The organism is Campylobacter hominis ATCC BAA-381, assembly GCF_000017585.1.
In the GTDB taxonomy this organism is placed as follows: Bacteria; Campylobacterota; Campylobacteria; order Campylobacterales; family Campylobacteraceae; genus Campylobacter_B; species Campylobacter_B hominis.
This window is the reverse complement of record NC_009714.1, coordinates 634,388-692,058: the sequence shown is the minus strand read 5'-3', so window position 1 is coordinate 692,058 and position 57,671 is coordinate 634,388. Positions and strand designations below refer to the sequence as shown.

Genomic DNA, 57,671 nt, shown 5'->3' with positions numbered 1-57,671 from the left:
TCCGGATCCGGCACGATGCACTCTACAGGGCACTCTACAATACAAGCAGGTTCAGAATAATCATTCACGCACTCACAGCATAAATCAGGATCTATGACATAAATTGGTTCATCCTCGTAAATAGCCCCGACAGGGCATTCGTCTTTGCATGCATCGCAGCAAATACAATCTTTTGTGATCATTAACGACATTTTTCCGCCTTTTGTAAAAATAAAGTTAGCTTATACTACAAATTAGCTTTATTTTATTTGAAATTCATCAAAATTTTGTATTTTTTTTGAATATCAAGGATTTAACCATAAAAAACAAAGCCACGTAGACATTTTTAATTTTGTTTTAAATAGTAAATAATTTTATTTTAAATATAAGTTTTCAACTTATTGAATTTTGCAGTTTAAAAGCTTAAAATTTATTAAAATTTTGACTTAATTTTTATTAATTTTAAGTCCGAATATGAAACAGTAAAAGTTTGGATACAAAACGCAGTAAAACTTGTCAAATTTTATTAAAATATAAAATTGCTTGAATTTTAAAAAGTTAATTGTTGAAAACTATTTTTTAGAGCATTTATTTTTATGTAAAAATTTATTTTTTTATATCCATCTCAAATGTAGCAATTACGCCTTTTTGATCATCTCTATTTTTTAAACTTACACTTCCGCCCATAGCTTGTGCGGCTCCTTTAGCCAAAAAAAGTCCAAGTCCGGCGCCGTCTTTTTTGCCGAAGCGCTTAAACGGCGCAAAATAATCTACGCTTTCGTCTATGCTCTCACCGTCATTTATAATACAAATTTTAAAATGTGAATTTTTTAAACAGGAAGTTATAACAATATCGCCTCCGGCGGGTGAAAATTTTATAGCATTTTGAACGAAATTTTGCATTATGTGCGTTAAAAGATTTGATTGCGCTGAAATTTTAAGACTATCTGGCTTAAAATCAGTGATAATATCTTTATCATCCATCCTTGCTAAAATTTTAAAATTATTTGTCGATTCACGTAAGAATTCAATAATGTCAATCTCTTTTAATTCTTCAAATTGAGCACCTTCCTGACGACCGATTTGTAAAATTTGACTTATCATTTTATTCATACTATCGATTGTAGCGTTATTTACTTTAAGAGCTTCAATATAGCGCGCATTATCTCGTTCCTTTATAAGTGTAACATCGTTTTTTGATTTCATCACGGCAAGCGGCGTTTTAAGTTCGTGCGCTATACCGATAAAAAGCTCTTTTTGATAGAGAACAAAAGTTTTAATTCTTTCTATTAAACGATTTATATTTTCCAATAAAGACCTGTATTCAAGTGGACACTCATCTTTTTCTACAGGACGTAAGAATTTTTCATCTATGCCGGCAAGCTTTGTATTTATTGTTTTTATAGGCATCAAAAGCATTTTAGATAAGAAAAACGCATAAAACAGAACAAGAAAAATCATCACTGTATTTACCATTATTATATCGGTTAAAATTTGTTTTACAATTTCATAATAAATAGTAATATCGGTTTTTAAGATTAAATTTCGGTTTGCACCGTAAGGATAATGTAAAACCAAAAATATTTTATCCGCAACTTTTTCTTTTGTAAATTCGGGTTTTTCCAATTTTTGTCCATCCTGAACGGAAGCGGTGAAATTTTTAAGATTTAATTTAACTAAAAATTCACTTAAATCTCCATTTGATGGATTTTTTTCTGAAATTTTATCAGCTGAAATCAGCATTTGTCTGACCACACTTTCATAAGTGGTAATCTTTATATAATGATAAAGCATGGTCGAAAATACAGCAATTAACATAGCAGAAGCTACGATTAATTGCGTGATAAATTTAAATCTTAAGCTTTTTTTGGAAAGCAAAATCTATAGCCTCTTCGGCGAACAGTTTCGATTGTAGAAATATTTAACGGTTTATCCATTTTTTGACGAATTTGATTTATTGCAACTTCAATAACATTCGGTGTAACAAGCTCGGGTTCTTCCCAAATCGCATCCAAAAGTTGTTCTTTGCTTACGATTTGATCGCTATGGCGCGCCAAATGTGTCAAAACTTCAAAAGGTTTGCCTTTTAACTCGATTTCTTGGTCTTTGTATATTATTTTTTCTTCATCCGGATCAATAACCAAATCATCTATTTTTATAACATTTGTGCCGCCAAATCTTAAACGAGCTTCCAAACGCGCAACCAGAATATCAAAATCAAACGGCTTTTTAATATAATCATCAGCTCCAGCACGAAGCGCTTTTATTTCTGTTTCTTTATCATCTTTGGCAGATATTATCACAACAGATGTGCGCGGTGATTTAGCTTTTATAGCTTCTATAAGTTCTATTCCGTTGCCATCAGGTAACATCAAATCGCTCAATACCAAATCGTAATTTCTAATACCTACATAATACTCAGCGTCTTTAAAACTTTCTGACGTGTCGGTTTGGTATCCGTATTCAGTTAAACCCTCAGCAATGGTTTTATTTAATGTAATTTCATCTTCAACGATTAAAATTCTCATTGTAATTCCTTGTGTAAAAATTTTGGCGTGATTGTATCATAATTTAAGCATAATTTCAAATTTTTTTAATAAAAATTTAATAAATAAAATATAAAAATTTTTAAATATAAGGTATTGTGTCTTTCGTGTCTGCGCCTTTAAAACCTTTAAGTCTTAAGCGGCAACTGTCACAAAATCCGCAAGCTTTATCTTCTCTTTCATAGCAACTCCACGTATGTTCTAGCGGCACACCGATTTCAAGAGCTTTTTTTACAATTTGAGTTTTACTTAAATGAACAAGCGGAATTTTTATTTCAAGTTTAAAATTTGGCGAAGTTCCTGCATTTATCGCACTTTCTATTTTTTTTATAAAATTTTCCGAGCAATCCGGATATCCGCTGCTGTCTTCTTCTACAACGCCGATAAAAAGTGCATCGGCGCCCTCTTTTTCAGCAAAAGCCGCCGCTACTGATAAAAAAATTCCGTTTCTGAAAGGAACATAAGTATTTGGAATTTCTCCGCTTTTTACGCCTGTTTTTTGTATAGTTAAATTTTTATCGGTTAAAGAGTTCGCTCCGATTTGCGCTATAAAACTTACATCCAAAATTTCACGACTTTTTACGCCCAAATCATCACAAATCAAATTAAAACACTCTCTTTCTTTCTTCATTGTTCGTTGATTGTAATCAAAATGCAAAGCCAAAATTTCATAGCCCTGCTCTTTTGCAATGAATGCAGCCGTTGAACTGTCCATTCCGCCGCTAATTACACAAACCGCTTTCATTTTTTATCCTTTTTTCGTAAAATTTTTGATAAAATTATATGAAATTTTATTTAAAAAAGGTATAAAATGGTTATTTGCGAAACGGAATTTCCACAAATTTTAAATGATATAAATAAATTTTTAGGCTCTTATAATGTTGAATTGGTTTTTGTAAACAGCGATGAAATGAAAGAACTTAATCTGACTGAACGAGGAATAGATAAAACAACCGATGTGCTTAGTTTTCCACTATTTTCAAAAATTGATAATTACGGCGATTTTCCGATAGGTTCGGTTGTTATAAATTTGGATTTGGCAAAGCGGAAAGCAAACGAGCTTGGACACAACGTAAATGATGAAATAGCACTGCTTTTTATGCACGGATTTTTGCATATACTTGGTTTTGATCACGAAACTGATAATGGAGAAATGCGTGAAAAAGAGCGCGAAATAATTGAAAATTTTAAACTTCCTAAAAGTTTAATTATAAGAAATGAAATTTAGATAAAAGGAGATAAAATGACTGATTTTGCACCGTTTATGATAAAACTTCAAAAGAACTTTCCGCTTGATAGTGACGATTACAGTATTATTTGCAAAGCTTTGCACGAAAAAGATTATGATATAGTTCAACTTGCAGGACTTTTGGTTTTAATAAGCGAAAAATCACTCTACCCTGATTCTCTTGCGGCATTTATTCAAAATATTCTTAAATATTCAAAAACATATAAAGATCCTACGCCTATGTTTGATATAGTAGGCACTGGTGGAGATCATCTAAAAACAATAAATATCTCAACTACAGTCGCTTTTATAGTGGCTGCTCTTGGAGTAAAAGTAGCAAAGCACGGAAATAAAGCAATTACAAGTCTTGCCGGAAGTAGCGATACATTAGGTGCTATCGGAGTGCCACTTATAAGCGATTTGGATTAAATTCGCAAAATTTTTCACAAAAAAGGACTTGCATTTTTTCACGCGGCACATTTTCATTCTATTACAAAAGAAGTTAAAGAGTGCAGAGAACGTCTTAAAATAGGAACCGTATTTAACGCCATAGGACCTCTTTTAAATCCGAATTCAGCACTCACAAATCAAATAATGGGAAATTATTTGGAAGAAGTCAATAAACTGATGGCTCAAACATTGCTAAAACTTGGCAGAAAACACGCTCTTGTAGTTCATGGAATGGATGGAATGGATGAGATTACGACTTGCGATGAGACATTAATTCACGAGCTTAAAGACGGAAAAATAATAGAATATAGAATTACACCTGAGCAGTTCGGTTTTAAAAGAGCATTTCACAGCGAAATTATGGGCGGAAGCAGTAAAGAAAATGCCGAAATTCTGGAAGCGACTTTGCGCGGAGAACTGACGGGTCCGAAATTTGACATAGTTTTATTAAACGCAATGTTTGCGATGTATTGTGCGGATAAAATTTCAAGTCCGGTATTGGCCAAACCTGTAATAATGAAAGCTTTAAAAAACGGCAAGGTTTGGGAATTTTATAAAAATTATTTAAAACAATAATTTAATAGCATTTTGTAAAAATACATTATGCTTATGTAAAATTTAATTAAATTTATAAAAAGCAGCTACGAGAAATTTAAAATATATAAATTTCAGCAATGCCGAAATTAATTTTTTTGGCTGAAAACTGAAATTTCAATTATTTAAATTTTCATATGAATTATAAAATAAGCAAAATTTAGGCACGTCATAAGTTTTTTAACAAAATTGGTAATTATTAAATTACTTATTATAAAAATTTAAAAATAGCATGATATAAAAAAGCTGTTTATTATATTTATTTATTAAAATTCGGCTTCAACAACTTAGTGAAATTTTTAATATAAACTTGATACAAACATTTGTTAAATTTGCTCTTTTTAAATCAAAACTGCAACTTTTTATACATTTAAATTTATTTAATCTGATTGCATTTATACATTTTATCGCTAATTTTTTAACATTAAAATTTCATATCTGTTTTGTTTCTGTAAATATTTTAGAAATTTTTACTATTTTTATAAAAACAAAAAAATTTTTAATTTTAAACTGTAAAATTTTCAAACTAACTATATTTATTTTTTTTATCTTTAGTTTTTAATTTTTAATAATTTAAATTAAAACTTATTTTACGTAATAAATAGTGAAAAATTGAAAAATACAAAAAATCGATATTTTAAGTATAAAGATAGTAAAAAAGATTTTTAAAAAGATATATAACTTCTTAAATTTAAAAAAGCCACGATAAAAATCAAAATCGTGGCTTTAAATAAATAATAGCGGCAAACAGATTACCAATCCATTCGTCTGCGCTTAATGCCATCTTTGTCAATTCCTTTAGGTTCATGCTTGAATTTATTTTCTTTATCTGCTCCGCTGAAACTTCCGACATAATCGCTATTTTCTTTGTTTGTTTCGACGCTTTTTTTAGAATCTATACCTTTTATAGAGCCTTCACCGCCCCAATTTCCATTTATAGAAAATACTTCTATATTAAATGCATTAAAATATTGAGGTCTAGCATTTTTACCTAGAAAATCACCTGAATTTATAAACAGATATCTATCATTTTCATTGGCGAATTCAAGCCAAGGACGCACCATAAATCTTATTTCTTTCTCACCTTTATCATTATCTTTGTCATATCCTATATTTATACTTTCTACACCTCTATTCATAATAGAATTAACAGTTACTAGAGATTCAGTGGCTCTTGGATTTTGATTGGTTTGAGGATTATTTGTAGTACGACCTGCCCAAGGATACTTTTCAAAAACATCAACATTGTTGTTATCAAAAATATTTACCATATATCTGTTTCCTATTTTTCCGCTTGTTGGAAAATTTCTATCAGCTGCCAATTCAGTAAATAGAGTATTTGTTACTCCATAGCCGGCAATTTTATTCGGTATGCCGGTGCAATTGTTAATTTTATTGCAAAATACGACAGAATATAAATTTTTTTCTAAACCGTCAGGATTTGTTTTTGTCTCAATCTCATATTTAACTCTATCATACGGATAATTTTTTTCTCCACCATGTTTTAATGAAACTATACCCGGTTTTATGGCATCATCCAAATGTAAAGCTCCATATACAAACAGCGCATAAGGTTGATTTTGTCTTAAAAATTCAGTTTTTGCAATATTCTTGCTTGCAGCTTTTTCGCAAGCTACAGGACTTGCAGGGCATGCTGTTCTGAAATATTGTTGTGCATATGCACCGAGTGACATAGATGATATCTCGGCTCCTTTGCCTATCTTTATACTTTCATAACCGTTGCTTTTATCGAAAGGCGCACCTGTAAAAGTACCCGGACTGCTGATAAGCTTATTCTTATCTATATTTACTAAATCATAGTCAGTATCAAAACTTGGCGTTTTTAATCTATCCGCGATGTGTAAATTTTCCAAAGCAAAATCTTCAATAGTCAAAAATACAGGGAATTGCCCGTCAAAGTTATTTTTTTCTACTTTTTGCGGTCTATCAAAATTCATATAAACAACAGGTTTATTGTTTATAACACCATTATTAAAAGCACGAGCCAAAATGGTATAATCACTGCTTTTGTTACTATAAATACCACTGGCATTTGCAGTTCTGAAAGAATTGATATTAAAATTATTTGTCAAAGAATCTGAATAATAACTTATAGCATTTTGGATAGGATATGCGAAAGGTTTAGACTCTGCAGGAAAATTGCTTTGTAAAATATTTGATTTATTTACTCTGCTTACGCTCATCATACAACGAATATCAAAATTTCCTGTTTTTTCGCACTCTTCTTTACTCATTTGTGTAAAATTCGGTGTTGTTATATTCAAGCAATTTCCTATGCCGTCATAACCGTAACAAATAGTTTGATTTCTGGATACTTGTGTAGTTAAACCGGCATTAGCCGTATGTCTGTCATCGTTTACATCCGCAAAAGGATCAAATAATAAGCTGAAATTTATATTATTTGAAAAACCGCACCTTGGAACATCATAAGGAATATCGGCTGTAGAACCGCTCAATACATGTCCTCGAATTACTGTGCCATCATATAACGAAGCAAGCGTAACTCCGTTCGCATCTATACTGTCAAAAACATTGTCATCTATAAGTGCCATAGCAAATATATTTAAATTTGCAAGTTGTGTATTTTCGGCGTCAACGACGGCATTATTAACAGATGAAATATCTTTTCTGTCGTAATCAAATGTCTTTAGTTCTGTAAAAGGTTCATTATAATATGTAAAACCTTTTGTGTTAGGAATACTATTTTTATTTTGCAAATCACTTATAGAAACATCAATCTTCTTCGGTTGATATCTAAGCACAAGGAATTTATTGTCTGCCATAGTGGTATCACAACCTACCATACCAGGTTTTATGTAACCATTTTCGTCGCTTGCTTTCGTGTGAGCATTGCTTGTAGAATTCAATACACAAAGCGGTCCTCTATCAGGGCGTCTTTTATTAGTACTTATAGATTTTATCCATTGTTGATCCTGCCTTGTAAATGTATTATCTACTATATTTACTTTTACATCGCCGACATTGAAATAATTAAACATTTCGTCTTTAAGGTCTTTCGCATCAGTACCATTACTTTTTCCGTCTCTACTAGCACTTGGAATACTGATAAATCCAGGTCTGCTGTCTCTTGATGATACTCCACCGTTTATTTGATCAAGTAGATATCTCCAACTTCGATTTATTCGGGCTTTCTTTTTTTCAGCGTTAGATACCTGTCCATCATCATCGATTGAACTTTGTAAATTTCTAAGGTCAAATTGAATTTTTAAAGGAACGCCGTTTATATCCCAAATTCTTGAACCAAGAACTGTATCGCCGCCAAAACGATATCTATCAGCACAATCGGCTTTGACATTTAAATCTATTCCACTGCCTTCATATTTGTACTTTCTGCCGTTAAATTTAAAATTCCTATATTGTATAGCTTTATTGCAACTATCATTTGAAAGTCCTTTACTGCTTATAACATTCACTCTTCCGTCTTTAAGACCGTAAAATGCCGTAGAATCCATATGTTTTACACATTCGTTTGAAATAAAAGGCACAAGAGCATTTTTATCTTCTATAATGACATCATCATTAACGACATCTTTTGTAATCTTGGTTGTTTCAAGCTTTCCTGTTTTTGTATTTATGATTTTTTTATACTTACCAAAATCACTTAAATCCAAACCGCCACGTAAACTGATTCTATTGTTGAAATCACCGCCGAATATATGATAATAATTTACAACAGGGTTATTAAGATAACTTTGCGGATAAATTTTATACATCACATCTTTGTTTTCCTTATAATCTCCTGCTATTCTTAAAATTTTATCATTGCTTATGGCATTATTTCCTCTTGTTATATCGCCTGTTCCGCTAAAATTTACCAACTTGGCAAATTTGTCAAAACCGTTTAAAGCTGTTTTATACATTTCGTCCGTAACTTTTTTTCCTGTAGGTTTTACTATCGTAAAACTTGCAGGTCGAACGGTAAAAAATGTAGATTTGCAAACTCTGAACACGCCGTCATCACTAACAGGAACACCAAGTGCATCCTGGATTTGTTGAATCTTATCTATTTTATTCAATGCATTTTCAAGCTCAGTTTTTTCAGCGTCTGTTATAGTTTTGTCAGCTTTCTTTTTTTGTAAGTCCTGTATAGTCGTAAAAATAGATCCGACTCCACTACCGATACCGAATTCTTTAGACGGTTTGTATGACACCATGAAAGTAACTCTGTCAAAAGCATCAGGCAAACTTACCGAAAACGGCTCAAACAATACCTTATTTTTATCTATGGTGCCTATGCGATAATCTATAGTATCATACTTATCACATTTATCATCTGTAAGATTTTTGCTTACACAAAATTTTACTTTATCTTTATCTTTAAGATTTTTACAATAAACGCCATTCTTATCAGCATATGATTTAGCCGCATCAAGTGTGACTACAGACACATATACATCGCCGTCAAAAGGCATTTTTGTAAATTGATTTGTAAGTCCTGTAAAATTGCCGTTAGCATCTTTTTCAAAGAAGTCTCCGAAATCTACTCCTTTATCAGCTTCAGTTTTAATCTTTTCTGCATCGTAAATTAAACAATTTCCAGTTACTCCGTCGAATAAAGAACATAATTCATCGAAATTTCTGCTTGCATATAAATTCGGTGAAAATACAAGATTTACTCTAAAAGGCAACTCAGCGACTTGAGTATAAAGTCTCTCGTCCTGCTCTAAAGCTATATTGCCATCTTTAGGGCGCAATGCTTCTGATACATTTTGATTAACTATTTTTAAACCGTCCAGCGGCAAAATAGTATTTACATTTTTTCTAGTTTCTTTTTCATAATCACTATCTACATCACATCTCTTTATCTTTACAGGGTGCTTTCTCAAATCGGCTATAATTTCACCACCATCATTTTTTACTACATATCCGACTTTGTATTCTATAGCACTTAATTTAAATGAATTTCCAACTGTAGCATTAAACTCGGCAAAAGCTGCATAGTTTGTTTTATCAAACCTTGTGAAATCTCCGCCGTTAGGTATACCGCCTATAATATCTCCTGCACCTTTTCCAAGATACAATCTAGGCGAACGATCTCTATAATCCATATATTGTACCTGATCCGCTTTTATAGCTCCGCCTGTTCTTAGAATATTATCATAATACCCCGTTTCATTATCACGCAAATATACCGTATTTTTATTTTCATATATATCTGTAGAATTATGCATATTATCTATACCTACTGAATTCTTTGTATAGGTATTATCCTTAGTATCTACAGTTATAACGACACTTTGCGCTGCTGTTTCATTTTTGGCCTGATTTAAAAATATTGTTCTGTAGTAAAGCTCTTGACCGGCTATAACAGTTTTTCTTTCCTGCCTTATATCTTTTATCTTTTCTACAGGATCCGGCTTTTTAACTATATCTTTAATAGAAGTCTCGGCTGCTTCTTCTTCAGTTACCTCATCTTTATCGCCATCATATTTATACTTATACCAGTTAAACCAGCCTTTGGCATCATAAACTCTATCTATATAACAAAGTTCAGGAACATATATATCTGTTGAAAAAGCAACGACACTAGGTATAAATACATCAGCTGCAGACCAATTACCGCTACTAACCCAATATGTCATTACTTTTAAATTTATTCCTGTATTATTTCTTTTCATTATGCCAAGTCCGTTCAGATTGTATGTATCTATATCAAAACCAAGCTCCCCTTTTTGCCCTACTATCTCACTGAATTTATAATCGCAGGAATCTGTTGAAGCCCCTCCTGCACAATCTACTATCAAATCGTTTGTTGTTCCGTTAAGTTGTCCTTTACCGTCAAAATAATTAACTAGTGTATTATCATTATTAAACATAGAAGGATTTGCTTCATTATACAAATTTTTATAGCTGTATTCATTTTCATCCATTGATTTGGCGGCAACCATTTCACCGGTATTTTCTTTACTTCCACTTGATCCGTATATACTTAATTTTGTATTATATTTATCTGCAAAAGGAGTGAAGAAACCGTCAAAAGTCATAGTCAAAGTACTTTTTGCGGTAACTTTATTTATATCATTGGTAGCATACTGATTGCCATTACCCGAAGTAAAACTAAGTAAATTACCACCGCTCGGTGCCGATTGTAGACCCAAGCCTTTATATATTACAACGCTTCTAGGTTTATAATAAGCATAATAATCTTCACCTTTTGATGGGGCATCATTACCTTTATCATATACAATTACCAAAGCCCAGTTGCCATATTTACCTCTTATGATATTACCACCAGGCGACACGGCACCACCTGTCAGCAAACTCATTCCTGAAGTAGGACCTGTTGAAAATAATATATCTCCTGCTGTAAAATCAAATTCAGCTTCTTTATTTGTTGCTGAATTTTCTATTTTAGCTTTTACATATTCTCTGATTTCGTTTACTATATCCACAGAAGCCGTATATGAAAAATTCCAACCACCGCAGTCATCCGTAGAACCGAAATAATATGTCTGTTTATTCGGTCTTGACACAAAATCCGTGCTTTTGATATTTTCGTTAGCTATTCTAAATTTTGCACTGTCATAACCTTTTATTTCACCTAAAAGATAATTTTTAAAATCTAAATATCTATCAGACGGATTGCTACCGCAATTCGTCCAACTATTACTTCTGTTTCTTCCTTCTTGTAATAATCCGCTCCAAAACAATTTTGCATATTTTATATCTTTTGCTTTGATATTCGGTGGAAGTTTTATTTTGGCACGACTGCTATTTGTTCTAAATCCGGTATCTTCTCTTAAATTTCCCATATTTGCTCTATCGAAATTTACGCCGTTAGAGCTATTTACACGATTTCCTATTATTACATAGTTTCCATTTATACTGGCTCTATCAAAATATCCGCCTGTATCGTCTTTCATAGTTACATATTGTATAGTATCATTGCTCGGGTCATTATCACCTTTATCATCCACTTGAAAATCAACATTTGTGATATATTTAAATCTGGCAGGATACGCATTGCCAAAAGGTTCACTCTTTTCTTTGACTTCAACATCTTCAGGCTTTATCAAACCCGTCTGATCGGTACCTCCATTTACATCTGTTCCACCACTATTATGATCGGGTGTTTTATCAGGAGTAAATTTAAGCTCTATAAATCGCATATCTACGTCATTATTTGTATTGTCAAAATATATATAATAATCCTCGCCCTCTGTTACCATTAAATTCTTAAGATTACTTGTAGCCGGGCAACTTTCATAATCATTTAAACCAGGATTTTTAGTTGTTATATATAAATTAACATCATTTGCTTCAGCGCCTTGTTTTCCATCTTCAAATTTAAAAGCCTTAACTTCGATGGTTCCGTTACTATCTGCATGATATTTGAAAAAATGTTCTCTTTCAAATTTAAACGGACTGCTCTTGTCTGTTTGAAAATCATATATTCCACTAAAAATATATGCATTTCGTGTTTTATCATAGTTTGCAACAACTCCTGAAGTAGATATGCCTGCTCTTCTGAAAGTTTCAAAACATTTTTTGTTGTTATCTAAATTTGAATTAACTGTGATTTTAATATCATCTCCGCCGGTAGAACTGCCTGATATAGGTATGTAGATTTGTTTATCATAATTCTTTATTGAGTTCATACTGAATTTTAAACTTGTTAATGAAGCAGGTGAACATTCAGTATCATTCAATTTAAAATCACCGAATTTTATTTGACCATTCGGCGATGTTATTTCTATAACGGAACTATCATTTTTAACTTGAGATAAATCAAGCGTTATATAAGACAATTTATAATTTACTTTTTTATATTCTACGCCATCTATAATTCTATTCAGTGATAAAATTTTTGTATCATTGCTGATTAAAGCTGTTGAGAGCGCATTTGAACATAAATCGGTATCATTCCAATTCGCTTCATCCGTATTTGCAGGAGAATTCGGCGATTTAAATTTTATTTGAATATGTTTATCCGTTTTGCTGATACTTCCGCCGAAAGGAATATATAAATCGCCTTTGAAATTTTGTAAAAACGTATATGAAACACTCTTTTGTGAAGCATTTTTACAATTATCTTCATTTTGTGTGCTTATGTCTCCAAATTTTATAGCATTTGTAGGACTTGATACCGTCATACTGAAATCTTTAGCTATCGTATTCGGAATAGAAATTTTCAAATAGTTTGAATCAAAATTGATTGTTTTGTTATCATCTGATATCAATTCAACATATTTTGTTATATCATTTGTAATTCTATCTTTAATTATATAAGGTTTTATTGCGCATATATTTTTTATATCGGCATAAATATTATATTCACTTGTAGCACCGCTTACATATACATAATAAATTTCACCTTTTTTTGCATTATCAAAAGAATCACTGCTTTTTACAGGTTCTACAGGACACACGGCGCCTGCGACAGGTCCTGTTTTACTTATAGATACTTTTACATTTGAATTATCAGTGCCTACACTTAAATTACCGTTTGAATCAGGAATTATTCTAAAGTATCCGTTCATAGTATTTGTAGTTTTTATTTCTTTACAAAAACCATGATCACAATTTGGCGCGTTGTCTGTAGATACGGTAGAAGGTATTCCTATCATATCTTTACAACTTGAAACTCCTGGATTACCGCCTGGTGAGCCTTTTGGAATCAAGTCCAAAGCATAGTGATATCTTCCGTTATCAGCATAATTCATAAGTACATAATATGTCTCGCCTTGCTTTACTTCATATTCAGTAACTTCATGTCTGATAGGACAACGATTGCCCGTAGGAGCAATTTGCGTTATTTCAAATCTCGTATTTTTTGTAGCCTGATCCAAATTTTTTGCTACAAGTTTTCCATCAGAAAAAGGTTTTAATTTAATGTAACCGTTTGGTAAATATCGATTTGCAGGCAACCACGATTCAAAATTCATACAAAATGCGTGAGGTCCGTCATTACAATCAGGCCAATTAAGATCTGACTTGAAATTTGTAAATTCTTTCATCAAATCACATTGTTTATCTTCATCAGGCACAATAACATTGCCACTATTACTATAAGGGAATTTCGGAATTATTCTTCCATTATTTACATCATTTTTACCGGCAATTTTCTTGAAATATATATAATAATCCTCTCCGTTTTCAAGTTCTATAGTTCTTCCTACATCCAATTTATAATATGACATAGAGTTAGCCATATCACAATTTGAAACATAATTTTTAAGTATAGCCACTTCTATATTGTCAAATTTCGGAAAATACATTGTTCCGTTTTGATTTGGTCTATAATAATAAAAAGTGAGATTATTTGAATCCGCATTGATTATATTTTCCTGTCCCGGTTTTAACTCACCGCCGTTGCCGCCTTGTTTGCATGTGATATATCCTGCAGTATTCGGTATAAATTTAATCTTTGCATTATAATTAAAACCTTCCGTTCCCGGGACCATATAGATATAGTAAATTTTGTCTTTTTCGACATCAAATTTGGCGTCTGAAAGTAACGGATCTTTCGCTTTATTTTGCATATTAGTACAATCGCCATTTGTTTGGCTGACACCTATCTTCCAATTAACAGGAACAGGATGAGAATTGGTAATTTGCAATGTAATCCTGCCTGTATTTTCCGCCTTGTAAGTGAGATAATACACATTACTATTTGCAGCATAACCGCTGACGGTTTTTCCGTTTTGCAGATTAAATTGGTTTGGTTTTAGTCCTACACAAGCGCCATATGCCATACTTCCACAAAGAAATAAACCGAGTAAAATAATTTTAAGAAATTTCATTTAAAACCCCTTATAGTTGCAAATACTTATATATTTACAAATTTTTTCTATAATTTTACTATAATTTTACTTTGAATTCAATAATCTTATGTGAAATTGTAAATTTTTATTAAATAGCCGAAATTTTAATAATTACGATTTTAGTGTTTCGTTTTTCTATGTTCCGTTTTGTTCGAAAAATCAACATACAAATTTAATACCGAAACAAAAAGAGTTAAAATAGCAGGTCCAAGTATCATACCCCAAAAACCGAAAGTGCCGATTCCTGCCAACATCGCGAAAAAAATCAGAATTTCATTAATATTCGCCGGATTATCTACAAGTTTTGAATTTATAAAACGAATAATTACAGGCTTTATAAAATTATCCGCGATAGTGGAAATAACTATAATACTGTAAAGTGAAATAATCACAGCCGCACTAAAATTGCCGTTTGCAAGCTCATAAAGTCCAAGCGGAGCCCAACACAAAGCACCGCCGATAATAGGTATAAGCGAACAGAACGCATATAAAATCGCAAAAAATATCATATCAAATCCGTAAATTGCGGCAATGATTGAGAATAAAAAACCTTGCAAAACGGCGTTTAAAATAGTAGAATAAAACACAACGCTCATTGTATTTGAAGTTTGCTTAAACATATAGTCAAGTTCATTTTCGGCGATAGGAATACTTTTTTTAAAAAAATTTAAAATGTCTCTTCCATAAAGATTGGTAAAAAAGTAAAAAATAATTATCAAAAACATCTGCAAAGCAAAATTCGCACTGCTTTTTGCTATACCTGAAGCATAGCTTAAAATTTGTTTTATAATTCCTTCAAAATTCAAATTTGCAATGAAACTTTTTATATCAGGTTCAAAGTTTTTAGCAAAATTCGGTAATGAAAATTCATAATTTTTAATATAGCTTAAAGTCTTGTCAAGCAAAGCTACATCTATATTTGCAAGACTTTTTGCAATTTCCGCAATCGCATAAATAAAAGGCACAAAAAATAATACGCATAAAATAACTGTCGTAAGCACAGCCGAAACGATTTGACGATTTTTGGTAAATTTTAAAATTTTTTCATTTAATCCGGCAGTAGAAACCGCTATAAGTACACCGATTGAAATCGCCAGCAAAAAACTTTGAAAAAGATAGATTACCCAACCGAGCATAATCAAAATCACGCCGCTTAAAAAAATTTTACTGGTCTTCATCAAATAGTCCTTTTTGTGTCATTTTGTATTTTATTCCTAAAATTTCGCAACTTTTTGCAGTTATTATACGACCTTTTGCAGTTCTTTCTATATAACCGTTTGCAAGTAAATATGGCTCTATTACATCTTCAATCGTGCCTTCATCTTCACTTAAAGCTGCGGAAATCGTAGAAAGACCGAGTGCACGATTTTTAGTAGAACCTAAAATTTCCAAATATTTCAAATCCATCTCATCAAAACCTAAATCATTCACGCCAAGCGCGTCAAGACTTGATTTTGCGCGATTTTCATTTATGATATTTTCATTATTCACTTCAGCGAAATCTCTTATTCTTTTTAATAATCTAAGAGCTATGCGAGGTGTGCCGCGACTTCTTTTGGCAATCTGTAAAGCTGCGTTTTTTTCGCACTCCTTATTAAGTTTTACAGCTGCGATCTGAACTATTTTGGCAAGTTCATCCGATGTATAAAAATTTAAACGGAATTGCATTCCGAAGCGATCTCTTAAAGGCGCAGAAATCATTCCGGCACGCGTTGTTGCACCGATTAATGTAAATTTCGGTATGTCGATTTTAATCGTTTGCGCCGCAGGACCCGAACCTATAATAATATCAAGTCTGAAATCTTCCATAGCCGAATAAAGCACCTCTTCTATAGCCGAACTTAAACGATGAATTTCATCGATAAAAAGAACGTCGTTTTCTTCAAGATTTGTTAAAATCGCAGCCAAATCACCGCTTTTTTCTATCATTGGCGCGGCCGTAATTTTTATACTGACTCCCATTTCATTTGCGATTATGTGAGCAAGAGTAGTTTTTCCAAGTCCTGGAGGACCGTAAAAAAGAACATGATCAAGGCATTCTGCGCGCTTTTTTGCAGCGGCGATAAAAACTTTTAAATTTTCTTTGATTTTACTTTGACCGATATAATCATCGAAACTCGTAGGACGAAGCGAAGTTTCTATTTCTTCTTCAAAATCGGCTTTTTCTATTTCTACAATTCTATCCATTTTAACTATTTATGCGCTTTCTTAAATTCATCGTCTGTTATTTGTTTATAGTAATCGCAAGCATTTTTATTACCAAGCTCGCAAGCTTTTTTAAAAAGTTTTTGCGCTTCATTGAAATTATTTCTATTCGCCTCACTGACACCAAAATTCAGACACGCGAAACCATCTTCATAAATACAGCCTTTTTTATAAAATTCAATCGCTTTTAATTCATCTTTGGCGACTCCATCGCCGTTTTCATATTGATACCCAAGATTTGCACACGAAAAACCGTCTTTCAGCTCGCAACCTTTAGCAAAAATTTCAGCTGCTTTACTAAAATTTTGATTTTTAAAATAAGTGATGGCTAAATTTTTACAACCTAGCCAATCTTCACCGAAACAAGCCTTTTCATAGAATTTTTTTGCTTTGTTTTTATCGGCTTTGACACCAAGTCCATTATCATATAAAAAACCTATATTTACACAACTTCTCATATCTTTATCATCGCAAAGATCGCCCCAAATTTTAACAGCTTCATCATATTTTTTTTCGCTATATTTAACAAAACCGTCATTATACTTTTTTTCGTCGCTATGTACATAAGAATCTTTTTGTGTAAGAAAATCTGTAAAATTTTTAGAAGTATTATCTGTAAAAGCACATAATTTCAGCACGCATATTGCTAAAATTATAAAAATTTTTTTCATCTTTTTCCCTTTTTAAATTTTAGAATACTATATTACCTAAAATTTTATTAAACTTCGCCACTATTTGCAAAAACAAATCAATTATTGATTAAAAATAATTACTCTTTATATTCAAATTCCTTGCTTGGAAAAATGCTGTTTCGTACTTCATCAGCATAGTTTTGAACTGCTTTTTTTACAATAGAGGCGCCATCTAAATAAGTTTTGGCGAATTTTGGATGAAATTCTTCGAAAAATCCAAGCATATCGGACCATACAAGCACTTGCCCATCGACATTTACACCGCTTCCTATGCCTATTACCGGCACTTGCACAGATTTAGCAATTTTTTCGGCAACACTGCTTAAAGTGCCTTCAACAACAATAGCAAAAACTCCCGCTTTTTCAAGTGCTTTTGCATCCGTAATTAAAGCCGAAATTTCAGCCTCACCGCCACGACCTTTTACTTTATATCCGCCTTCAAATCTTACCATTTGCGGTTTTAAACCGATATGTCCGCAAACTGCGATAGCATTTTTTGTTAAATGAAAAATCAAATCCGCTTTATCTGCTCCGCCTTCTATTTTTATAGCATCGCAACCGCTTTTTTTATATGCTTTTATAGAATTTTTCAATGCAGTTTTTTTATCCGAAACGGCGCCAAAAGGCATATCTAAAATAACCATAGCATGTTTTGCACCATTTTTAACGGCTCTTGTATGATAAATCATCTCACGCATACCGATATTTATAGTATCTTTTTGACCGTTAAAACTCATATTTAAACTGTCACCTACTAAAATAATATCCACATATTCATCAAAAAGTTTCGCAAACAACGCATCATAAGCTGTTATCATAACTATTTTTTCCATATTTTTTTTAGCAATAATTGCATTGGGTGTTATTGTTTTCATTTTTACTCCTAAATTTATTAGGAGATTTTAGCTAAAAAAGTCTTAAAAATTTGACAATTTTTTGTATTTTAAGTAAAATCGCAAACTTTTCAATGGGGGTGACTTGGTTTCGACAGGAGCAGATAGGTCACGGTGGCATGTCGCTGCGGAATCAGCGTAAAAATTCCAAACTAAATTTAAACGCAAATAACGCGAAATTCGCTCCTGCTTACGCTAAAATAGCGTAAGTTCAGTTGAGCCTTGCTGCTGCTGATGCTGTTTAGGTAGCGTGCGAGTAATTTAAACAGCTTGGTTTTGCGCTTTGGCTAAGTGCAAACTGAAATTTTTGCCTTTGCTTGCAAATTTTACTTTGGAAAGCAAGTAATTTGTAAGCGAGATTTTTCGCTTTCACTAAACATGTAGAGGCTTTGGTCATTTGTTTTTGGACTGCGGTTCAATCCCGCACACCTCCACCATTATATTTTTTAGATACTCCGATTTAGGGCTTTTCAAATAGATTTTTTTAAAAAAAATGTAACAACATATTTATAATAATTGTGTGTTTATTGTAATTAATAGCAATAAGTGCAAACGCTGACAGTTCATAAAGTTTAACATCAATTTTAAATTTTCGTGATTATATGATTTTATCTTTAAAGGTCATTAGCTCTTCGAACTTATTGTAAAAACAAAAAGCCATAGTTTAAACTATGGCTAAATGACACGAAAAAATTGTAACTCTACAATTTCCATAAAATTATAATATTTATTGAAAACAAATTTATAACAAAAGAAATATAAAAATTTAAATAAAATTATAAAATGTAAAATTTGCTGTAAAAAATTTATTTTCACGTTTATTTAATTCAATATTTTATCTATATTTTTATATACATTTACAGCACTAATTACAGAAAATTTTAAAACAAAAAAATAAATTTATAAAATTAACTGCCGAATAATTTAATTTATTTTCCCCAAATTTTTTAAAATTTTGTTGATTTTTTATTTAAAAATCTATAATTTATTGCTATAATAGCGAAATTTCAATTTTATAAGGATAAAAAATGAAAAAATTATTTTTCACTGCTGTTTTGCTTCTTTTCGGCATAAATGTAGCAAATGCCGATGTAGCAGCAAATCAAGAACTTTACGCTGCATCAAATGTAATCAGTTCATTTGCACATGACAACAATTTCTCAATTCCTGCAGATAAAGTATTAAATGCTAAAGCGGTTGCAATTTTAACGGATGTAAAAAGAAGTGCAGCTGTAGTTTCAACTCAATACGGAGATGGAGTTTTCAGTGTAAAAGATGAAAACGGAAACTGGTCTGCACCTCTTTTTATAAAATACCGCGGCTTTGGAGTTGGAGTTCAGGCAGGATATGAAACAAGTGATATTGTAATGTTGTTTCAAACAACAAAATCTTATCAAGATATATTTAACGGTACCGACACACTTGAACTTAATGTAGCAGGAAGCGTTGTAGAAGGTAAAAGAGGAGGAGCGGCTACAGATTTACCTGATATTTCAGCCTGGATTGTAAGTCCCGGAGAAGTAACAGGAGTTTATCTTGGTGTATCTCTTGATATAGGAAGAATTACAATTGATGATCAGCTTACAAATGATTTTTATGATAGAATTTATGATTATGAAGATATCTTAAACGATTCTCCAAGAGATAACAAATACTCTAAAATTTTCAAATCTACTCTTAAAAAATATTTGAATGACAACAGATATTACGGAAAAATTCAAAATAAACCTGCAGGCTGGCCGAAAACAGTTAGCGTTAAGGGTAAATAATTTAATATAAGTTGAGCTAAAAAATTTTAAGCTCAACTTTTAATTTTTAAAAATTAAAATAATGTAATTTTTTACAATCGCCCACTTTATATTTTCAACAAAATTTTAAATAATTTATTTTTTATCGTCTAATTTTAATTTCGGATTCCAATACAACGATTTTGAAATTTTACGGAACTTGAAATTTGCGTTCAAATCATTTGATGTTTTATAGGTCAGTACCAAATCATCTTTGTTTTCACAAGATGCTGTGATTTTATAATTTGCTGAATATGGAAGTTTAAAAGCCGTTTTTTCAAGCAAAGCTGAATTTTCATCTAAAATTTCAATATCAGCTTTATTACCGTTTAATTTAACACTACCGGGGATAATCAAAACATCTTTCGGATAAACGCTAAGAAGCAGAATTTCATCCTCTTTTTCGTTTCGAACCTCGTTAAATACAGGATTTAAATACGAAGCGATAGCCAAATATCTATTTCCCGCTTTTGTTGATTCAAATTTTTGAGTATAAGCCATAAATTCGTTTTTAAGTGGCTCATGGGCCACTTTTTCAGTACTGCAAGCCGTAAAAATGCAAGCTGAAATTACGCAAAATATTAAATTTTTCATCCAATTTCCTTTTAAAATTTCGCAAAATTGTATCAAAATTCAGTTTTTAAAAGGCTAAATTTGATATAATCCGAAAATTTAAGGAAAGATATTTATGAAAAGACTTGCAGTTGCATTTTCAGGTCCGTCAAACAGCGGCAAAACCACTTTAATAAGAAAAGTAGCAAAAAACTTTATAGACTTAGGATACAAGGTTGTAATAATAAAACACGATCCAAAAGACAAAGCAAGTTTTGATGTCGAAGGAAAAGATAGTTTTAAATTTAGCGAAATCGGCGCTGATGTGGTTGTGATGAGTCCAAAAAGAACAACATATTTTTGTAAAGAATATATGGAGTTAAGCTCGGTTATTTCAATGATTGCGGAGTTTGATTATCTTCTGGTTGAAGGACTAAAAACGCTTCCACTTCCTAGAATTAGCGTATTTCGCGATAAAATAGATGAGAGTTATTTGCCGTTTTCAAATGCAATTGCTACTGATTTAAACGGTGATTTCGGTATAAAAAATTTCGATATAAATGATTATTCAGGCATTTGTGAATGGATAAATAAAAACGCAAAAAAAGTATAAAATCAGTAAAATAAAATTTTTTACAAAAAAAGGATAAAAAATGAATGAAATATTTAAAACACTGCAAATAATAGCTAAAAAAATCTCCGAAGAAGTAAAATATGCGGATTTCGGCTACACAAATCATCAAAACTCGACAGGCGATACGCAACTTAAACTGGATGTAAAGAGTGACTCGATTATAGAAGCCGAATTTCGTAAAATTTCAAGTGTAAAATCTCTTGTCAGCGAAGAAAAAGAAGATGAACTTGTGCTTAACGAAAACGCTAAGTTTATCATAGCTTATGATCCGCTTGACGGCTCATCTTTGGTCGATGTAAATTTTGCCGTAGGCTCTATTTTCGGAATTTATGAAAACGAAATCAAAGCTGAAAATTTAAAGGCTGCAGCTTATATAATATACGGTCCGCGCCTTGAAATGGTATTTACAGACGGAAATGCACCGAAATTTTACAGACTTCAAAAAGACGGAAATTTTGCATTTATAAATGAACTTAAATTGGAAAATAAAGGCAAATTAAATGCAACCGGAGCGACTCAAAAAAATTGGAGTCAAACTCATAGAAATTTTATAAGAAGTCTTTTTGATGAAGGATACAGACTAAGATATTCAGGTGCAATGGTGGCGGATTTACATCAAATTTTAATGAAAAAAGGCGGGATTTTCAGTTATCCGGCCACAAGCGATCATCCAAACGGCAAACTTCGTGTAAGTTTTGAAGTTTTACCTTTCGCATTTATTTATGAAAAAGCCGGCGGCGCCACAAGCGACGGTAAATCACAAAGTTTATTCAGCATTAAAATTTCAAAAATTCATCAGACAACACCTTGCTTTTTTGGCTCAAAATATGAAATAGAAAGGCTGCACGAAATTTATGGATAACCTTGAAAACGAGTTTAAAATAAAAACCAAAGCACTGCTTGAATGTAGACAAAACAAAAATTTCAAAAGTTGCAGTCAATGTGATGAAATTTTAGAATGTAAAATAAGAAAAGATTATGTAAAAGCGACTTTTGACAAATTAGCCGGCACAAAAATCGACATCACAAAAACCGACGACAGCTCGGCACTTGAAAATTAAAGGACAAAAATGAAAAAATTTATCACAACTCCAATTTATTATGTAAATGATATTCCACATATAGGACACGCTTATACAACCATTATTTGTGATACTTTGGCACGTTTTTACAGATTGCAGGGATACGAGACATTTTTTCTGACAGGCACTGACGAACACGGTCAAAAAATAGAAGAAGCCGCTAAAAAACATGGAACTTCTCCAAAAATTTATGCCGATGCAGTAAGTGCGAAATTTCGCTCTTTATGGGATTATTTTGACATCAGCTACGATCATTTTATAAGAACAACCGATGAATATCATATAAAAACCGCTCAAAACGCATTTGAAATTATGTTCGCAAACGGCGATATTTACAAAGGCGAATACGAAGGATATTATTGTGTGAGCTGTGAAAGTTTTTTCCCTGAAACGCAACTGATTGACGGAGAGTATTGCCCTGATTGCGGTAAAAAAACTCAAATTATAAAAGAAGAAAGCTATTTTTTCAGATTGTCAAAATACACGGACAGACTTCTAAAATGGTATGAAGATGAAGAAAATTGCATTTTACCGCGTGGCAAAAAAAATGAAGTCATAAGCTTCGTAAAAAGCGGACTTAAAGATCTTTCAATCACAAGAACGAGTTTTGATTGGGGTATAAAATTACCGGAAAAGCTTAATGATCCTAAACACGTAATGTATGTATGGCTGGACGCGCTTATAAATTATCTATCAGCACTTGGATATACACAAAACGGCGAAAAAATGGATTTTTGGAATGACACAATTCATATTGTAGGCAAAGATATTTTACGTTTTCACGCCGTTTATTGGCCTGCATTTTTAATGAGTTTGGGGCTTCCGCTGCCAAAACACATAGCAGCCCATGGCTGGTGGACAAGAGACGGTAAAAAAATGAGTAAATCGATAGGCAATGTCGTAAATCCGAAAGAGGTGGCGGATGCTTACGGATTGGAGCAATTCAGGTATTTTCTATTGCGCGAAGTTCCTTTCGGACAAGACGGCGATTTTAGCCAAAAAGCGATTATTTCACGCATAAACTCGGAACTTGCAAATGATTTGGGAAATTTGTTGAACAGAATCATCGGTATGAGCGAAAAATATTCAAATTTTAAAATAAACTCAAAAGATGTTTTGAAATTTTACGCAGATGAGATGAATGAGACAAAAAACTATTTAAAAAATGCTGTTGAAAATTTAGAAGAAGTAGCTACGAGCAGGTATTTGGAAGAGCTTTTTAAAGCATTAAATCTTGCTAATTCAAGTATCACAAAATATGAACCTTGGAAAATGATTAAAAACGGCGAAAATGAAAAAGCGCTCGCGCTTGTAGCTTTAGTTGCAAATATTTTAGCAAAAGTCGCTGTGTTATTAAGCCCTGCAATGCCGCAAACTGCAAAAAAAATAGCAACTGCGTTAAATTTTAAAATAAATACCGCCATTTATAATAAAATTATCGTAAATGGCGAATTGCTGGATTTTTTAGCGCAAAAAACGCAGCCTCTTTTTAATAAAATGGAACATGAGTTAATGGCAAAACCTACAGAAGAAGCGAAAACAAAAGAGCAAAATACTGAAAAATCGACACAAATAAAAATAGATGATTTTAAAAAATGCGAAATAAAAGTAGGCACGGTCTTAGAATGCGAAAATATCGAAGGCAGCGAAAAATTATTGAAATTTAAAATAGATCTTGGCGAAAGTGCGCCACGCCAAATCATAAGCGGAATAGCGAAATTTTATGAAGCGAAATCGCTAATCGGTAAGCAAGTTTGCGTATTGACAAATCTGAAACCGGCTAAAATTTTCGGACACATAAGCGATGGCATGATTTTAAGCGCGGAAAGTTCTGAAAATGGCGAACGAAAACTTACTTTAATCGGTACTCACGCAAACACAAAAAATGGAGCTGTGATAGGATAAATGGACATTTTAAATCTAAATAGACTGGTTTTCGGCGAAATTTTAGGAACGCCTGCGATTAGCAGAATATCCGGTTTTACTTTTACTCCGCACAAAAACTGCAAAAATCTTGCATTTATCGCCTTAAACGCCACGCAAAACGATATAAAAACAGCTGTTTTAAACGGCGCATATGCGGTGATTTTTGATAAAAATTTAGATTTAACGGGCGACGACGAAATCGCCTACATAAAAGTAAATGATATAAATCTTGCAATTTCTCGCCTGATAACCTATTTCATAGCGTTAAAAAGTATAAAATTCGTGAAAATCAGCGAATTACAAAAAGATTTATTTAAAATTTTAAGTTTTCCAAAAAAATTAATATTTGCTCCTGATAATGAAGCCGAACTGCTTTTAAATGTTTATGAAATTGAAAATGAGACGATTTTTTTATGCAGCGATGAAATAATACTGAAAAATTTCGGTGGAAAATTTGAACAAATCTTACAGAATTTTGAATATGAACTGCTTTTTAAAGGTTCTATTTTTTTTACAAGTTTCATTTTTGACGAAATTTATTATCCTAATTTATCAATTTCAAGGTTTTTTTTACCTGAACTTTGTGGTATAATATCATTTTTAAACAAACATAAAATTGTTTTTAAAATCAAAGATACTAAAAGTTTAGCTCATTTTGAGCCGATTTTTGTAGATAAGTTTTTACAAATTCATCCATTTGGCGAAACTTATCACGCATTTTTAGTCGAAAAAGACAAAGATGTTTTTGTAAAAGCCGCGTGGTTTTTAAGGAGCGAGTTCAGCTCAAATATCGTTATTTGCGCTCCTTGGAACGAAGATTTCGGCGAATTGAAAATAGACTTTAGATTTTCAAATCTTAGCGCATTGCAAAATATCGGTGAATTTCATTACGCACTGATTTACGGTGATAAAGATGAAATTTTGCAAAATTTGACAACTTTTAAACAAACAGTAAGTTCACTTAAATTCTAGGAGAGAAAATGAAAAATTTAAAATTTTTAATTTTATTTTTACCTTTATTGTGCTTTTCAAGCGATTTTTGCAAAAGTGAGTTCGGACAAAAATTTACAAAGCAATTCAATCAAAATTTGCCAAAAAATACCCGAAATTTTGAAAGTCTAATCGGTTTCAAATGTGAAAATGAGAAATTTATACTTACTTATAAATTAAAACAAGGCGAACAAATAAACTTTGATCCGCTAAACAAAGATCAAGTTGCAGCAGTTTCACAAATAAAACAAATCTTTTTAGATGATTTATATTGTTATGATGAAATTTATGCGCCGATTTCCACATTTATCAAAGAAATCGATGAAATTTATCTATTGGAAGATAATAAAACTTATATGAAAATAAGTACCAATAAAAATAAATGCCAATTTTAAAATTTACAATTTAAAATTAAAATACCGCAAATTTTAAAAGGAAATTTATGAAAAAATCAATAGTTTTATTTTTTTGCGCTTTAAATCTTAATGCCGGTCCGCTTGATTTTGAAACACTTAGTGCAGATTTTACTCAAAGCGTACAAAGCGGAGAAGCTATGATAAAATATACAGGCAACTTCAAAACAACAAAAAATCATACATTTTGGCACTATCAAAGTCCGAATTTAAAAGATATATATTTCAGTTTGGATCGCATCGTAATAATCGAACCTGAATTGGAACAGGCAATAATGACAAAAGTACAGGAAGCGCCGAATGTTGCTGAAATTTTAAAAAATGCAAAGTTAAAAAATGGTTCTTACAAAGCCGAATTTGACGGAATAGAGTATTTTATAAAATTTGACAATGATAAATTAAAAAGCATAAACTATACCGATAAACTTGATAATAAAATTGTATTAAATTTCTCAAATGTAGATAAAAACGGCAAAATTCCAAACGAAACTTTTATTCCAAAAATTCCTCAAAATTTTGATATTATAACCCAATAAAAAAAGCGCACAAAAAAAACGTGCGCTTCAAGTATTAAAATAAAAAATCTTAATGTTCTTCGTCTACTACGACAGCACCAGCCAAATAAACGTAACTTAAAACCATAAAAATGAAAGCTTGCAAAATAGCCATAAAGCTTAAAAGCGCATAAGGTATCATAGGAACCAAAACAGGCGCTAGTGTAAGCATAACAAGTAAAAACAGATCGTCGCCTTTAATATTTCCGAAAAGACGGAATGATAATGAAATAATTCGCGAAAGATGCGAAATAACTTCAATCACAAACATAAACGGAGCTATAGCTTTAACAGGACCGCAAAAACCGGCAAAATATTTTATAAAACCTTTTTCTCTGATACCTTCAAAATGATAATAAAAAAATACGCAAAGTGTAAGTGAAAGCGTAAGATTTAAACTGGCTGTAGGTGCTTCAAAACCAGGAATTAATCCGATTATATTGCTTAAAAATACAATAAAACCGATTGTTGCGATAAGCGGCATATATTTTCTTGCAAGTTTTTCACTACCCATAGCATCCTTACCAAGCGCTATAACGCCGCTAAGATATGCCTCGATAATATTTTGAAGACCACGTGGAACCAAGCGCATAGATTTAGTAACTGCAACTGCTATAAACATCGTAATAGCCACAACTAAAAGAAAGTGAAAAATATAAATCGCCGTGTGATCATAACCGAACAACGAACCCCAAAAAAGAAAAATATCTTTTAACATCAACAAACCTTAAACATAAAAATTTCAGTATTTTATCAAACAAATCGTTAAATTTTGCTTTAAAAATCAGGCTTTAAAATAAAAGTCATAAACAAGTTTCAAAGTCGTCAAAAATACCACAAAAAGAAATATCGCTTTTATAAATTTTGCATCTTTTTTGATAGCCAGATTCGATCCGAAATATCCGCCAAGTATTTGACCTGCCGCCATACAAAGTCCTACAACCCATAAAATTTGTCCGCCTACTAAAAAAACTGCCAAAGATACTATATTTGAGACGAAATTTAAAACTTTTGTATGCGCAACCGCTTTTTTCATACCAAGTCCCAATAAACCGATCAGTGCAAAAGTCCAAAATGAACCTGTTCCTGGTCCGAAAAATCCGTCGTAAAAACCAAGTACAACTCCAAAAACAGTATAAAATACTTTTATACTCATTTTCGCTTTAACTTCATTTACACCAAGATTCGGTGAAAAAATTGTATAAATTAAAATTGCAAAAAGCAAAACAGGAATTATATAATTCAAAAATTTGGCATTTACGAAAAGCACCAAAGTAGTCCCGATGACGGCTCCTACGAATGTCCAAAATATTCCTACCCAAATTTCTGAAAAATTTACAAAACCTTTTTTTGCAAAATTCGCAGCCGCCGTAAAAGTGCCGAATACTCCTTGAAGTTTATTTGTAGCAAGAGCCGCGTGTGGCGGAATTCCGGCTGCAAGCAATGCCGGCAAACAAATAAGCCCTCCTCCGCCTGCGATAGCGTCTATAAAGCCGCCGAAAAAAGCGGCTACAAAAAATAAAATATAGTGATAAATCTCAAATTCCATTTTATTACCTTTTTTATTTTGAATTTTTTAAAATTTCGCCGATTTCGCCGCTTTGACCCAATCTATAAAGCGCAAAATCATATTTTATCGGATCGTTTGCATCAAATTCGCGCAAGTTTTGAGTGATTTGCATAACAGACTTAAAATCATAACTTTTTCGTTTGCAAAGTCCTAAAGCAAGGCAGACACGGTGTGTATGTACGTCAAGCGGAATAAGCAAATCTTTTTTATCGATTTTGGAAAACAGCCCCAAATCAATGTCGCTATCTCTCACCATCCAGCGCAAAAACATATTATAGCGTTTATACGGGCTTTTAGGTTCGTCTTCAAAAGTGTGACCGAAAAAAAACTCATAACCTTGCGAACGATAATCATTTAACGAATAAATCGTTTTTATCAAATTATTTATGCCGTCAATGATTTGAGCGCTGTTTTGCATACCTTTTAAAATTTCTTCTTCAATACTGAAATTTTGCGAAAAACGCTTCAAAGTTATAAAAATTTCAGCCGTATCGCGAGAATTTTCAAAGCGGTATTTCAAAGCGTTCATAGACTTTTTTATTTCTTCATCGCTTTTTTTAAGCAAATCAAAATCAAGTTTTTTAAGAAATTTTACAATAAGTCCTGCATTTCCATAAGCGAAAAGAGCGCAAATTAGCGCTATAATATCGTTATTTTGCACTTTTGCCACTTGTAAAGGATCTGGCGCATTAAATAAATTTTCATCACAATTTTTAAGATTTGCATGAAAATCCAAAAGCTCTTTTAAATTTTTCATTTTCTCTCCAAATAACTTAAACTCGTAGCCCCGAATTTACGCATTTTTATACATTCAAAATCAGCAATTTCGCTTGGAATTTTAATCTTGCTCATATGCTCAATACAAATCATTTTTACATTTTTAAATTCGCTTACATCGGCCATTAAAGTCAAAATTTTATCATAAATTCCATCAAATCCTCGCCTGATTTCAAACGGCGGATCAAAATAAAGAATAATTTCATCTTCCGATTTCGACAGGCATTGCGGTAATTTTTCGAAGCAATCACCCAAAATCGCGCGATTTTCACCAAAGTCAGCGCCCGTAATTTTAATAAAATTTTGTTTTAAAATTTCATAAGCTTTTTTATCTTTTTCAATTGCAATTACAGCTTTTGCACCGTTGCTTAAAGCTTCCAGCGCCATAACACCGCTCCCGCCGAAGCACTCTATAAAAACGCGTCCGCTAAGTTTGAAACGAATCGTATCAAAAAACGAACCTTTTACAATATTTTTTGTGCTTCTTGTAGTTGCAAGACTTGGAAGCGTGAGTTTTTTCCCGCGAAAAATTCCGCTGCTTATAACCGCATTAAGCATTATTTTTCCTTAAAATTTCCAAAATTTCGGCTTTAAAATTTTCAAATTTTTCTAAAATTTGACTTTCCAAACTGCTTGACACGCTGAAATTTTGAGAATTTTGAATTGTAAAATAAAATTCGCTCAAGGCATCTTTAAGCTGTTCGGGCGAAAAAGGAATCTTTAGATAAGCGGAATTTTCTCCAACCAAAAATGCCTTCTTTTGCGTATTTTCGGTATCATCAGTAACGACAAAATCACATTCATTTTCATCGCTAAGATATTTATCCAAAAAAAGTTCAAAAGTCTTTTGAAGCACGATACAGCTGCATTTTACACAAATTTTCATTTCACCCCCTAAACTCTATCATATTAAAACGTGAAAATTCATTTAACAGGTGGTTTAATTGAAGTTTTGCATTTTCATATGCGGTTTTTGAATGTTTTAAAAACATTTCCAAAATTTCTACGGCGCCAAAATCGACAAGAGCTGTGCTTTGCTTTTTAAAATCAAACATTTTAGAAGAATTTTCTTCAAAAGCCGCCTTTAAAATTTCAAAATTTACATCATATGTAATATCACTGACGCCATAAAATTCACTTAAATTTTCAATTTCAAAAAAATCAAAGACTTCATGTTTTTTATAAACTCTTAACGAAAAATCATTTTTTGCGCGCATTTGACCATAATCAAACGCTATAAATGCAAAATTTTCGGCACTTTTTCGCATATCGTTTGCAAAATCAAAATAACCAAGCGGAATTTCGCCTTTTTTAATTTTGAATTTTTGCGCAAAATCTAAAATTTCATCATCAGCTTTTTTAAATTCATATTTGTGATTTTCTACAAAAAGAATTTTATCAACGTCTAAAATTTCACATTTAAAGGCGTCAAAAAGTTCGTTTGCTATGAAAATTGCATTTTTAAATTTCGCTTTATCAAACGAGCTGAAATGCGAAATTTTAACTTCATCGCCGAATCTTTTTTTAAAATTTTTATTTTGTAAGTCTCTTAAATTTTCATGCGGTTCAATAATCGCAAACTCAAAATTCGCAAGCCTTTCAGGACTGAACGTAAAAATTCCTTGTATAATGTCGGCAAGCAAATAGCCTTCATTTGCACCGATTTCCACAATAAAAATTTTACCTTCAAAATTATTTGCCAATTTCAAAATTCTTTTTGCAATGCAAATTCCAAAAAGCGAGCCTACGCTTACAGCAGTATAAAAATCGCCTTTTTTACCGATAGGCGTGGCTTTAGCATAATAATTTCCATTCAGCCACGCCTCAAAATAATCGCTAAATTTCATCAAGTGCTTTACAAAGACGCGATATTCCCTCTTTAATATCACTTTTTTTGATATTTAAAGGCGGTAAAAATCTTAATGTTTCAGTTCCGCTTTTTAAAATTAAAACTCTGTGTTTTAAGGCATTTGTGTAAATTTTTGAAAGATTATTTGCATCTTTCAGCACAAGGCCTTGCATAAGTCCAAGGCCGACGCGTTTTTCAAAGATTTCAGGATAAAGCTCAACCAATTTGTTAAGTTTTTTTTCAAATCTTGAAATTCTTCGCGCAAGTTTGCCTGATTTTTGTAAATTTTCAAGCTCATTTAAAACAGCCAAAGACGTATTTGTCGCAAGAAAATTTCCACCGAAAGTGCTACCGTGATCGCCTGGAGCAAAAATGTCTTTATCACAAACGCAAGCTCCTATAGCAACGCCGCCGGCCAAACCTTTTGCAAATGTAATAATATCAGGAGTTATACCGTAAATTTGAGACGTCGCAAATGCTCCCGTGCGATAAACACCACATTGAACCTCATCGGTTATTAAAAGTAGATTTTTTTCCTTTAAAACCTCCGCAAGTTTTACGACTTTATCCACTTCAAGCGGCTTTATTCCACCTTCTCCTTGAATCAGTTCTATCATTACGGCAACAGTTTTTTCATCAATGTTTGAAATTATCTCATCAATATCGTCAAAAAATTTAAAACCGTCTATATAAGGAGCAAAAATATCAGGATGAAATTTATCTTGTCCCGTAGCTTTTAAAGTAGCCATTGTGCGACCGTGAAATGAATTTTTAAGAGTTAAAATTTCATATTTTTTTTCTTTGAAATTTTCGGTACCGTATTTTCTTGCAAGTTTTATAGCGGCTTCATTCGCCTCGGCTCCTGAATTACAGAAAAACGTATAAGTATGGCGTTTCAAAAGTTCACTTATCTTTTGCGCCGCTCTTTCTTGAGGCAAAATTCTATATAAATTTGAACTGTGAAGAATTTTACCGCTTTGTTCGCAAATTGCATTTACAACAGCTTTATTTGCGTGTCCTAAAGAATTTACGCCGATTCCTGCAGCAAAATCAATGAATTCCCGTCCTTTATCATCAATAACTCTAGCGCCTTTACCACGCACAAAAGCAATATCTGCTCTGACATAGTTATTCATCAAAAAACTCATTTTTCATACCTCACTTCCGGCAAATGCCAAGATTTATAATATGCAAACATCCTGAAAATCACACCTGCAGTAAACAGCAACATAATAAAATATATATTTGTAGCGCCAAATTTATCCATAAAAAAATAAATAAACCCTACAAGCATACTTATCGTACCGTAAAGCCCGGTATGAAGCATCCATGGTATTTCATTCAAAAGAACATCTCGTAAAATACCGCCTCCGGCTCCATTACAAAATGCCAACAGAATAACTCCGAAAATATTATATTCATAATGTAAAGCAACCATCGCACCGACAATAGAAAAACTAACCAGATCAATGGCATCGCTCATAATAAAAAGCGGCTTTTTTTCGATTTTTTCATGCTTGCTGACTTTATAAAATTTCATAACACCGCAAAAAATAATCATAATAATTACGTTCAAACCGGGCAAATAATGCGTAAATGAATATATCGGTCTGCCTACTATCATATCACGCAAAATTCCACCGCCTAAAGCCGTCAAAAAAGAAGCTATAAAAATTCCGAGCCAATCGCATTTTTTGCGAACCGCAAATAAAAATCCGCTCACTGCAGCCGAGGCGATGCCGATATTTTCTAAAATAAGCAAAATATCTACGCTCAATTAAATGCCTTTTTTATTTAAAATCAATGTTGTATTCTATAATAAATTGATTGAAAATTTAATAAATTTATTAAAAATTTATAAACTATATGGTATAGTAAAATCTTTTTAAAATACAAAAGGAGCTTATTTTATGGCGACTTCCAAAGATATTTTCAGTCAAATCGAGAAATTTTTCAGTGAAAATCAAAAAAATTATGTAACTTTTGAGCGTTTAATTAAATTTTTTGATAAAGCGCCAACATCCACTCAAGTAAAAAAAATTGAAGATTTGGCGAAAAATTTTAAAATCAAGCTTATTTCGTCGGCAGAAATTGCAAAGATAAAAAATATTGAAGATTTAAAGCGTATCAAAGAACGTGAAAAAAAAGCGAAAAGCGAGCTTGAAAAAAACGATGATTTTGATATCGCAAGTGATAATGAACTTTTGGAATGGAGCCGCTCTGATAGTCCTGTACGTATGTATTTACGAGAAATGGGCGCAGTTGATCTGCTAAAAAAAGAAGAAGAAATCGAAATCAGTAAAAAAATAGAACTTGGCGAAGATATCATAATTGACGCATTTTGTTCGGTACCTTTTTTAATTGATTTTATTTTGGCTTACGAAGAGCCGCTTATAAACCGTGAACGCCGTGTAAAAGAACTTTTCAAAAATTTCGATGAAAATGAAGAAGAAGAAAACGAAGAAGAAATCGAAGAAGACGAAGAGAATGAAGAAGAAAACGTGGCAAATAAAAAAGCTAAAATTTCAAGACGCAATGATAAGAGAGCTGAAAAAGTAATGAAAAGCTTTAAAGCGCTTGAAAAAGCAAAAAAAGACTGGGTAAAATATGCTGACAAAAATAAGTCGGATATTTTTGATATGAATAAAAAAACATTGCTTCAAAAATTAAATCTTACATTTAAAAAGAAAATCTTAAAAGAAAAATTGATGGATTTGGGACCTACCAGCAAACTGATAACCGAAATTGTAAAATCAATTGAAAAGGCCCTAAAAAGCGATACCGAATTTGCACGCGAATTAAAACGGCTTGAATATAAAATTCCGCTTATAAACTTGCCTGATCACAGAAAAAGGCACGAAGAAATTTTAAAAGATATAATTTCTCTTTCAAAAGATGAAATTTCTCAAATGGTATTTGAAAATACAACCGTTTCAACATATATGGATATAAAACGACTTTTCCAAACACGCGAAGCTAGCAAACAGGGATTTAACATCGATCCGGATCGTTTAAAACAAATTTTGGAACAGATAAAACGCGGTAAGAAAATTTCCGATGAAGCAAAATCTTTGATGGCAAAATCTAATTTACGCCTTGTTGTAAGCATCGCTAAACGCTATACAAATCGAGGTCTTCCGTTTTTAGATTTAATTCAGGAAGGAAATATCGGACTTATGAAAGCTGTAGATAAATTTGAATACCGAAAAGGATATAAATTTTCTACTTATGCTACCTGGTGGATTCGTCAGGCAATAAGTCGTGCAATTGCCGATCAAGCACGCACAATCCGTATTCCAATCCATATGATTGAAACTATAAACAGAATAAATAAAATTAATAGAAAATATGTCCAAGAAAACGGGAAAGAGCCCGATATCACGATTTTGGCCAAAGAAGTTGGGCTTAGCATCGATAAAATCAAACAGGTAATTAAAATAACAAAAGAACCGATTAGCCTTGAAGCTCCTGTCGGTAACGAAGACGACGGAAAATTCGGCGATTTCGTAGAAGATAAAGGAACTATTTCTCCGATTGATCAAATTTTGAAAAACGATTTGAAAGAACAAATAGACAAAGTTCTGGATCAATTGAATGAGCGCGAAAGAGCGGTAATTCGTATGAGATTTGGACTTTTAGACGATGAAAGCGACAGAACATTGGAAGAAATCGGCAAAGAACTAAGTGTAACTCGCGAACGTGTTCGCCAAATCGAAGCAAGCGCCATAAAAAAATTAAAGCACCCGAAAGTCGGCCGTGATCTTAAAAAATATATAGAAAGCTGAATTTTAAAAATTTATAGTGAAATTTTAAAAATTTCACTATAAATACTAATTTTAAATTGCCGACAAAATATAAAATTTAAATCGACTTTACTCTTAAGTTTTTACCGAAATAACTACGCGGATTTTTATCCTTTAATGAAATTTTATATTCAAACTCGCACTTTTTTAAACTTAAATTATAAATTCTATACATTTATATTTAAAGATTTTTTACTCTAATAAAATTAAATTTATTAACGAATTTTGTTAAGATAATTTTTTATAAAAACAGCTTTTGAAAACAGAATATAATCGCATCTTTTTAAAACTTTTAAAAAATACATTTTTATGATTTAAAAAATTTATTGATGCGACATAAAATTAATCGCTAAAAATTTATTTTTTATTTTAACATTGCAAATGCGCAAAAACGCGATTTAGTATGGTTTCTACGATATGAATAAAAATTCTCATCACAATGCGTACAAATTTTACTTATTTGTATTTTTGTAATTGAAAGTGCGCTAAATTCGGCTTTTATAGCTTCAATCATATCAAAATTCCTTAAATTTTGCGCACAACGAAATTTTTCAAACTCACCGAGATTTAAATCTGAAATTTCATAGCAGCTTCCTTTTATATTCGGTCCTATAAAAGCCTGTAAATTGCAAATTTTTGAACCGTAATTTTTACTCATCTCAAGTGCCGTTTTACTTACAATTTTTTGCATCACACCTTTTCTGCCGGCATGAATTGCTGCAACTGCGCCTTTTTCTTCATCAATAAGCAAAATCGGAGTGCAATCAGCCAGTAAAACACAAACACAAACGCCTTTTAAATTTGAAATAACGGCATCAAATGCAGGAAAGATTTCAAAGTTTTTTCCATTAAAATTTTCCAAAATTTTATAATAATACGCCAAATTTTTCTCATTTAAAATAAAAATTTTATCGCTGTGAATTTGATTTAAAAATATTAAATTTCTAGGCACTATTTTAAGCGTTTCAGCCAAATTTTCTCTATTTTTTAAAGCTTTGCTGATATCGCCGTTAGTGTGAATTGCCAAGTTTCCGCAATTTTTGTTGCTCCAACCTAAAATAGCTTGTTCGGTATTTAAAACAGGTTTGAAAATCGCTCGACCTGTTCCCAAGTTAACCCTTTTTTAAAATTTAGTGCTCTTGCTACATATCGCATCAAAAGATCGGTTTCTACATTTACTTTTCTACCTATATAAAACTCACCAAATAGCGTGTTTTTCATCGTTATCGGAATAATTGTAAGGCGAATTTCGTTTATTTGATCCATTATTTCATTTATTGTTAAACTGATACCATCGATTCCGATAGATCCTTTATTTGCTACAAATTTCATAGCTTCAGGCGTTAAACGTACAAAAAAATCGGTGCCGTTTTCGTTTTTGTTTATTTTCGTTATACTGCCTATAAAATCAATATGACCTTGAAGTAAATGCCCGTCTATACGATCTCCTAAACACATAGCAGGCTCTATATGAACTCTATTTTTAAAATTTTCCAATGCCAAAATTTTACGCGTTTCGGCTGAAAGCTCTACGCAAAAGCCGTCGTTAAAAAGTTTTACAACGCTTAAGCAAGCGCCGTTTACAGATATACTATCACCTAAATCAGGTCTGTATTTTGCCTTTAAATTTAAAAAATTTCCACTAAAACTTATAACTTCAGCGATTTCTCTAATCAACCCGTTAAACATCAAAACTCTTTTTATAAACAAATCCGCATTCACTAACTAAATTTTTATCACTTTGCGCGACATCTCCGCAAGTTGTCAAAAAATCACCCGTAATTGCTGAGTTTATACCGCCATTTAGCGCTGTTTTGACACTATTTTTAAGATTATTTCTACCGCCTGCAAGACGCAAAAAAACGTGCGGTAAAATAAGCCTGAAAATCGCAATAGAACGCAAAATTTCATCTACACAAAGCGGAGCGGAATTTTCAAGCGGTGTGCCTTTTATAGGAGTTAAAATGTTAATCGGCACGGAGCTTACTTTAAGATTTTTCAGTTCATAAGCCATATCAATGCGATCTTTTAAACTCTCGCCAAGACCGAAAATTCCGCCGCTACATACATCAAGACCGACACAAAGTGCTGATTTTATCGTATTTATACGATCATCATAGGTATGAGTGGTGCAAATTTTAGGAAAAAATTTGCGAGAAGTTTCCAAATTGTGATGATACGTTTTTACGCCAGATTTTTTAAGTTCGGCTAAAATTTCTTTACTGACGATACCGAAAGAGGCGCAAAGATGAAATTTGGTATGGCTCTTTAATTTTTTATAAATTTCTATAACTTTTTGCAAATCATCCTTTTTATGTAATCCTTTTCCACTTGCCACCAGCGAAAAACGCGCAACACCAGCATCATCATTTAATTTTGCAAGAGGCATAATTTTTTCAAAAGGCAAAATATCGTAGATTTCGCACTTTGTATCAAAATGTGCCGATTGCGCGCAATATTTGCAGTTTTCAGAACATTTTCCGGATTTTACATTTATAATGGAGCAAAAGTTAAAATAATTTCCGCAAAATTTAGCTCTCACTTCATTTGCAGCTTCTAAAAGTTCATTTAACGGCGCATTTTCAAGCTCGTAAGCATCTTCTATACATAAATTCCGCCCGTCTAAAATTTGATTTTTTATTTTTTGCAAATCCATTGTTTTTCCTTTAATTCATTATATCTAAATTTTATTAAATTTTTGATATAATTAAAATTTTGATTTTAAGGAAAAAAATGCAATATGATATAATCGTAATAGGTGGCGGACATGCCGGAATAGAAGCGTGTTTGGCCGCTGCAAGAATGGGTGCAAAAACACTTTTAATTACAATTTTAGCGGAACAGATTGGAGCTGCCAGCTGCAATCCTGCAATCGGCGGTCTTGCAAAAGGACATTTGGTAAAAGAAATTGATGCGCTTGGCGGTCAAATGGGCGTTTGCACTGATTTTGCAGGTATTCAGTTCAGAACTCTAAATGAAAGCAAAGGTCCTGCGGTTCGCGGTTCGCGCGCTCAAATAGATATGGATAGATATAGAATTTTTATGCGAAATGTTTTACTCAACACGTCTAATTTAAATATTTCGCAAGAAATTGCAACTGAAATTTTAACTGAAAATGACCAAATAACTGGCGTTAAGACGCATTTGGGAAATGTTTATGAAACAAATCGTTTAATAATAACCACAGGAACTTTTTTAAACGGACTTATCCATGTCGGGGAAAATAAATTAAGTGCAGGCAGAGTCGGAGAATTTCCAAGCATCAGATTAAGTCAAAGTTTAAAAAATTTAGGCTTAAAAATGGGTAGATTAAAAACAGGAACTTGCCCAAGAGTTGATGCTAAAACGATTGATTTTAGTGCGTTAGAACTTCAAAACGGCGATGCACAAGCTCACCCTTTCAGCTTTAAAACAAGATTTTTTGCAAATGAAATTGAAAAATTTACCAAAAATTTAAGTAAAAATTTTGATGAAAACGGCAATTTTAATCCAACGCAAATTCCTTGCTATATAACTTACACAAATGAAAAAACGCACGAAATAATAAGAAACAATTTTGATCGCGCTCCACTTTTTACAGGACAAATTCATGGAATTGGGCCAAGATATTGCCCAAGTATTGAAGACAAAATAAACAAATTTGCAGATAGGGACAGACATCACGTATTTGTCGAACCTCAAACAGCAGAAGCCAGTGAATACTATCTAAACGGACTTTCTACAAGCTTGCCTTATGATGTACAAGTAGAGTTTTTGCATTCGGTTAAGGGTTTTGAAAATGCAAAAATTGTAAGACACGGATATGCGATAGAATACGATTTTGTGGAACCTACGGAATTAAAACATTCGCTTGAAACAAAAAAAATTAACGGTCTTTATTTGGCAGGTCAGATAAACGGCACAACAGGATACGAAGAAGCCGCGGCACAAGGGCTAATCGCAGGTATAAACGCCGCTCTTGACATACAAAATAAAGCACCTTTAATTTTACGAAGAGATGAAGCTTATATCGGTGTTTTGATTGATGATTTAGTTACAAAAGGGACAAAAGAGCCTTACAGAATGTTTACATCGCGTGCTGAATTTCGCCTGCTTTTGCGAGAAGATAACGCAATTTTTAGATTGTCAGGATATGGACATGATATAGGACTTATAAAAGACTATGAATTTGATGAAATTTCAAGACGGAAAGCGCAAATACAAAAAGGTATAAATTTCTTATTAAACAACGTGATAACACCTAATAAAGAAAATCTTGCCAAACTGAAAAGCCTTGGAGCTGATGCTATCAGCCAAAATACAACTTGGCAAAAAATCGTAGGCGGCAAAAATTTCAGTGCAGAAAAAATTAGAGAAATCGATTCGATGTTTGTTGATTTTAGCGACGATGAACTAAGCGAAATTCTAACTGAATGTAAATATTATTTTTATATTCAAATGCAAAAAGATGAAGTCGCAAAGATGAAAAATATGCTTAATACTAAAATTCCGACCGAACTTGATTTCAGTAAAATTTCAGGTCTTAGCAACGAAATCATAGAAAAATTAAACAAATTTAATCCGCCGACTCTTTTTGCAGCAAGCGAAATAAGCGGAGTTACACCGGCTGCGATAGATATTTTACATATTTATATAAAGCAATTTAAAGGTAAATAAAATTTGGTAAATACGAAAATTACAAATTTAAAAAAATATCTTTTTAAAAAGCGTATTGAGGCTATTTTAAATAGATTTATCAAAAGTGCAATTGTTGAACCTAAAGGAATTATCAAATATGCTGTAAATTACCTTAAAAACGCCGATAATAAAAGTAAAGATTCTATTTTATCTTATCATAAGATTTACGACGCAAAAAATAAATGCTTTAAAAAAACTTTATAAATTAAATAAAAAGGATAAAAATGACATTTTCACAGATTATTTTGACGCTTCAAAAATATTGGAATGAACAAGGCTGCATTATAGTACAACCTTACGATATGCCTGCAGGCGCAGGAACTTACCACTGGGCGACTTTTTTAAGAAGTCTTGGTAAAAAACCTTGGAAAGCGGCTTATGTCGCACCTTCGCGCCGCCCTACAGATGGTAGATACGGTGAAAATCCAAACCGCCTTGGTGCATATTATCAATTTCAAGTAATTTTAAAACCGAGTCCTGATAACATTCAGGAACTTTATCTGAAAAGTCTTGAAATTTTAGGACTCGATATTAAAAACCACGATATACGATTTGTAGAGGATAACTGGGAAAGCCCAACTCTTGGCGCTTGGGGGCTTGGTTGGGAAGTTTGGCTTGACGGTATGGAAATTACTCAATTTACATATTTTCAACAAGTAGGCGGCATTCCTTGCGAACTGATAAGCGGCGAAATTACATACGGTTTGGAGCGACTTGCTATGTATTTACAGGATATTGACAACGTATATGATATCGTTTGGGATGATAACGGCGGTCACAAAGTGCTTTACGGCGATGTGCATAAACAAAGCGAGTTTGAATTCAGTAAATACAATTTCGAGCTGGCCGATACTAAAATGCTTTTTACGCAATTTGACAACTGCTTTAAAGAGTGTAAAAGAATTTTAGAGCAAAAATATATTAAAGACGGCGTCGAATTGGATGGTTTAGCACTTCCTGCATATGATTATTGTATGCTTGCAGCTCACACATTCAACGTTTTGGATGCAAGAGGCGCGATTTCTGTGACTCAAAGACAAGATTATATCTTAAAAATCAGAGAACTTGCCAAAGGATGTGCGCTTGCTTACAGCAAAAATTCAGCTCAAATTTCATCAAAAAAAAGATAAAAAAGGAAATGTATGAAAATAGCTGAAATTTATGAAATTTTAAACAGTGTTGCACCGTTTGAAATGCAGGAGAATTGGGATAACAGCGGACTTTTGCTTGGTGAAATGAATACACAGATAAAAGGCAAAATTTATCTTAGTCTTGATTTGGACAGCGATTTGATTGAAAATGCTGAGGAAAATTCGCTTTTTATAACGCACCATCCGTTGATTTTTGGTGGCATAAAAGTTATAAATCCGCTAAAATTTCCAGGAAATTTAATATATAAAATGATAAAGAAAAATATATCTTTGATATCCGTACATACGAATTTTGATAAATGCGTGCTAAATCAATTCGTAGCCACAAAAATTTTAGGTTATGAAATTTATGACAAGAAAGATTTTTTAATATTTATGCGATCTCCTTTTGAAAGTTTCAGCGCGCTTTGCAAAGATGTAAAAGAGAAATTCGAGCTTGAAAATCTACGCGTTACGGACAGCAAAAAAAAGATAAAAACTATCGCGTTTTGCACCGGAAGTGGAAGCGAGCTGCTTGATGATTTAGACATTGATTGTTTTATAACGGGAGATTTGAAATATCACACAGCTTTGCAAAGTCTGGAAAACAGGATTAGTTTAATCGACATCAACCATTTTGAAAGTGAGCGCTATTTTGGGCTCTCTCTCGCACCTTTCTTGCAAAAATTTAAAAGTCAAGTTATAATTAGCAATTCAAAAAATCCATTTCAATACATTTAAAGGAAAATTATGAATAAATATTTAGAACAACTGGTCCAACTCAGTGAATTTGATAAAAAACTCGATTCTTTTGAGCCGGAAATAAAAAAAGTAAATGCGACACTAAAAGCAAAAAAATCTCAAATAGATGAAATAAATAACGATATGCAAAACATAGAAGCTCAAATAGCCGATTTAAAAAACGAAATCGTGCAAACAAATGCTCATATCAGCGAATTTGCAACAAAAATCAAACATGCAAACAAAAAATCAAACTCGATAAAAACTGAAAAAGAGTTAAAAGCGCTAAGCGTGGAAGAAGAAATAGCAAAAGAACAACTTGAAGCCGCAAACGAGGAAATTGAACGATTTGAAAGTTTAAAAGATCGCAAAAGCGAAGAAAAAACAGAGCTTGAAGCCAAAAAAACAGAGCTTGAAAAAGAGTATAAAGAGCTTGAAAAAAGTGTATCAGGCAAACTTGAAAAAATAGAAAAAGATAAAAACAAAGTCGGCGTGCAAAAAGAAAAATTATTAAAAGATGTAAATGAAAAAATTGTTGTATTTTACGAAAAAATACGCAAGTGGGCTGGAAATACAGCTGTTGTACCTGTACGTAAACAAGCCTGCTACGGCTGTTTTATGAAAATAAACGATAAAACTTATTCAGCCGTCGTAAAAAGCGACGATATCGTAACCTGCCCGTATTGCGGCAGAATTTTATATAAAGAAGCCTAGTGTTCTACACACTTTTCACTTTTTTGGCGTGGCTTTTGGCTGCGCCGTTTTTACTTTTGGCAAGTATGGCGCGTAAATACCGCAAAAGCTTGCCTGCAAGATTTTTTTTAATAAAAAATCCACCTTTAAAACCCGCTAAAATTCATTTTCACGTTTGCAGCTTAGGCGAAGCTGTAGCGATTAAAAACTTAGCTTTGAAATTTAACGATTTCAGTGTTTCCGTAATAACAGCGACCGGATTTAACGCGGCCTTGAAATTTTGCAAAAATGTGCGTTTTTTGCCGTTTGAAAATTTTTTGCCGTTTTGGTTAAAAAAATCCGAAATTTTAGTAATTTTTGAAGCCGAACTTTGGCTGAATTTAGTCCGCAGTGCAAAAAAAAACGGCACATTTGTAGTGCTTTTAAATGCCAGAATGAGTGATAGAAGTTTTAAAAGATATAAATTTTTTAAGTTTTATTATAAAAAAGTATTTGAAAATATTGATTTGGTGCTGGCTCAAAGCGATAAAGACGCATTACGTCTTGAAATTTTGGGAGCTGAAAATATTAAAATTACAGGAAATATAAAAAGTGCGAATTTCAGTAAGCCGACTAAAAATTATGCCAAATTCAAAGAGCGTTTAATAGTCATCGCAAGTACGCACGAAGGCGAAGAAGAACTTGTTTTAAACAACCTTGAAATAAATCAAAACGATAAAATTATCTTAGCGCCAAGACATCCTGAAAGATTTAAAAAAGCTGGCGAAATTTTAGCAAAATATGCAAAAAAAAATGCTCTTAAATTTGAAAAATTCAGTCAAAATTCAGATTTAAAAAGCGAGTGTATTTTGCTTGATACGTTGGGCGAACTTGTAAATTTTTACGCTATTGCCGATGTCGTGATACTTTGCGGCAGTTTTGTAAATAATGTAGGCGGACACAATCCTATTGAGCCTGCATATTTTGGCGCAAAAATCATAAGCGGAAAATATTTTTATAACCAAAAAGCGCTTTATGGAATTGTAAAAAACATAGAAATTTGTGAAGCGACTGAAATTTCAAAAGCCATAAAAAAATCGCGTCGCAGTGAAATTTTAAACATATCAAATTTAGACGAAATCAAAAAAATAATCGAGGAAAAAAATGGAAAAAGCATATAAACTTTTAGCTAAACAGGAAAATATTTCAAATAATGAAGCAAAAGACTTGATTGATGCGGGTCTGGTGAGCGCAAAGGGACAAATTCTAAAGGTTGCGCGAGCCGAAATGAGTGAAAATACAAAATTCAGCGTGCAAAAAGTTGCAAAACCGGCTATCGTATTTGAAAATGACGATATTTTAGTAGTAAATAAGCCGCCTTTTTTTGTAAGTGAAAAATTGGAAAAAATTTTTAAATTTAAACTTCTAAATCGCCTTGATAAAGAAACAAGCGGCATTGTGCTGCTTTATAAAAATGAAGAATTTAAAGAGCGTGCCATAAAAGAATTTAAAAATATGCGCGTTAAAAAAACATATATCGCAATCGTTCAGGGCATTGTCAGCGAAGAGATGGAATTTGATGAGCCGATTTTAACGATTAAAGGAAAAACAGGTGCATTTTCAAGGATTTCGCCTCACGGCAAAAGCGCGATCACGCGCATTTTTCCACTGATGATAAGCGGTAAAAAATCTCTTGTGAAAATAGAAATTGATACAGGTAGAACTCATCAGATAAGAGTTCATCTCTCAAACGCCGGATTTGGAATAATAGGCGATGAAAAATACGCCAAAAACAGCTCGAAAAGAATGTTTTTACACGCTTATGAACTTGAACTTCTAGACTTAAAATTTCGCGCAAAAATTCCAAACGATTTTAACGTATTCGGATTTGAAATAGGAAAAGAAATTTAAGTTTTCAAATATAAAAATCTGAAATTTAATTTATTTTAATAATTTTAATATTGAAATTTCGTCGGCATTTTAAATTTAAACTGATTTTAAAAACGAAAATCTTTCAGATTTTTAGAAACTAAAATCAAAGAAATTTGACTTTTTATCTTAATGAAAAACGACAAAAATATTTAAAATTTAAAGTATTTAAGAAAATCAAATAAATTGAAATTTTAATAAAGTGTGAAAAAATGTCTAAATCTAGTGAAAACTGATAAAAATCACTTTGTAAAATGGATAAAAACTTTCCGTATTGAAATTTAATTCAGTTTTTTTGCCAAATAGCCGTTTTAAATAAATTTTAACATTTTGGTTTAATTGACACTGAATAAAATTTTAAAGTAAAAGATTGTAAAAATAAATTTTTTGAGATAATACTGAAATCCGCGCAGTATAGTTATATCAAGCTTAATAATAGAAAATTTTAACGGAAAATTTAAAGTAAATTAATCTATTATATTGCGATAAAAATATTTTTATTTTTATCGCTGATTTTTTAAAAATAATAAATTTCAACGGCAAAAAATATTAATTTTACTTTTAAAATCATCTATAAAATCATTTTCATTTGCTTTATTATAAAATTTCACTCCGATTATTTTAAAATTCTTATCGTCAATTTCAAAATTAGATTCTATATTAAGTAAAAAACTATTTTTCCAATTATCCTGCTTTAGAAAATTGTTGCCTTTAGGTTCTATAAAAAATGGTTTATTTCATCTCTCGCCAAAATTTCGTTAAAAAACAACTCATTATTTTTATCGTCATCTCTGCTTTGGTCCCCTTTTAAAACGCAGTCTTTGAATGGAAAACTAAGCACCACATCATCATTTCGTGACAAAAATTTATTTGAAACGCTAAGACCGATTTTGTTACTGAATTTTGTATAACTGTCAAGCAGGAAATTTTTATCATCTATATAATCAATAAAAGTTTTTTGTTTGAAAATCCAAATATCATTTTGCAGTTTTTCAAAAAATAGCTCTTTAAATTTGCTGTTTATGAGTAAATCTATCAAAATTTTATCATATTTAAGTGCACACTCTTTTATTTTTGATTTTAGAAGTTTGCCATCACTACTTAAAAAACAGGATTCATTTTTAAGCAAATTTTCTAAATTTTTTATATCCATTTTATTTCCTTTTTAAAATATGCAAATTGTATCAGAAATTTCAAAATTATTCTCACTTTTCATATCTGATGAAAAACTATTTAAACTTCAAATAAAATTTAAGATACTAAATTTTAAAATTTAAAAATCCGATCATTCAAAATGGTGCTTTTTCGATAAATCACTAAATTTCGTATCGGCGCTAAGTTCCGCTATTTCGCCGAAAATTGTGATTTTAGTCGCTGTTTTTTTAGCGATTTTTAGAATTTTATCTCTGTTTTTCTTTGCAAAAGTAAATAAAATTTCATATTCTTCGCCGCTAAAAAGCTCATCTTTGCTTAAATTTTTTAAAAATTTTATTCCGGCGCCGTTTTTTTCTAAAAGACGCGAAAGATCCTGACTGAGTCCGTCACTGATATCCATCGCGGAAGTAGTGAATTTGGCAGCTTTATAAAAAAAATCAGATTTTAAATCAGGTGTTATAAATTTTGAGTTTTCATCTATTTTTCCGCCATTTTCCAAAATTCCGAAATCTTTAATCACGCTTCCCAAATTTCCTGTAAAAGCTATAAAATCACCTATTTTGGCGCCTTTTCTAAAAACGGCTTTTTTTGTCTTTGATATAATTGTAACCGAAATAGAAATTCTATCGCCGCTAATCGTATCACCGCCGATAATTTTTATATTAAATTTTTTGCAAATATCCAAAAAACCGCCGCAAAGTTCGTCAATCTCGCTAATGCCGATCTCTTTTGGCAACTCAAGTCCTAAAAGTGCATATTTCGGGCGCGCATTCATAGCGACGGCATCCGAAATATTTACAAGCATACTTTTTACGGCAATTTGTCTTAAACTAAGCCAAGATCTCTTAAAATGGATATTTTGAACAAATAAATCTTTGCTAAAAACCCATTTTCCTACGAGAGCCCCGTCATCTCCGTTTTTTTTATCTGAAAATTTCTCAAATATATATCTTTCTTTGTCCAAATTTTACCCTTAAAAATGCTAAAATACTAAAAAAGCTTGCCGTAAAAACGCCGATAAAACTATAAATTTTATCACCGCTGATTGCTGCTGTAAGCCCGCAAGCTCCACCGCAAACCATAGCAAGCAACATTATATTTTTATCCGTTTTACCGTTAAAAATAATGGCAAAAAACAGTGCCGTAACAACGCCCGTCGCAAAAATATCATTTGCAGCGAATAGATAATCCAGTATGCCGAATTCTTCACCAAAAATAGTTAAAACATATGAAATCGCTCCAAAAATCAAAACAAATACTCTGTGAATTTTGATATTTTCGCTTTTTAAAACATCATAACAAAATATGCTTGAAGCTGTAATCAGACAGGTATCGGCCGAACTTATAATGGCACTAAGAAGTCCTAAAAGAAGCAAAATTCCAAGTACCGGCGGAAGTGCATTAAAAAGCGTCGTTGTAAGCAATTCTCCACTTTTTGAATCATTTAAAGAAATTGTTCCGAAAGCGATAATAACGATCAAAAATGCTGAAAAAACCATTCCGGCTACGCCAAAAATCGCGCCTTTAAACGCGGTATTTTCGTCTTTTGCACTAAAAATGCGCGAAAAAAGCGCAGGATCTATGATATAAACAAGCCCTTGAATCAGCAAATAGTAAAAAATCAAATCGTAGCCGAATTTGTCATTCACAAACTCGATTTTTAAATTTGAAAAAAGATTAACGGGCTGCATCAACATCCAGATAAGCACTGCAATCAAACTTATAATAACGATTAAATACTGATAAACGTCGCTTTTAATTACGCTTTTTTGACCGCCAAGCATCGTGTAGATGACGATAACGATAGCGCCTATAATTACACCGTTATTTACATCAAAAGCCGCTAAAATTTTACCTGTTGCGATAAATTGAGCCGCTAAAATGGCAAACCACGCGATAGTTATAATGACGGCGCTTATTTTTCTCGCCTCTTTTGAAATATATACTTCGCAAATCTGCGGAAGTGTCAAAGCGCCGGTTTTACGAAGTTTTTTAGCAAAAACAAATGCCAAAATGCTAAGTCCGAAAGCTCCTGCTAAAAGCCACCAAATAGCAGGAAATCCGAATTTCGCCACATTGGCCACAAGTCCTATCGTAGCGCTGGCTCCGATACAGCTCGCCATAATTGAAAATCCGATTTTAGTGGCATTTGCACTACGATTTGCCACTAAAAATCCCTCAAGCCCGTCTTTTTTTCTAAAATCCCAAAAACCTATACCGAAAAGAAAAACAGCATAAATAATCAAAATAATCATATTTTGCCTTTTAAAATTGAAATTTTTTAAGTTTTATAGCTTCATAAATTGCGTTACAAAGTTTTAAAAGATCATTATTCGGCGTGATAAAAGGTGGCATTATATAAATATTTTTAGCAAACGGTCTTATAAAAACGCCTTTTTGTATGAAAAATTCCTGTAAAGCTTCGACATTTACACACTCTTTCATCTCTACAACGCCGATAGCACCTAAAACACGTACATCAGCAACGCTACTTATTTCTTTGCATTTGGCTAAATTTTCTTTTAAAATTTTTTCTATTCTTGAAACGTTTTGCTCTAAATTTGAGTCTTGCAGAATTTCTATATTTTTAACCGCAACGGCGCAAGCAAGAGGATTTGCCATAAATGTCGGTCCGTGCATAAAAACGCCGCCGTTTTTACTTATACCATGAGCCGTCTTTTTGTTCGCCAAAGTTGCGGCAAAACTCATAAAACCGCCCGTCATCGCCTTTCCGATACAGATTATATCAGGCACTATATTCGTATAATTGTAAGCAAACATTTTACCTGTTCGTCCAAATCCTGTAGCAATTTCGTCAAAAATCAGTAAAATACCGTTTTTATCACAAATATCGCGCAAATGCTCTAAAAATTTCGGATGATAAAACCACATTCCGCCTGCCCCTTGAACAATCGGCTCAAGAATAATCGCAGCGATTTCATCTTTATGAGCGCTGAAAATTTCATCAAATTCGCTTAAACATTTTTTATCAAAAGGCTTGTCAAAAGGACAATTCGGACGCGGTGCAAATAAATTTTTCGCTAGAAAATCTTTAAATAAAAAATGCATTCCATTTACCGGATCACAAACGCTCATAGCTCCAAATGTATCACCGTGATAACCACCTAAAACTGTTAAAAACTTCGTTTTGTTCTTATCAAAATTTTGTTGGTATTGAAGCGCCATTTTCATCGCAACTTCCACGCTTACAGAACCGCTGTCGCAGTAAAAAACATAATCGAACTCAGGCAAAATTTCAAGAAGCTTTTTACCTAAATTTATAGCCGGTGCATGAGTCAGACCGCCAAACATAATGTGAGAAAATTTGTTTATCTGAGAAATCGCAACTTCATTTAAAACCGCGTTATTATAACCATTTACAGCGCACCACCAGGAACTCATTCCATCTATTAAACAACCATCATCCGTGTAAATTTTATTTCCTTTGGCAAATTTCACGCCATGCGCTTTAAGCGGGTTTAGAGCCGAAGTATAAGGATGCCAAAGATGCTTTTTATCGAATTCTAAATCAATTTGCTCTTTTTTTGGAACATTGTCGGTTAAAATTTTAAATTTTTCGCTTGCGCTTTTTAGCGTTTCATTTTTGTTTAAAACAACGATAATACCGTTAAAATGCGCCTTTAAATACTCTAAGTTCGATTTTGCAATCGTATCTTGTTCATCGTGAAAATTTACAACCAAAACGCGAATATCAACGCCGCGCATTTTAAGTGCCTCAATGCTTAAAAGCGTATGATTTATCATTCCAAGCACATTTTTACATACCAAAACGGTTTCATAATTTAAAATTTGCATTAAATCTATAAAATTTTCGTTCTCGTTTAATGGCACAAAAAGTCCGCCCGCACCTTCGACAAGCAAAATTTCGTGCTTTTTTTCAAACTCTTTTACATAAGTTAAAATTTTATCAAGTTCAATTTTTGAATTTTCAAGAGAGGCACTAAAATGCGGAGAAGCCGGAAATTTAAATGCATAAAGCGGCTCATAATCATTGTTTTTATTCGCTTTTTTATAGACGCTTACATCAGGTGCTTCCATTTTACCATTTTTAATTTCACAGCCTGTTTGAACAGGTTTTATGGCGACGGCTTCAAATTCAGCATCCAAAAAAGCTTTTAAAATCGCCGTTGTAACGAAAGTTTTACCCATATCGGTATCAGTTGCCGTTATAAAAATTTGTCTCATTTTTACCTCTAAATTTTATTTTATTAAAAAATATTTATAACCATAAAAACGCTATAAAATAGCTATTTACAATTTTACACACTGTGCCTGATGCAAAATAATTTTTTACGAAATAATTTAAATTAAACAATCTTCTGTTTTTAAGAAATACATAGATTTTACCATTCCAAACAAAAATGCACTATTTTATTCCTTTTAACAAATTGAAATTTTCAAATTTAAATAAAAACTTTTACATATTCAGCAAAATTGAAAAAATAGCTTAAATTTTCTTGCGTCAAACAAACATTTAAATTTCATTAAAAAAACGTATCCGCATGCAAATTTTCAAAAGCCGATTTTAAACTGATAAAAAATTTCGGATTTTCTTTTTCAAGTGCTTGTAGGCGAAGTTTTGTATTTGCCCTATTTGTAGGCATTTTGCCACCGTAAAGTTTAGCAGGGCAGCTCTCTTCTTCGTTTATTATCGGCATTTCATTTTTTATGGCGCAATCTCTGATTTGTCTTTCTCTTGCCAAAATGAGAGGACGGATAATCACTATTTGGTTTTCCGCTTTATATTTTGGCGCCAGTGTCCTTAAAGCGCCGTTAAAGCCTAAATTCATAAAAAAACTCTCCGCAGCGTCATCTAAATGATGAGCCAAAGCAAGTTTGTTAAAGCCGTTTTTAAGCGCGTAAGAATAGAGATATCCGCGTCTCATACGGCTGCAAAAACTGCAAAATGTTGTGTTTGGACGAATTTTTTCTTTACCGAACTCAAAAATATTGCTTTCGATGATATCGTGCGGAATTTCAAATTCTTTAAGATGTTTTTTTAAAGGTTCAAAATTTTCATTTATCCCGTAGCTTAAAGTAACTGCTTTAAATTCCCATTTTAGCGGACTTACAGAGTTAAAATGCTTTAAAATATGCGCTAAAACCAAACTGTCTTTACCGCCGCTCAACCCAAGCAAAATTCTATCGCCCTCTTCAAACATTTTATATTTTGCATTTGTCTGTCCGACTATTCTAAGCAATTTTTTGCTAATCATATTTTTTCTATCATCTTTAAAACAAAATCAGCACTTGTTTTTGCGGAATTTTCCATAAATTCATCATAATTAATCTCAGCTTTGTGTCCCGCTACGTCGCTGATAGCCCGCATAATAAAAAACGGTACTTTAAAAGCGCTGCAAACTTGAGCCACGCTGGCGCCTTCCATTTCCACGGCATCGGCGCCGAATGTTTTTGCAATCCACGCTTTTTTATCGTCATCGCAAATAAATTGATCGCCGCTTACTATAACACCGCTTTTTAATGTTAAACCTAAATCTTTTGCCGTTTTTACAGCGATTTTGTTAAGTTTTTTGCTGGTATTTACAAAAATTTCATTTCCCGGCACATAACCTACCGGGTGACCGAATGCGCTGATATCCAAATCGTGTTGAGCAAGTTTTGTGGCATATAAAAGCTCGCCTATTTTAAAATTATCTTTCAAAGCTCCTGCAACGCCCGTAAAAAGCAACGCCTCAACTTTAAATTTTTCAATTAATAAGGTAGCTGTTATTGCGGCATTTACCTTGCCGATTTTGCTGTATGCTATAAAAAGTTCGTGCCCTGCAAACTCGGCTTTGTAAAATTTATTGCCTGCGTAATAATCTATTTGGGTTGGAATTTCTACAATAAACGGATCGATTTCTTCAGGCATTGCCCCTAAAATCGCTATTTTCATAAATTTTCCTTTCTAAAATTTAAAAATTTATCCAAAGAATCAAGATCATTTATCGAAAAAGTCGGTTTTTTCGTAATTCTGCGGTTTATGCCCTTTAAAACGCCTGCGCCGAATTCCACAAAGCAATCAACCTTGTCTTCGATATTTAAAATACTTTGTTTATAAAGCACCGGCAAAATAAGTTGCTCTTTAAGCAGCGAAATCGCTTCATCTTTTGTGCTATAAGGTTGCGATGTAACATTTGAAACAACAGGGGCAAATTCAGATGTCAAAAGCGGTTTTAAAAACTTAACCAACTCTTTGGCGGCGCTTTCTAATATCGGACAATGACTTGCTACGCTCATATTTAAAAGCATAGCGCGCTTTGCGCCTGCTGCTTTAAACTCACTTTCTAAATTTGAAAGATCGTCTCTGTTTCCTGCAACAACGATTTGTCCATCACAATTAAAATTTGCAGCCCAAGCAGATTTACCGTCTTCTCTTGCGTTTTTGCAAATTTGAGTAACTTTTTCATCATCAAGCCCGATAACAACCATCATAGATGCGTTTTTGCCTTCGCACGCTTCTTGCATAAGCTTTCCGCGTATATTTACAAGTTTAATTGTGTCTTTGAAATCCAAAGCTTTATTTACACCAAGTGCCGAAAATTCGCCAAGAGAATGTCCAAGTGAAAAAACAGGCGAAATTTCAGCTGTTTTTTGTAGTGCCAAAAAAGCCATGAAAGAGTTTAAAACAATCGCAGGTTGAGTAAATTCAGAAATATCGAGCTTCTCATTTTCACTAAAAAGCAAATTTTTAAAATCAATTTTGCAAAATTCACTTGATTCGTCCAACAGTTCTCTGCATTCTATAAAATTTTCATAAAATTCTCTGCCCATTCCAACGCTTTGAGAGCCTTGTCCAGGAAAAATAAATGCGTATTTCATAATTTATTCTTGGTGCTTGCCGCAACATTCGCCGCTTTCGTGATGATGAGCGTGGCAACATTCGTGATCTTCGTGATGATGTTCGCCGCATTCGCAAGTATGAACGCCCTCAGGCACGCCCATTGCAATTTCATCGGCAGTGGCTTCTCTATTTTCCATGATTTTAACGCGAAATTCCAAATCGCGACCTGCAAAAGGATGATTATAATCAATTGTAACATCATCTTCACCGATTGATTTTACGCTTACACGCACGGTTTGTCCGTCTTCGCTCTCACCAAAAAGTTCCATTCCCTCTTTTAAATCAATACCTGCAAATTGCTCTTTTGGTAAAACTTGCACTGCACTTTCATCATATTCTCCAACACCTTCTTTTGCAGAAATTCGAACGATTTTTTCAGCGCCTTCAGCAAGATCTATTATCTCATCTTCAAGTTTGCTTAAAATTTGATCTTTTCCCGTTAAAAACGATATTTGATCCGCCTTAAAATTACTCTCTAAAAATTCACCGGAATTTGCATCTTTTAGTTCATAAAACATCGATATTACACGATTATTTGCCATTTTTTTCTCCTAATTTAAAATTCAAAACGAAAAATTCTATCATAAATAAGTAAATTAAAACTATCAGTAATCAGCATATAAGGCTTTATTTATTTCAGTTTCAACACAACATTAATCTCTAATAAGGTAGTTTTAAGATATTATATCAAGGATGAAAAATAATTATATTTATCGTTGAAGAATTTCAGAGGTTAAATTTAGAGAAATTTTAGATATTTTTGCTTAGATATATAAGCATTAAAAATAGCTGAAATTTGTAATATTTTTAGAAATATAGTAAATAAAATTATAAAAACGGACAATAATTTTAATGATAAGTGAATGTGAAAAAATATCTGAATTTAATGGTAAAATAAAAATAAAATTTAATTTTGAAAGTTTAAAAAAAGGAAATATAAAAATGCAAAGCTTTAAAGAATGCTTAGATGATATAAAATTAAAAAGAGTTCTTATCATTCATGGGTTTAATAGTTCAGGTAATGGTACAACCGCAAGTAATATAAAATCAGTTTTAAACGATTTTGGAATAACTAAAATAATTGCACCAAATTTTAACCTTTTAAATTATGATGAAACAATTTCAAAAATAAACGAATTATCAAAAAATGTAGATATTGTAATTGGACATAGTTTAGGTGGTTATTATGCAATGAGTTTAGAAAGACCGGAAAATTTTAAAATACTTATAAATCCTTGTATAGACCCATCTATTATTAATCTTACATTAAATTCTAATAAAAAAATAAACTTAAGAGGACTTAATAGGCAACTTACTTTTGGGATGTTTGCCAAATCAGATGAATTATTTGACTTTTATGATTATTTTAAAGATAATTTTTCAGCAGAATTTTATGGCGTTTTAAACTATACAAGAATTCCAGGCACTCACAGACCGGACAAAGATTCATTAGAAAGAGGACTAATAAAGGCATTTGAGTATTTTACAAAAATTCATAACTCAATAGACTTAATACCTGATGAAACTTTACCAATAAACGAAAATTCAATATTTAATGATTTTTCAAAAAATCAAAATCTAAATGAAAAATTTGTTAATGTTTTAACAGGAAATGATAGAGAAACTTCAAAATACAAAGATAAAGTCTATGAAATTCTTTATAACTCTTATAAAGATATTGGCGGAGTAGCAGGTTTAGAAAATCCAGATAACTTAATTTCAGATTCAGACTTTTGGAAACTCGAAATAAAGAATAATGAAATTTTATCAGTTTTTATTTATACATTTAAAAGGGGTGGGCGTAAAGTTCAATATATAGGAACAAATGGCACTCCAGAGGGTAAAAAGTCAATGTATAATATTGTTAAAGATGATTTAAGACTAAAAGATAGAAATGCTTGGATTGAGTGTAGTGGGGCTGTAGAACATATATATTTAAAAATGGGTGCTAGAAAAATGCCTATTGATGAGGTTAGAAAAAGACTACAAGATAAAGAAGTTTTAGATTTAACTGATAAAGATATTAAAAGTTATAAAGGTAAAAATAATATAAATGATGGATATCACTATAAAAGAATAATAGGTGGTAAATATCATATTAAATTAATGGTTTATTAATTAATTTTTAAATAATGTTTTATAAAACAAATTTTTAAATAATTTCATAGCAAAAAACTGATATATTAATTTCTATTAAAAAATTGCGGTATCGGATTTAAATTTTAATTCCCGTTTTACTAAAAAAAATTTTAAATTTTTTACAGCTTAACTGAAAATCTAAATTTCAGTAAGTAACACTATTTTCTATTCGGTGAAGATTTTGCTTCTTTTGAATCAGGATACGCTGATTTTAGCGCATTATAAAATTTATTGGCGCTGTTTGTATCGCCGATCTTGTCAAAACTTATGGCTGTATGATATAGAAGTTTTGGCGTATATGGTTGTGTTTGACTGTGAGAAATGCTTGTTTGATAGTATTTTATTGCTTCGCCGTAAGATTTACCGAAATAAGAAATCTCACCTAACATAAAATTTGATTTGGCAGGTTGATAATTTTTAGAAACTAAATATTCATAGCACTCTTTTGCACCGCTGTAATCTTTTTTTGAGTATAATTTTTCAGCTTCTTTTAAAATTTCAGTTTCTTTTTTAGAAGTAAAATTCTGTGTTTTTATAGAATTTTCATTGTTTGGAACAGATTTTTCTACTTCATTAGAGTTTTTTTTTACATTAACACCGTCAAGTTTAGCATTTATCTCTTTGATTTGAGATTTTAACCATGTGATATCCTTCTTTATACTTTCTAAATCGCTGTTTTTGCTTACTTTGCCTTTTGTGCGAATTTCAAGATCGGCTACACGATTTTCCAGATTGGCAATTTGAGCATTTGTGCCTTCTAAAACGGTTTTAAGTCCTTCAAGACTTTCATTTGTATTGTCAAGTCCTGTGGCTACATCGGCTACTTTTTGGCGATTCTTAAGAAGTACCTGTTCATTTTCTGTAAGACCTTGAGGATTTTCATTGTTAATATTTCCCATATCAAAAACGGAAACTTCCTCTGAATTTAAAAAGGTCGCGGCAAAAGCTGCCACGACCAAAATTTTAATAAATTTCAAATTAGAAACCTACTTTGAATTCATCACGTCTGTTTTGAGCGTCGCAAGCTTTAGTTTTGTCTGTGCAAACTAAATTGCTTTCGCCATAACTTACAACTGATAATCTATTCTCAGCTACACCTTGTTTAACCAAAGCGTCTTTTGCAGCTGTTGCTCTTTTTAGACCAAGAGCGTAATTGTATTCATCAGTTCCCCACTCGTCGCAGTTTCCTTCTATTTTAACAGTTAAAGACTCTGCGCCTGCTTGATTGAATAGCGCTGCATTATTGCTAATTTTGCTTTGTTCACTTGTTTTGATATTAAATTTATCAAAATCAAAATAAACTGTATTTACTTCACTTTGAATTTTTGAAGCCAAAGTAGCAAGTGCATCTGCTGAATTTGAATTAACCTCAGGGGTTTTTTTAGAACAACCACTCACCATAAGAGCGGCAACTACTGCTGATAATAAAACTAAATGTTTCATTTCTACATCCTTTTCAATAAATTTGCGCGTTATTATAACATATTTTTTTGAAAATTATATAAGTTTTACCAATCAACTGATTGAATTTGCCCGATTTTTAGTGGGAATTGGAAACTTTTATTTTCATTTATTCTTATTATTCCGATAGAACTGCCAAAATTAGAATGTTTTATAAACATCACGCTTCCACCGTCACTTGAAAATCTTGGAAACATATTTTTGCCGTCTGCTGTAAGTTGACGAATAAGATTTGTGCCTGTTGAAATCAAATAAATATTAAAGCTTCCGCCGCCATCGCGACTTGAATAAACTATATAATTACCGTGTGTGCTGATTGAATTGTTATTTTTACCTTGAAAAACCATTTGCTCGACATTTCCGCCATCTATACTTTGCGCGAAAATATTCGGATATCCAAGTCTGTCGCTAACAAAAACAATTCTGCTATCATTATCAACAAAATTTCCATTTACATCAATTCCGGGATAATTCGTAATTTGTTTCATAGAGCCGCTATTAAGATTATATAGAAAAATATCCGGTTGGTCTTTTGGGGCATTTGTAATCAAAAGCTTGCTTCCATCATCGCTTACATCGCTTGCTATTGTCATACCTCTACCTGTGAAAATTTTACTTTTACTTCCGTTTGAAAGATTGTATTTAAAAATAGCAGGTGTATTTTTATTTATATAATATGTATAATAAAACGCATTTTGTGCTTTATTTGCCCATTTTGGAAATATATTCAATCCACCTCTTACAACTGTTTTTTGATATGTCAATGTATAATCAGCTATAAGAATTTCGCTCTCTTTTGCGCTTGTATAACGTGAAAAAAGTATCATTTCTCTCATCCAATCAACATTTGAATATCCTAAATTTTTGACTATTTCACTAACGGCGTCATGAGCAAGAAACGGAAATTTGGATTTATCTTCTATCGAAAAACTGTTTTCATATAAAATTTTTCCTGTAATTGCATCCAAAACTTTTGCTTTTAAACTCATAGGTGAAGCATCGCTAAGAGCATATCTAACTATTAACGCTGTACCGCTGTCGCTTGATATATTTGTGCGAAAATCGCCGTCATAGCTGCTTTCAAAATATTCATCGCTTACTTCAAATGTAGCGCCGACTTTTAAATCTCCTACCATAAGTTTAAAAAATTTTTGATTTAAAGACGAATTTGCAATCATTGATGAATTTTGAACTACAATCTTAGGCAAATTTGATCCTTTGTTTGTGATTGTCATCGTAGCATCATCAACATACGCAAATAAACTCACACAAAATGTAAAAAGCAACAATAACTTTTTCATTCTATCTCCTTATAATTGTGTATTTAATTTTAATTTACTAAATGTATATTCTTCGTTATTTGGCGGCTTTGGAAAATCCTGATTATAAAGACTTTCCATAAAGTCACGCAATTTCTGATTAAACTCGCTATCATAAGATAGCTCTAAAATTTCATAACTTTTAAGCTTTCCGTCAGCGGAAATAGTGATACTGACAAGCGCATCATTATTACTTCCGCCATTATATCTTGACCAAAGAGTCGTTAATTTTTTGCGAACACCGCCCTTAAAGGCATCATAAATTCCTGTAAGTTGCGATTTACCGGCATCTTTATCCGAAATCGCTCCTTTACTTTGTTTTGCGCCTGTTTTTTTTGATTTTACTTCAGATGTAGCCTTAGTAAGTTTTTCATTATTAGATGTTGTCGCAGCAAAAAGATCATTCAAATTTTGTTTTTTAGATTCCTGGTCTTTTGCTTCTTCTTTTGATTCAGGCTTAATTTCTTTTTTTTCAGGTTTAATTTCTTCGATTTCTTTTTGTTCAGGCTTAACAATATTTTCTTCAACTTTTTCTATAGGTTTTTGTTCTACTTTTGGTTCCGGCTTTTTTTGAACTTTTAAATTTTCAAGTTCTATTTTTTCTTGTGGTAAAGTTTTAACGGCTTCACTTTCTTGTGAATCGGCAACTTCTTTTGCTGTTCTGGTTGGAACGCCTTCATCTATATCAATAGCTATAATATCCATAAATGCATTTTTATCATCTGTAAAATTTTGATTTAAATCATGAAAAGTCGCTTTAAATATCAGTAACAAAATTGCCAAAAAATATATAAGCGTAGCGAGCAAAAATGATGTAAAATTATCAAATTTTGCACCGATATTACTAAAATTTCGCAAATTTTTATCCGTTTGTTTGAAGTGCTATTTTAAAAAAGCCCATTTGTTTGAGTGTTTTAAGCACAAACATAACATCATCGTAAGACAATTTTTTATCAGCTTGAATATATACAGGTTTTTCTTTACTGTACATACCGGAATTTGCGATATGAAGTAAATTATCCGAAAGCTCGCCAAAACTCATTGAATTTTGATCTATATGTATGATTTTATCATCCCCGACTCGCAAAATCAAAAATTCTTTCGTACTTTGTGAAGTTTCCGTTTTAGAGCCATCAGGAAGATTTATTTTTTCTTCATATATGATAGCAGGAGTAGTCACCATTAAAATAGCAAGTAACACAAGCATAATATCAACGAGCGGTGTGATATTAAGCTCAGGCTTTTCATCATAA

51 protein-coding genes, 1 other RNA gene and 1 pseudogene (2 of these 53 running past the window's edge) are annotated in these 57,671 nt (G+C 32.3%); 19 read left to right on the top strand and 34 right to left on the bottom strand.

Features of this window, described 5'->3' with window-relative positions:
• The 4 genes from CHAB381_RS03540 to queC form a co-directional block, all read right to left on the bottom strand.
• On the bottom strand, positions 1–191 hold the 5' portion of the coding sequence (locus CHAB381_RS03540) for a YfhL family 4Fe-4S dicluster ferredoxin (RefSeq protein WP_012108612.1). Its footprint begins 58 nt before the window's first position; the window shows 191 of its 249 coding nt (coding positions 1–191); the start codon lies at positions 189–191; the stop codon falls past the left edge of the window.
• A gap of 394 nt (positions 192–585) precedes the next feature.
• Positions 586–1,797, bottom strand: a complete 1,212-nt coding sequence (locus CHAB381_RS03535) for a sensor histidine kinase (protein ID WP_041570602.1) — start codon at positions 1,795–1,797, stop codon at positions 586–588.
• A 38-nt stretch (positions 1,798–1,835) separates the two neighbouring features.
• A complete protein-coding gene (hsrA, locus tag CHAB381_RS03530; RefSeq protein WP_012108610.1) occupies positions 1,836–2,507 on the bottom strand; it encodes a homeostatic response regulator transcription factor HsrA in 672 nt (223 codons plus the stop codon).
• Positions 2,508–2,607: 100 nt separating this feature from the next.
• Positions 2,608–3,270: a 7-cyano-7-deazaguanine synthase QueC gene (queC, locus tag CHAB381_RS03525; RefSeq protein WP_012108609.1), complete on the bottom strand. Its 663-nt coding sequence runs from the start codon at positions 3,268–3,270 to the stop codon at positions 2,608–2,610.
• Positions 3,271–3,336: 66 nt separating this feature from the next.
• Between queC and ybeY the strand changes: the two genes are divergently transcribed.
• Positions 3,337–3,753 (top strand): rRNA maturation RNase YbeY, encoded by a 417-nt coding sequence (gene ybeY / locus CHAB381_RS08695; protein ID WP_012108608.1) that lies wholly within the window; start codon positions 3,337–3,339, stop codon positions 3,751–3,753.
• Positions 3,754–3,768: 15 nt separating this feature from the next.
• Positions 3,769–4,779, top strand: a pseudogene (trpD, locus tag CHAB381_RS08625) (anthranilate phosphoribosyltransferase).
• Positions 4,780–5,549: 770 nt separating this feature from the next.
• Here trpD and CHAB381_RS03505 read toward each other — a convergent pair.
• The 5 genes from CHAB381_RS03505 to panB form a co-directional block, all read right to left on the bottom strand.
• Positions 5,550–14,582, bottom strand: coding sequence for a hypothetical protein (locus tag CHAB381_RS03505; RefSeq protein WP_012108606.1), 9,033 nt, complete (start codon positions 14,580–14,582; stop codon positions 5,550–5,552).
• A 140-nt stretch (positions 14,583–14,722) separates the two neighbouring features.
• A complete protein-coding gene (locus CHAB381_RS03500; RefSeq protein WP_012108605.1) occupies positions 14,723–15,781 on the bottom strand; it encodes an AI-2E family transporter in 1,059 nt (352 codons plus the stop codon).
• A complete protein-coding gene (ruvB, locus tag CHAB381_RS03495) occupies positions 15,768–16,790 on the bottom strand; it encodes a Holliday junction branch migration DNA helicase RuvB (RefSeq protein ID WP_012108604.1) in 1,023 nt (340 codons plus the stop codon). Before ruvB ends, CHAB381_RS03500 begins: the two co-directional genes overlap by 14 nt.
• Positions 16,791–16,795: 5 nt before the next feature.
• Positions 16,796–17,479, bottom strand: a complete 684-nt coding sequence (locus CHAB381_RS03490) for a tetratricopeptide repeat protein (protein WP_012108603.1) — start codon at positions 17,477–17,479, stop codon at positions 16,796–16,798.
• A gap of 98 nt (positions 17,480–17,577) precedes the next feature.
• The gene (panB, locus tag CHAB381_RS03485; protein WP_012108602.1) at positions 17,578–18,375 is read right to left on the bottom strand and encodes a 3-methyl-2-oxobutanoate hydroxymethyltransferase; all 798 of its coding nucleotides are present in this window, start codon (positions 18,373–18,375) and stop codon (positions 17,578–17,580) included.
• Positions 18,376–18,469: 94 nt separating this feature from the next.
• On the opposite strand from panB, the gene ssrA reads away from it, so the two are divergent.
• Positions 18,470–18,830: a transfer-messenger RNA gene (ssrA, locus tag CHAB381_RS08560) on the top strand.
• A gap of 591 nt (positions 18,831–19,421) precedes the next feature.
• On the top strand, positions 19,422–20,162 hold the full coding sequence (locus tag CHAB381_RS03480) for a lipid-binding SYLF domain-containing protein (protein WP_012108600.1): 741 nt from the start codon (positions 19,422–19,424) through the stop codon (positions 20,160–20,162).
• Positions 20,163–20,276: 114 nt separating this feature from the next.
• On the opposite strand, the gene CHAB381_RS03475 is transcribed toward CHAB381_RS03480, so the two are convergent.
• Positions 20,277–20,774, bottom strand: a complete 498-nt coding sequence (locus CHAB381_RS03475) for a hypothetical protein (protein ID WP_012108599.1) — start codon at positions 20,772–20,774, stop codon at positions 20,277–20,279.
• 94 nt (positions 20,775–20,868) lie between these two features.
• On the opposite strand from CHAB381_RS03475, the gene mobB reads away from it, so the two are divergent.
• Genes mobB through lolA form a run of 7 tightly spaced genes read left to right on the top strand, consistent with a single transcriptional unit; the run spans position 20,869 to position 26,313 of the window.
• A complete protein-coding gene (gene mobB, locus CHAB381_RS03470; RefSeq protein ID WP_012108598.1) occupies positions 20,869–21,345 on the top strand; it encodes a molybdopterin-guanine dinucleotide biosynthesis protein B in 477 nt (158 codons plus the stop codon).
• A 40-nt stretch (positions 21,346–21,385) separates the two neighbouring features.
• Complete coding sequence (locus tag CHAB381_RS03465; protein ID WP_012108597.1) at positions 21,386–22,228, top strand: class 1 fructose-bisphosphatase; 843 nt, start codon at positions 21,386–21,388, stop codon at positions 22,226–22,228.
• Positions 22,221–22,427, top strand: coding sequence for a hypothetical protein (locus CHAB381_RS03460; protein ID WP_012108596.1), 207 nt, complete (start codon positions 22,221–22,223; stop codon positions 22,425–22,427). Before CHAB381_RS03465 ends, CHAB381_RS03460 begins: the two co-directional genes overlap by 8 nt.
• A 9-nt stretch (positions 22,428–22,436) precedes the next feature.
• The gene (metG, locus tag CHAB381_RS03455; protein WP_012108595.1) at positions 22,437–24,353 is read left to right on the top strand and encodes a methionine--tRNA ligase; all 1,917 of its coding nucleotides are present in this window, start codon (positions 22,437–22,439) and stop codon (positions 24,351–24,353) included.
• On the top strand, positions 24,354–25,346 hold the full coding sequence (locus CHAB381_RS03450) for a hypothetical protein (protein WP_012108594.1): 993 nt from the start codon (positions 24,354–24,356) through the stop codon (positions 25,344–25,346).
• An 8-nt stretch (positions 25,347–25,354) separates the two neighbouring features.
• A complete protein-coding gene (locus CHAB381_RS03445; protein ID WP_012108593.1) occupies positions 25,355–25,759 on the top strand; it encodes a hypothetical protein in 405 nt (134 codons plus the stop codon).
• Positions 25,760–25,806: 47 nt separating this feature from the next.
• Positions 25,807–26,313, top strand: coding sequence for a LolA-like outer membrane lipoprotein chaperone (gene lolA / locus CHAB381_RS03440; protein WP_012108592.1), 507 nt, complete (start codon positions 25,807–25,809; stop codon positions 26,311–26,313).
• A gap of 49 nt (positions 26,314–26,362) precedes the next feature.
• Here lolA and CHAB381_RS03435 read toward each other — a convergent pair whose 3' ends face one another.
• From CHAB381_RS03435 to CHAB381_RS03400, 8 genes are all read right to left on the bottom strand, one after another.
• Positions 26,363–27,049, bottom strand: a complete 687-nt coding sequence (locus CHAB381_RS03435; protein ID WP_012108591.1) for a F0F1 ATP synthase subunit A — start codon at positions 27,047–27,049, stop codon at positions 26,363–26,365.
• Between the two features lie 66 nt (positions 27,050–27,115).
• Positions 27,116–27,880: a TSUP family transporter gene (locus tag CHAB381_RS03430; RefSeq protein ID WP_012108590.1), complete on the bottom strand. Its 765-nt coding sequence runs from the start codon at positions 27,878–27,880 to the stop codon at positions 27,116–27,118.
• A gap of 13 nt (positions 27,881–27,893) precedes the next feature.
• The gene (locus CHAB381_RS03425) at positions 27,894–28,658 is read right to left on the bottom strand and encodes a TIGR02757 family protein (protein ID WP_012108589.1); all 765 of its coding nucleotides are present in this window, start codon (positions 28,656–28,658) and stop codon (positions 27,894–27,896) included.
• A complete protein-coding gene (gene rsmD / locus CHAB381_RS03420) occupies positions 28,655–29,236 on the bottom strand; it encodes a 16S rRNA (guanine(966)-N(2))-methyltransferase RsmD (protein WP_012108588.1) in 582 nt (193 codons plus the stop codon). The genes CHAB381_RS03425 and rsmD overlap by 4 nt, the downstream gene beginning before the upstream one ends.
• On the bottom strand, positions 29,229–29,564 hold the full coding sequence (locus CHAB381_RS03415) for a hypothetical protein (RefSeq protein WP_012108587.1): 336 nt from the start codon (positions 29,562–29,564) through the stop codon (positions 29,229–29,231). The genes rsmD and CHAB381_RS03415 overlap by 8 nt, the downstream gene beginning before the upstream one ends.
• 1 nt (position 29,565) lies before the next feature.
• Complete coding sequence (locus CHAB381_RS03410; RefSeq protein WP_012108586.1) at positions 29,566–30,525, bottom strand: SAM-dependent methyltransferase; 960 nt, start codon at positions 30,523–30,525, stop codon at positions 29,566–29,568.
• Complete coding sequence (locus tag CHAB381_RS03405) at positions 30,515–31,675, bottom strand: aspartate aminotransferase family protein (RefSeq protein WP_012108585.1); 1,161 nt, start codon at positions 31,673–31,675, stop codon at positions 30,515–30,517. The genes CHAB381_RS03410 and CHAB381_RS03405 overlap by 11 nt, the downstream gene beginning before the upstream one ends.
• The gene (locus CHAB381_RS03400; RefSeq protein ID WP_012108584.1) at positions 31,672–32,304 is read right to left on the bottom strand and encodes a trimeric intracellular cation channel family protein; all 633 of its coding nucleotides are present in this window, start codon (positions 32,302–32,304) and stop codon (positions 31,672–31,674) included. Before CHAB381_RS03400 ends, CHAB381_RS03405 begins: the two co-directional genes overlap by 4 nt.
• A 133-nt stretch (positions 32,305–32,437) precedes the next feature.
• On the opposite strand from CHAB381_RS03400, the gene rpoD reads away from it, so the two are divergent.
• Positions 32,438–34,312, top strand: a complete 1,875-nt coding sequence (gene rpoD / locus CHAB381_RS03395) for an RNA polymerase sigma factor RpoD (RefSeq protein WP_012108583.1) — start codon at positions 32,438–32,440, stop codon at positions 34,310–34,312.
• Between the two features lie 382 nt (positions 34,313–34,694).
• Here rpoD and CHAB381_RS03390 read toward each other — a convergent pair whose 3' ends face one another.
• From CHAB381_RS03390 to bioB, 3 genes are read right to left on the bottom strand one after another with little or no spacing between them, the layout of a single operon-like run.
• Entirely contained in the window at positions 34,695–35,441 is a 747-nt protein-coding gene (locus CHAB381_RS03390) for a polyphenol oxidase family protein (RefSeq protein ID WP_012108580.1), read from the bottom strand.
• On the bottom strand, positions 35,405–36,019 hold the full coding sequence (locus tag CHAB381_RS03385) for a riboflavin synthase (RefSeq protein ID WP_012108579.1): 615 nt from the start codon (positions 36,017–36,019) through the stop codon (positions 35,405–35,407). The genes CHAB381_RS03390 and CHAB381_RS03385 overlap by 37 nt, the downstream gene beginning before the upstream one ends.
• Positions 36,012–36,986 carry a biotin synthase BioB gene (bioB, locus tag CHAB381_RS03380; RefSeq protein WP_012108578.1) on the bottom strand — a complete coding sequence of 325 codons (975 nt, stop codon included), beginning with the start codon at positions 36,984–36,986 and terminating at the stop codon, positions 36,012–36,014. The genes CHAB381_RS03385 and bioB overlap by 8 nt, the downstream gene beginning before the upstream one ends.
• A gap of 77 nt (positions 36,987–37,063) precedes the next feature.
• Between bioB and mnmG the strand changes: the two genes are divergently transcribed.
• The 6 genes from mnmG to CHAB381_RS03345 all read left to right on the top strand — a co-directional run bounded on the left by mnmG (position 37,064) and on the right by CHAB381_RS03345 (position 43,461).
• Entirely contained in the window at positions 37,064–38,986 is a 1,923-nt protein-coding gene (gene mnmG / locus CHAB381_RS03375; RefSeq protein WP_012108577.1) for a tRNA uridine-5-carboxymethylaminomethyl(34) synthesis enzyme MnmG, read from the top strand.
• Positions 38,987–39,231: 245 nt separating this feature from the next.
• Positions 39,232–40,137, top strand: coding sequence for a glycine--tRNA ligase subunit alpha (gene glyQ, locus CHAB381_RS03365; RefSeq protein WP_012108576.1), 906 nt, complete (start codon positions 39,232–39,234; stop codon positions 40,135–40,137).
• Between the two features lie 12 nt (positions 40,138–40,149).
• Complete coding sequence (locus tag CHAB381_RS03360; protein ID WP_012108575.1) at positions 40,150–40,878, top strand: Nif3-like dinuclear metal center hexameric protein; 729 nt, start codon at positions 40,150–40,152, stop codon at positions 40,876–40,878.
• Between the two features lie 9 nt (positions 40,879–40,887).
• Positions 40,888–41,592: a zinc ribbon domain-containing protein gene (locus tag CHAB381_RS03355; protein WP_012108574.1), complete on the top strand. Its 705-nt coding sequence runs from the start codon at positions 40,888–40,890 to the stop codon at positions 41,590–41,592.
• A complete protein-coding gene (gene waaA / locus CHAB381_RS03350; RefSeq protein WP_012108573.1) occupies positions 41,592–42,731 on the top strand; it encodes a lipid IV(A) 3-deoxy-D-manno-octulosonic acid transferase in 1,140 nt (379 codons plus the stop codon). The genes CHAB381_RS03355 and waaA overlap by 1 nt, the downstream gene beginning before the upstream one ends.
• Positions 42,715–43,461: a pseudouridine synthase family protein gene (locus tag CHAB381_RS03345; protein WP_012108572.1), complete on the top strand. Its 747-nt coding sequence runs from the start codon at positions 42,715–42,717 to the stop codon at positions 43,459–43,461. Before waaA ends, CHAB381_RS03345 begins: the two co-directional genes overlap by 17 nt.
• Before the next feature lie 736 nt (positions 43,462–44,197).
• Here the strand turns inward: CHAB381_RS03345 and CHAB381_RS03340 are convergent.
• The 8 genes from CHAB381_RS03340 to CHAB381_RS03305 all read right to left on the bottom strand — a co-directional run bounded on the left by CHAB381_RS03340 (position 44,198) and on the right by CHAB381_RS03305 (position 52,041).
• Positions 44,198–44,632: a site-specific DNA-methyltransferase gene (locus CHAB381_RS03340; RefSeq protein ID WP_012108571.1), complete on the bottom strand. Its 435-nt coding sequence runs from the start codon at positions 44,630–44,632 to the stop codon at positions 44,198–44,200.
• Between the two features lie 132 nt (positions 44,633–44,764).
• Entirely contained in the window at positions 44,765–45,598 is an 834-nt protein-coding gene (locus tag CHAB381_RS03335; protein WP_012108570.1) for a thiamine-phosphate kinase, read from the bottom strand.
• Positions 45,573–46,889, bottom strand: coding sequence for a sodium:solute symporter family protein (locus CHAB381_RS03330; RefSeq protein WP_012108569.1), 1,317 nt, complete (start codon positions 46,887–46,889; stop codon positions 45,573–45,575). Before CHAB381_RS03330 ends, CHAB381_RS03335 begins: the two co-directional genes overlap by 26 nt.
• Positions 46,890–46,899: 10 nt before the next feature.
• Positions 46,900–48,840 (bottom strand): adenosylmethionine--8-amino-7-oxononanoate transaminase, encoded by a 1,941-nt coding sequence (bioA, locus tag CHAB381_RS03325; RefSeq protein ID WP_012108568.1) that lies wholly within the window; start codon positions 48,838–48,840, stop codon positions 46,900–46,902.
• A gap of 299 nt (positions 48,841–49,139) precedes the next feature.
• A complete protein-coding gene (locus CHAB381_RS03320) occupies positions 49,140–49,871 on the bottom strand; it encodes a tRNA 2-thiocytidine(32) synthetase TtcA (RefSeq protein WP_012108567.1) in 732 nt (243 codons plus the stop codon).
• Complete coding sequence (locus tag CHAB381_RS03315; RefSeq protein WP_012108566.1) at positions 49,868–50,551, bottom strand: 5'-methylthioadenosine/adenosylhomocysteine nucleosidase; 684 nt, start codon at positions 50,549–50,551, stop codon at positions 49,868–49,870. The genes CHAB381_RS03320 and CHAB381_RS03315 overlap by 4 nt, the downstream gene beginning before the upstream one ends.
• Positions 50,548–51,477 carry an ACP S-malonyltransferase gene (gene fabD / locus CHAB381_RS03310; RefSeq protein WP_012108565.1) on the bottom strand — a complete coding sequence of 310 codons (930 nt, stop codon included), beginning with the start codon at positions 51,475–51,477 and terminating at the stop codon, positions 50,548–50,550. The genes CHAB381_RS03315 and fabD overlap by 4 nt, the downstream gene beginning before the upstream one ends.
• A 3-nt stretch (positions 51,478–51,480) precedes the next feature.
• On the bottom strand, positions 51,481–52,041 hold the full coding sequence (locus tag CHAB381_RS03305) for an FKBP-type peptidyl-prolyl cis-trans isomerase (RefSeq protein ID WP_012108564.1): 561 nt from the start codon (positions 52,039–52,041) through the stop codon (positions 51,481–51,483).
• A gap of 310 nt (positions 52,042–52,351) precedes the next feature.
• Between CHAB381_RS03305 and CHAB381_RS08980 the strand changes: the two genes are divergently transcribed.
• Complete coding sequence (locus CHAB381_RS08980; RefSeq protein ID WP_012108563.1) at positions 52,352–53,617, top strand: YqiA/YcfP family alpha/beta fold hydrolase; 1,266 nt, start codon at positions 52,352–52,354, stop codon at positions 53,615–53,617.
• Between the two features lie 179 nt (positions 53,618–53,796).
• On the opposite strand, the gene CHAB381_RS03295 is transcribed toward CHAB381_RS08980, so the two are convergent.
• The 5 genes from CHAB381_RS03295 to CHAB381_RS03275 all read right to left on the bottom strand — a co-directional run.
• The gene (locus tag CHAB381_RS03295) at positions 53,797–54,615 is read right to left on the bottom strand and encodes a tetratricopeptide repeat protein (protein WP_012108562.1); all 819 of its coding nucleotides are present in this window, start codon (positions 54,613–54,615) and stop codon (positions 53,797–53,799) included.
• A gap of 1 nt (position 54,616) precedes the next feature.
• The gene (locus CHAB381_RS03290) at positions 54,617–55,081 is read right to left on the bottom strand and encodes an OmpA family protein (protein WP_012108561.1); all 465 of its coding nucleotides are present in this window, start codon (positions 55,079–55,081) and stop codon (positions 54,617–54,619) included.
• Between the two features lie 65 nt (positions 55,082–55,146).
• Positions 55,147–56,400 carry a Tol-Pal system protein TolB gene (gene tolB / locus CHAB381_RS03285; RefSeq protein WP_012108560.1) on the bottom strand — a complete coding sequence of 418 codons (1,254 nt, stop codon included), beginning with the start codon at positions 56,398–56,400 and terminating at the stop codon, positions 55,147–55,149.
• 9 nt (positions 56,401–56,409) lie between these two features.
• Positions 56,410–57,276 (bottom strand): TonB C-terminal domain-containing protein, encoded by an 867-nt coding sequence (locus CHAB381_RS03280; RefSeq protein ID WP_012108559.1) that lies wholly within the window; start codon positions 57,274–57,276, stop codon positions 56,410–56,412.
• A 4-nt stretch (positions 57,277–57,280) separates the two neighbouring features.
• Positions 57,281–57,671: the 3' portion of a biopolymer transporter ExbD gene (locus CHAB381_RS03275; protein ID WP_012108558.1), read on the bottom strand. The gene runs 8 nt beyond the window's last position; only the last 391 of its 399 coding nucleotides appear in the window; its start codon lies beyond the right edge, outside the window; its stop codon occupies positions 57,281–57,283.

Bases quoted from the DNA above. Each gene is read 5' to 3' on its own strand.
- CHAB381_RS03410 (WP_012108586.1), bottom strand. From the start codon at position 30,525: ATGAAATTTAGCGATTATTTTGAGGCGTGGCTGAATGGAAATTATTAT.
- CHAB381_RS03445 (WP_012108593.1), top strand. From the start codon at position 25,355: ATGAAAAATTTAAAATTTTTAATTTTATTTTTACCTTTATTGTGCTTT.
- rpoD (WP_012108583.1), top strand. From the start codon at position 32,438: ATGGCGACTTCCAAAGATATTTTCAGTCAAATCGAGAAATTTTTCAGT.
- CHAB381_RS08980 (WP_012108563.1), top strand. From the start codon at position 52,352: ATGATAAGTGAATGTGAAAAAATATCTGAATTTAATGGTAAAATAAAA.
- CHAB381_RS03475 (WP_012108599.1), bottom strand. From the start codon at position 20,774: ATGAAAAATTTAATATTTTGCGTAATTTCAGCTTGCATTTTTACGGCT.
- ruvB (WP_012108604.1), bottom strand. From the start codon at position 16,790: ATGGATAGAATTGTAGAAATAGAAAAAGCCGATTTTGAAGAAGAAATA.
- CHAB381_RS03490 (WP_012108603.1), bottom strand. From the start codon at position 17,479: ATGAAAAAAATTTTTATAATTTTAGCAATATGCGTGCTGAAATTATGT.
- tolB (WP_012108560.1), bottom strand. From the start codon at position 56,400: ATGAAAAAGTTATTGTTGCTTTTTACATTTTGTGTGAGTTTATTTGCG.
- CHAB381_RS03330 (WP_012108569.1), bottom strand. From the start codon at position 46,889: ATGATTATTTTGATTATTTATGCTGTTTTTCTTTTCGGTATAGGTTTT.
- CHAB381_RS03425 (WP_012108589.1), bottom strand. From the start codon at position 28,658: ATGAAAAATTTAAAAGAGCTTTTGGATTTTCATGCAAATCTTAAAAAT.
- mobB (WP_012108598.1), top strand. From the start codon at position 20,869: ATGAAAAGACTTGCAGTTGCATTTTCAGGTCCGTCAAACAGCGGCAAA.
- ybeY (WP_012108608.1), top strand. From the start codon at position 3,337: ATGGTTATTTGCGAAACGGAATTTCCACAAATTTTAAATGATATAAAT.
- lolA (WP_012108592.1), top strand. From the start codon at position 25,807: ATGAAAAAATCAATAGTTTTATTTTTTTGCGCTTTAAATCTTAATGCC.
- CHAB381_RS03415 (WP_012108587.1), bottom strand. From the start codon at position 29,564: ATGAAAATTTGTGTAAAATGCAGCTGTATCGTGCTTCAAAAGACTTTT.
- CHAB381_RS03340 (WP_012108571.1), bottom strand. From the start codon at position 44,632: ATGGATATAAAAAATTTAGAAAATTTGCTTAAAAATGAATCCTGTTTT.
- glyQ (WP_012108576.1), top strand. From the start codon at position 39,232: ATGACATTTTCACAGATTATTTTGACGCTTCAAAAATATTGGAATGAA.
- CHAB381_RS03480 (WP_012108600.1), top strand. From the start codon at position 19,422: ATGAAAAAATTATTTTTCACTGCTGTTTTGCTTCTTTTCGGCATAAAT.
- panB (WP_012108602.1), bottom strand. From the start codon at position 18,375: ATGAAAACAATAACACCCAATGCAATTATTGCTAAAAAAAATATGGAA.
- fabD (WP_012108565.1), bottom strand. From the start codon at position 51,477: ATGAAATACGCATTTATTTTTCCTGGACAAGGCTCTCAAAGCGTTGGA.
- rsmD (WP_012108588.1), bottom strand. From the start codon at position 29,236: ATGCTTAATGCGGTTATAAGCAGCGGAATTTTTCGCGGGAAAAAACTC.
- bioA (WP_012108568.1), bottom strand. From the start codon at position 48,840: ATGAGACAAATTTTTATAACGGCAACTGATACCGATATGGGTAAAACT.
- CHAB381_RS03460 (WP_012108596.1), top strand. From the start codon at position 22,221: ATGGATAACCTTGAAAACGAGTTTAAAATAAAAACCAAAGCACTGCTT.
- CHAB381_RS03320 (WP_012108567.1), bottom strand. From the start codon at position 49,871: ATGATTAGCAAAAAATTGCTTAGAATAGTCGGACAGACAAATGCAAAA.
- CHAB381_RS03405 (WP_012108585.1), bottom strand. From the start codon at position 31,675: ATGAGTTTTTTGATGAATAACTATGTCAGAGCAGATATTGCTTTTGTG.
- bioB (WP_012108578.1), bottom strand. From the start codon at position 36,986: ATGGATTTGCAAAAAATAAAAAATCAAATTTTAGACGGGCGGAATTTA.
- CHAB381_RS03465 (WP_012108597.1), top strand. From the start codon at position 21,386: ATGAATGAAATATTTAAAACACTGCAAATAATAGCTAAAAAAATCTCC.
- CHAB381_RS03305 (WP_012108564.1), bottom strand. From the start codon at position 52,041: ATGGCAAATAATCGTGTAATATCGATGTTTTATGAACTAAAAGATGCA.
- CHAB381_RS03385 (WP_012108579.1), bottom strand. From the start codon at position 36,019: ATGTTTAACGGGTTGATTAGAGAAATCGCTGAAGTTATAAGTTTTAGT.
- hsrA (WP_012108610.1), bottom strand. From the start codon at position 2,507: ATGAGAATTTTAATCGTTGAAGATGAAATTACATTAAATAAAACCATT.
- metG (WP_012108595.1), top strand. From the start codon at position 22,437: ATGAAAAAATTTATCACAACTCCAATTTATTATGTAAATGATATTCCA.
- CHAB381_RS03355 (WP_012108574.1), top strand. From the start codon at position 40,888: ATGAATAAATATTTAGAACAACTGGTCCAACTCAGTGAATTTGATAAA.
- CHAB381_RS03290 (WP_012108561.1), bottom strand. From the start codon at position 55,081: ATGAAACATTTAGTTTTATTATCAGCAGTAGTTGCCGCTCTTATGGTG.
- CHAB381_RS03450 (WP_012108594.1), top strand. From the start codon at position 24,354: ATGGACATTTTAAATCTAAATAGACTGGTTTTCGGCGAAATTTTAGGA.
- CHAB381_RS03435 (WP_012108591.1), bottom strand. From the start codon at position 27,049: ATGTTAAAAGATATTTTTCTTTTTTGGGGTTCGTTGTTCGGTTATGAT.
- CHAB381_RS03315 (WP_012108566.1), bottom strand. From the start codon at position 50,551: ATGAAAATAGCGATTTTAGGGGCAATGCCTGAAGAAATCGATCCGTTT.
- CHAB381_RS03535 (WP_041570602.1), bottom strand. From the start codon at position 1,797: ATGTTAATTGCTGTATTTTCGACCATGCTTTATCATTATATAAAGATT.
- CHAB381_RS03505 (WP_012108606.1), bottom strand. From the start codon at position 14,582: ATGAAATTTCTTAAAATTATTTTACTCGGTTTATTTCTTTGTGGAAGT.
- CHAB381_RS03345 (WP_012108572.1), top strand. From the start codon at position 42,715: ATGGAAAAAGCATATAAACTTTTAGCTAAACAGGAAAATATTTCAAAT.
- queC (WP_012108609.1), bottom strand. From the start codon at position 3,270: ATGAAAGCGGTTTGTGTAATTAGCGGCGGAATGGACAGTTCAACGGCT.
- CHAB381_RS03430 (WP_012108590.1), bottom strand. From the start codon at position 27,880: ATGGAATTTGAGATTTATCACTATATTTTATTTTTTGTAGCCGCTTTT.
- CHAB381_RS03500 (WP_012108605.1), bottom strand. From the start codon at position 15,781: ATGAAGACCAGTAAAATTTTTTTAAGCGGCGTGATTTTGATTATGCTC.
- CHAB381_RS03360 (WP_012108575.1), top strand. From the start codon at position 40,150: ATGAAAATAGCTGAAATTTATGAAATTTTAAACAGTGTTGCACCGTTT.
- mnmG (WP_012108577.1), top strand. From the start codon at position 37,064: ATGCAATATGATATAATCGTAATAGGTGGCGGACATGCCGGAATAGAA.